Consider the following 57671-nt stretch of genomic DNA (forward strand, 5'->3'; position numbering starts at 1 on the left):
CTTCTTTTATCTTATTTGTATCCATGATGTTTTCTTATAAAGATACTACAATAAAACGCTATTGTAAACTACAGCCATAAGCATTAATATACTATTGATTTACAATACTATATACCTAGTTGACTCCTCTACCCAATCACTATCCGTAGTTGTTTTTTCAATTAATTCTAAATCATCCAAGTACATCACCAAGGAACCTACTGCTGCCTCAATTTGTGTCTGTTTAACAATTGGCTGCACAGAAACACCAGCAGCATCCCCTGCAGTTAAACTTCCATCTGCCGCGTATTCAAACTGGACCTGTCGCCAGGTATTTAAGGGATTGCTTATTGAAGCCCGTCTTACCAATATTTAAAACCTTGTGTATCATCTTCTCCCCAAGTAGCGTTGGCTGCTTTTAAAGTTGATACTTGAATGCAAATAATCCTAACAGTAAAAAGTAAATGTTTTTCATCATCAATAAAGTTTTAAAAGTAAATAACCATCACAATTAACTCGGATAAAAACTGATTCAGGAAATTATTGGGAGCATAAAAGGGGGAATATTTTTGCCTGACAATGGGTATCAATTTGTTGATAATTGCTAAATCCCCCTTTTATAAGATCATTTTATTCGCAGAAATGATAAACGTAACATGTAACTTGTACACATAAAATATAACAATCTACATAGTATGAGAACACCACTACTTTTTTTAAGCTTTTTCCTTTTAACCATATCATGTTTTGCCAATCCCCCCAAACCCCCCATCGGTAAAAGGTGGGCAATAAATCCCTTGTACTCGGATGAGTTTAACGGTACCGAACTTGATTTGAACAAGTGGTACAACTACCATCCCACATGGGTAGGCAGGCCTCCCGGCTTATTTATGGAATCGCAAATTAAGGTTGAAGATGGTTACCTTAAGATTTGGGGCGAAAAAATGGATGAGGAAGTGATTGTAAATGGCAACGCCTTCAACATTAAGTGCGGAGCCGTTATTTCACGTAAACAGACTGCCCACTATGGATATTACGAGTGTAAGTTCAAAGCCAACAAAACCACTTTATCCTCTACCTTCTGGTTTTCGAACCGTAAAAACTTTGATGGTCCTGAAGAATGTAACGACAAATATTCGCAAGAATGGGACATTCAGGAATGTATTGGCCGAGAGGGCGATTTTGACGGTAGCTGGTTTGCCAAAGGTATGCACAGCAATGCACATTTATGGTATACCGACTGTGAAGGAACAAGACACGACTACAGAGCTACCGAGGCCAGGTTTGAAGATACTCAATTAGCCAGCGAAGACTTTAATATTTATGGTGGGTGGTGGAAAGATGCCAACTCTGCCACGTACTACTACAACAATGGCGAACCACTAGACCAAACATTTTATGATCAGGTATTAGACAAGCCATTTTCAAATCCAATGGGAATGAATTTGGTGGTAGAGACCTATCCTTTTCCTTGGATTGAGCTGCCTAACGACGAGGAACTGGCTGATCCTGATAAAAATGGCACTCTCTACGATTGGGTAAGGGCATATGTTCTGGTTGATGCTTTTGAGCCATATATTACAGAAGAAGAGCCTCTTATTAAAAATGGAGATTTCGAAACGGGAGACCTAAGCGGATGGATTGGCTGGGGTAGTCCCGGTGCGGCAATAACGGACAATACAGTACATATTGCCAACGGAACATATGCATGTAGAATAGTTGGAGGAGGTGCTCCAGAACAAATACTTGATCTAAAACCTAATACCGATTATACCATAACTTGCAATGCAAAAGCTGTAACTGGATCAATAACCCTGGGTGTTAAAGACAATGGTTCCGGAGAGAAAATTAACGGTGTTGAAGTAACAGGAACCGATTACCAGCCTTATACGTTAAAATTTAATTCGGGAAACTATGCGGTAAAGCTATATTATTATGCGCAAGCCAACGAAGAGGGTTATATTGACGATATTATGGTTGAAGAAGATAATCCCGCCCCACCTGTTGAAGTAGAACCATTAGCATTATACGACGAAAACGTTACATTGAACCCTAATTTTTCCCAGGATTGGACAAAACAGGAAGTTTCTATACCATTGGTGTTTCAGGCCAACCAAGATAGGGAAATGCATCTAAAACTTAAAAATAGTGATGACATTGTTGTGTCAGATACCGTGCTGACTGCTTATGCCGGATATGCTAATGCCGTTGTCAATATTAAAGTGGATTCTGTACTGACCAAAGGTGCTTATTCCTTATACTCGGATATCAGACCTATCGATGGTTTGGAAAGTGATATTATTTACACCGAATCCATTTCTTTAAACGATGTTTCTGTTAGATCAACTAAAGCTGAGACTTTAAAAGTATATCCTTCCCCAGCATCTAATTTATTGCACATCAATGGCATTCAGGTTGGCACTCAATATAACATTTATGATATGAAAGGTATTTTAGTAGACTCAGAACCATACAATGGTGAGCCAATCCTAATTAGCGACTTAAAACCAGGCATGTATATTATTGGGATTAATGAGCGAAAAGGGCGGTTTGTTAAGCGGTAAAGAGAAGTGAGCATAATGCACTAACATACAATCCTTAAATGTACAAATCCCTTGGGAGGTTTAATTCTTCTAGGGGGTTTTTAGTTGTTATATTGTAATACTGACCTCACATTCCTTTGAATACGAACAATAAGAGGTTAACCCAAATTTGGCTAACCTCTTATGTTGTTTCCTAAATATGATATTATTTCACCATCCTAAAGCTACCCTCAACCTCCTCAATTACTGGTTTTACATAGGCATTGTCCTTAATAATTGAGTTTTCATTTCCTCCACGGTCGCTTACACCTTCTTTGCTGGAACTATGGTACATGGCATTTTGCGATATCACACAACCATTTAGGTTTTTGGCAATGATACCATAAAAAGGATAAGGGTACTCAAACTTGTATTCTTTACGGTTATACCAGCCCCATATGGTATTTCCGGTTACAGAGGCACCATTAATGTTTTCGAGCCATATTTGGGAACAATGATCATCTTTGGCATCCACTCCGTTACTTCGAAGGAGATTACCACTTACAGCATGGGCTGTTCCATTACTTATTTTAATGCCTGGTCCAAAATTATGATCTATGGCACAACCTGTTATTTGCATGGAGTTGGAACCGTTTAAATACACACCTCCGCTTTTATTCCACTCAATACGGTTGGCCGTAACCATTACCGATGCCGTTCCAAAGAACTTTAAATCTTTAATCTCCTCTTTTGTCATTCCTTCGGCAGGAGTACCACGGGCAAACAGTCCAAACCCCTTATTAGCTGTCAACTGGTTATCGATTACCCAGCCATCATAACCTCCTGTCAAATCGATGCCATGCTCCCCGTTAAACATCAGTAAACAACGACGCACACCAAATACCCATGAACGCTCTAACCGAATACCTGAACCACTAAAATGTTGTATACGGCAATCTTCGATACAATTGTTTTGTTCACATTCGGAATGACGTGCATAGACCCCGTGCATCCCATCGCCCAGTTTTTTCCCATCAAGGGTTAGTCCAAAAACTCGGATTCCCCGGTTGCTTCCTAAATCAAGCAAAGCCCTGGCATCGCCCGACAGCGCCGTTAAAATGGTTTTCCCAATATAATCCGGGTCTCTTTTATCCTTATTGGCATAACTCCAGGCTGAATACCCAAGCAAGGTAATATGACCAGGAACCGTTACCGGATGTATGCCGTAATTACCCTGTGGAAAGTAAACTGTTCCTTCCGATTTTGTGGCTGCTTCCATAGCCATAAGCAAAGCAGGCGTATCATCTGTTTTCCCATCTCCTTTGGCACCAAAATCTTTGATGTTGAGGAAGGGTGATTGTTGGGCATAAGTTAGCATTGTGAAACCGCACAGCAATACGGCAACTATAAATGTGGTTTTAATTTTCATGATTTGTATTGATTTATTGTGAATGTAGGATGTTTGTCTTTTTTCCGATGCTAAGCTCCCTTGCATATTTCAACAATTTGTAATGCGTCGTTTTTTTTATGCCACTACACCAAGGGCTGCGCTACATTTTATCCCTTTGGGTAGACAGTGCAAAAACGAACAAAAAGCTTTTGCAATTGAGAACCTTCTTTTGCCTTACCAGACAGGTTTTCTTTTTCTTTAAGATTATTGCTTCGTTTGGATGAATTATTTCATTCATTTTGCACAACCTACCCTTTGAGGCTCTATATCTATCTTTAGATATACTCGTATTTACAGACTATCTCAAACAGACACTATAATATTACTTACTACTATATAAGGTATAATGTTTGACAATAAATTGTATTAGAATAATACATATGCAAACTTTATAGTCTTTGGTTTCTAATGTCTCGAATGAACACTGATTACCGATTACTGTTTACTGAATCACCGGCACTAACTCTTCCGGAATATCTAACCTTTTGTCATCTGCCCCTCCTGCAAAATTACTGATGGCATAACTGTTAGGCTTGGCCCAATCTACCTCAACACGCCCATCACCCAATACAATATTACCAAGTTTTTTACGGAACCAATCTGCCAACACAATATAATCCTTATGGTTAGCCAGGTTTACTTTTTCCAACGGATCCACACGTAAATCGTAGAGGGCCATATCTGCTTTAGGACGGTCGCAAGTTAAAGCCCACTGAATATCTTTATTCACATTATCAGCACTGGCAAAATCCCAACGGTCGCGTGTTCGCATGCTAAAAGCAAAATCAGTGCTTCGCATATATGCTCTGTGTCCGCATACCACATTCACTTCGCCAATGGCATATTCCCTTTTATTCTTTTCAGGGTTTTCAAGCACTTTAGCCAAATCATAACCATCCAGGTAGTTATATTCCTGGTGCTTAATATTGATACCTGCTGCAGCCAGCATGGTAGGGCTAAAATCTACAAATTCAATAATATCGTGGTTCACGTTGCCAGCCGGAAAAAGTTTTTTATCCGAAGAAACGACAATGGCAGCATCATGTATCGATTGTTTCCAGGGACCAAACTTGGCCATGATACCCTGCTCACCCAAATGCCAGCCATGATCACCAACGGTGAAAATTATCAAATACTCTTGTTTGTTCTTTTTACAATAGTCCTTAAAAGCATCCACTGACTGACCAATTAAAGCGTCTCCATAAGCACAAAATGCATAGTAGTCGCGGATGGCTTGTAATTTTTCCTGATCTGTAAGTTGATCAGCCTTACATTCGTTATACAAAGTAACCAGCTGTGGTGGGAAGTTTGATAGTTGTTTGGTACTGAACTCAGGAATATGGTATTTCTTCTTTTTAAATTTATCACGAAATTCTTTGGGTGGCAGAACCGGTGTATGTGGCCATGTGAAACCAATATTTACCATCAATGGTTTGTTTGAGTTGGCTCCCTGTGCTTTTTTACCCGCTAGTGTTTTAAATCCTCTGTCCTGATTGGACAAATAATTTTTAAACTCCTCTACAACTCTACCATCCAGTGTTTTGTTTGTTGTCTGCGGATTCACTCCGCCTAATATCAATCCTTGATTAGGGCGTGTATAGGCACGTAAAATATCAAATTCTTTTTCGACCTTAGCTTTTAGCAATTGGTCTTTCTCAGGAATTTCTCCATCCCGCTGTTGCTTTCTGTAACTTACTGATTCCCCATTGGGATAAATAACGGTTTCATCGGAATAAACCACCTCAAAAATACCATCCGGAAATTCATATTTGCCACCACTGGTATATATACCTCCAAATCCCTGTCGTAATAAATCACGGCCAAACTGTATGGTATGGTCATAAAAAGCCTTATCGCCACCTTCGCCTTTTATACCCCATCCTGTTTTACCAAACACCGCAGTTCCGTATCCATTTTCTCTTAATGTTTGAGAAACTGTGGGGCGCACATGATCTGCCTTTTGATGCGATTTAAATTTATAATGTCCGCTTCGAAATGGGTATCGTCCGCTTTGCATTGAAGCTCTTGAAGGCGTGCACATGGGCGAATTACAAAAAGCATTTGTAAACAGGGTTCCTTCACTGGCCAGCTGGTCTGTATGCGGCGAAGAAACGTACCCCAGATAACTTTCGCTTTTACCTGTGGTTGCCCGGTTGTAACACTCCAGTGCGTCTGCCCTGTGATCATCGGTGATAATCCACAGGATGTTGGGCTTTTGCGCTTTGAGCTGACCGGGTAGACAAGTCAGCAAAAGCACAGCAGAGAGCCATGTTATTTTAGGGATGGTGATAAACTTTATGTATCCAGATGTATTCATGTAAATTTTATTTTGGATCTATTACCGGTAACTTAAGCACATCAGGCGACGGAATATCAATAGGTCGTCTGAATGGATTTCTATAAGCTGGCATTTCATTTCTAAAATCAATAAAGGCCTCAAATATTTCTGTCATCACTTCCGGATTTTCTTTCATGACATTGTTTTTTTCGGCAATATCATTTTCCAAATCAAACAAATAGTGAACACCATCCTCCACTAAAAACTTCCATTTACCCATACGGGCAGCGCCCATGCGGTTGGCATACCAAAACAAAGCTTTATGAGGATCTTCGGTGTAATTGCCTTTCAGGTATGGCATTAAGTTAACACCATCCAATGTTGTATTCTCTGGCAGTTTAACATCAGCTGCAGCACACATGGTTGGGTAAATATCCAGGGTACTCACAGGTTTCTGGTATTCCACCCCCGATTCCAATTGGCTGGGCCAGCTGATGATATAAGGTATGCGGATTCCGGCTTCCCAAAAATTTCCTTTAAATCCGGATAAAGGACCTCTTTGTCCCAACACATGATATGGTGAGTCTTTGGGCCACCATTTAGGAATACTTAGGTGAACGGGATTAGCAGGACCATTATCGCTTAAAAATACCACGATGGTGTTTTCTCTTAATTTTGATTTATCCAGATAATCAAGAATTCGTCCCACATTATCATCAATGGCCAACACCATGGCTGCATATAACTTAGCCGCTTCTGATTGGATATGTGCCACGCGGGGTTTATCTACCTTTTTGGCATGCAGCGGTGTATGCGGAGCATTAAATGCCAGGTAAAAGAAAAACGGGGTCTCCTTATGTTCATCCATGAACTCAATGCACTGGCGTCCGCATCTATCCGTCAGATATTCTTCTCCTTCTCTTTCCGGCCCCCATTGTGTCATGGTCCAGCCTCCTTTGGGTTTTGGGGCTCCGTCAACACCTGCATATTTACCCTTTTCATCGGGGAAATAATGACTGCCGGAGGAAGTGACAGAGAACTGCTGATTAAAGGTTGTCTTTGGAAAATCTTCCATATTAATTTTACCAGCCATGGCAGTTACATAACCTGCATCCGCAAAAGCCTGATCGATATGTTTATGTTTCACAGGCACTACACGTTCACCTTCCCTGTGTTTCATGTTCCAGGTATCGTGGTTCCATTGTATGCCAAAACGCTGCTGATAGGTTCCGGTTAACAAACCATGACGACTGGGAGAACAAACGGGTGCACTTACATAACCATCTGTAAACTTTACCCCTTCCCGGGCCAGCCTGTCGATATTGGGTGTTTGAAACAAGGTTCCTCCATAACAGGAAGGATCACCATATCCCACATCATCAACATTGATAATAATTACATTGGGACGTTTTGCTACTTCGGTTTTCTTTTTAGCAGATAATGAGGATGATAATAGAATACCTCCAATAATAAATAAGCTCCTAAATATGTTTTTTGCTTTGTTCATCATTTAAAATTTTAATTACGCACTAAGTAAATGGTTTGCCACTTATCCATTGGGGGTATTATATATCCAATCATAGGGTAATAACCCTATTTCGGCATAAAATTACAGGCTCATATCTCCTATAAATAAATTCTCAAGGAATATTTGAGCAGGTATAGCAGGTTATGTTTCTAGAATTTGCTTTGTCATTCAATCAACAATCAAATCTGAACTGGATAATTTAAATCGTACGCTGGTTAATTACAAAAACACATCTCATTCGCTACTATGATAACCTTAGTTTGTCAGCTTATTATTTTCCTGTTCAATTCTTTTTTTCTGTTTATGACTCAATCCCTGACGGAAATATTCTTCTGGGGTATGTTTAACACGATGCTCTTTCATCTCCGGGTCATGAACATCCAGGCTTAAATCGCAATCGAATCGGATCAACATGGAGTGAAACTTTTCTTTACCTCCTAAATTGATAAAGTGTGCTGTTCCCCAGGTAATTCCCCGGCCGTCTTTGGTATCGGTAAAAGCATCTGGCACATAGGGAGCCGCTGCGTAAGGCATTAACTCTGTGATGGAAGCAATTTCAAAGTTCACCCAGTCTTTGGCATACTGAATCGTATTGTGCTCAGGGCCATCTTTATAAACCAAGGCCGCCACCCCTTCTTTAAACGGGAAAAGCGAGGTTTCATGCCCTGATGTGATAAGCGGATTTAAAGGATGTTTTGTAAATGGTCCCAAAGGGTTGTCGGCAGTAGCTAATCCTTGCATACGCACCAAGTGTGGCTTACCGTTAAAATCAGACTTATAATAGATATATATTTTACCATTGTGCACCAATGGATATGGATCATGGATGGAGTATTGATCCCATTCCCCTTCTCCTCCATTCGGTATCACTATTTTATTGTATGGCGTCCATGGTCCATCCGGCGAATCAGCATATGATACTGCCACGGGACAGTCATCTCCACGCTTACCACTGGCCTCCATAAATCCTTGATAATACAAATAATATTTGCCCTTCCATTCCAGGATATCCGTAGTTGTTACGGCACGCCAGCCTACCAATGGTTTCTCTGGTCGTTTAATGGCCACGCCTTGTTCTTCCCAGGTAAATCCATCCGTAGATGTAGCATACCAAATCTCAGCTAAATCCCAATCTGCTGACGGAATCGTATCGTTACACTTAGCAGCTCCCTGCGGTGGGGTTGGTGTATGACGGTGGGTATACCAAATATAATATTTGCCATTATGCAAGAGTACCTTAGAAGGATCTCTGCGTGATATCGTTCCATCATGATCGTTATAATCAAAGCCTTTCAGCTCCGTATATTTAAACTGAGAAAACAACTCGTTTTCATGAGGTTGCGGCGAAGAATAATCGGTATAAATACGCTCCATAGCTGCACTCATTTCCCGATCCGGTTTTTCCAGCGGAAGTTTAAAGGGAAAACCACTTTGTTCTTTAGTTGGTTGTTGTTTCGGTGCACACGAAAACAATACTCCTGCTAAAATAATAATGATTAAATTTTTCATTTCTTATTGGTAATATTTATTAATTCCAATGTTTCTTAATGACTTCCTGAATCTCAGGATAGTTTTTATCGTCTTCATTTAATGATTTTCTCAAATCCTGTAACTCATTTTTCAGATCAGCAATAACATCCTTATAGGCCGGATCATCATACCGATTGTCCATTTCATTGGGATCAGTGGTTAAATCGTAAAATTCCCAGGCGGGAATAGTTTTAAAATCCGACATCGATTCAGGATTATGGGCCCATTCCTGGGCTTTTGTATTCCGATCCATATAATCCTTGCCATAAAAAAAGATCAACTTGTGCTTTTTTGTACGAATGCCAAAATGAGCCGGATTGTTATGCTTATGTGCCATATGCATCCAGTAACGGTAATAGGTGGCTTGCTTCCATCCATCAGGTTCCCGGCCCGTTTCTAAAATCGTTTTAAAACTGTTCCCCTGCATATAATCCGGTGCAGTGCCACCGGCTAATTCTATCATCGTTGGCGCAAAGTCGGTGTTATTAACAATGGCATCGGTGCTTGATCCGGCCTTTATTGATTTTGGGTATCTCACCAAAAACGGCATACGCATCGATTCTTCATACATCCATCTTTTGTCAATGTAATCATGCTCTCCCAACATAAAACCCTGATCGCCTGTATAAATAATGATCGTATTATCCATCAGGTCTTCCGCTTCCAAATAATCAAACAGTCGTTTCACATTATCATCAACCCCCTTTACACAGCGCAGATAGCGCTTTAAGTATTCCTGATAGGCCAGGTGCTGGTATTCGGGATCGGGAATGTTTGGATCAATATCCATGTGCATACCCATATTACGAATGACATTACGATGACCAATTGAAGAACCAATAGTATCTGTCCATTGATTGTTTAAACCCCGGGTTGCTACCGAACCGTTGTTTTTATTATCCTTCATACTCGCCGGTTCCGGAATCTCCACATCGCTTAAATAAGACTCATAACGTTTTGCATATTCAAAAAAATCGTGAGGCGCTTTAAATTGATGCATGACAAAAAAGGGCTTCGATGGATCTCTTTTGTTCTTTAACCAATCTAATGTTATATCCGTAATCACATCCGATGAATGGCCCTTGTATTGAGTGGCATATACCTCTCTTACCAAATCCTCTTCAAAACGTATGGAGGTTAAACTATCCCCTGACTTAGCATATAAGGTTGGGTTATGATAATCGCCTTGTCCCGGCAATACATTATAATAATCAAAACCTTCCGGCGCTTCTTTTAAGTGCCATTTACCAACCATGGCCGTTTCATAACCCAGCTTTTTAATCTCTTTGGGTAAATATTGTTTTTCTTTGCCAATTCTACCGCTTAAATCCAGCACTCCATTGGTCTGCCCATATTGCCCGGTTATGATTGAGGCTCTCGACGGGGTACAAATGGAATTGGTGCAAAAGGCATTTTCAAATAACATACCTTCTTTGGCTATCCGATCAATTGCAGGTGTTGGATTCAAAGATGCTAAACGCATTTTGTAAGCCCCAATGGCTTGCGCACAATGGTCATCAGACATGATGTAAAGTATGTTAGGCTTCTGTACATCCGGCTCCCCTTTTTTATCTGAACAAGATACCAGACTCGCTACACCTATAGCGCATAATACATATTGAATCAAATTTTTCATCCTCATTTCGTTTTAACTTTACATGTTACAAATCACTTTCACCAATCCTTATTCAACGATAAGCTCATCAATTTCCCAGGTTCCATTGTAGGTATTAGCAGCGGGTTGAATAGCAATCTGCATCAACTTTTCGTTGACTTCTTTAAATTTCGACAGCTGAATGGTATAGGTTTTAAACTCAGTATCATTTGAAGATATTGGCAACGTGATCCAATCTTGCTTATCCCACTCCACAGGTTCCGTGCATTCCTTCCAAAAATCACCATCCATATCTCTCGAAAAAATGGCTATCCGTAACAGACCTGCATGACTTCCGTTTCTTATTTTTATTTTAATTTTAGAACAACCTTCGGTATCTGTAAATAACCATGGTGCACTTTGAATTAAAGCTTTTGGTTCGTTGATCTTACCCGATAACACACCGTCATTCATATATATATTTGAACCGCGTAAGGCTTTCCACCCCATGGTACTGTTATCAAAACGGAAAGGACGCCCCGGACCAGGATACCAACTGTCGCTTTTAGGAATCCGAACCGTTCCGTCTTCATTAAAAAATACGGGTTTTAAACTGGCTCCCCGATAAAAAGCGCATATATCATGATTTTCCTGCAATACATATTTCTGACCGTGCCAGTCAAAAAAGCTGGTGTGACCTCCATCTAAGAAAGCACCTTCAAAAGTATAAGGTCCATATAAATTATCAGACATGGCATAACGAGAACCAAATACCAGATAATACTTTTCATTTCTCTTGAAAAGCGTTGGTTTGTCTTCCGTTCTGTATGGCTTACCCTCTTTATCCTTGATAAGAATTTGTTGCGGTTCCGTTTCCAGACTTTTCATATCCTCCGATAGCGTAGATATATAATATTTACCAACACCAAAAATAATATGGTATTGTCCATCTTCAGCTTCGTATATTTCCGGATCGTACGGATGTTCCGGAACAATATCCTTCGGAAGTAAAGGTTTACCCAACAAGTCTTTATAATTTCCATTAATTTGATCGGCAACAACTACTCCGGTGTTTATATTTCTGTTGGAGAAAAACCAATAGTATTTACCATTACGTTTGGTTATATCTCCAGCCCAACAGTTGGGTTTATCACCTATGTAGGTATTTTTAGGTAAAATACTATTGTGATATTTATAGGTGCGTAAATCGGTGGAAGACCATATTTCCCATCTATCCATTGGGAATGAACCTTTAGGCTCCCAGCTTTGATCATGACCACAAATAAACCACAATGTATCATTCTCTACCCAGGCATGCGGATCAGCCATACCATGCTCAGGAACAATGATATCCACTTTTATGGCATTGGGATCGTATCCTGCGGCGGCATTGGATCGACGTAATAACTCATCTCTCATATCTCTGGCATGAAGGGCAAAAGCCTCTTCATTACGTTTTTCTACTTCGGGATAGTTTAAACCATTATCCGCTATAGCGTTTAGCGAAACACCATAGTTACCCAGCAAAGCCCAATAGGTAGCGCAGTCTGAATCATCTACTCTATTTTTGTTAAACTTACCATCTCTGAATATTTTGCCCAGATTACTCTCATAAAACTGATCGTAATAAGCTTTTCCCTTTTGTCCTCCTTCCACAATTCCATATTGTCCGATTCCGCCACATTCGTAAAATTTAAACAGTCCATTCAAAGCCATCTTTTTCATATAATCACACGCCATTGGATCCCCAAAACAATTGTGGGTATGTTCAGGATTTTTTTCTGTTCCTACATGAAAATTCGAACTTGTCCAGTGACTGATAAACCGTGCTCTACTCAGTAAATCGGTTCGCTGTTGTTTTAAACAGTAACTAACTAAAATAGCTTGCTCCGTTAACGGCCCATAACATAGAATATTTAAGATTCCTTTTGTTTTTTCCAACTCCTTATAAAGTGCCAGAATACTTGGGTACTTTTTTAAATCATATGATTTGTCCCACTTAAAATTTACGCCCTGTCCTTTCACTGAGGATTCCATAAAACGCAATTGTTTTTGAAATCCACCAATGTATTTATTTAGGTTAATAAGATCAGCTGCATAAGCTTTGCCATAGGTATCCATAGCCCATTGGCCCTGATCGGCTGTGTTTTTATTCCAGGGATGAACTGTACTGCCCATCACAATGGCTTTGGTATCGAACATATTCGACATCAACAGATAACTGGCTACTGCCGATATATCATCGGGATCATTGATTTTATCTCCTCCGTCGCTGATTAACCATACAGCCGGTTTCTGGGCCGTAACCGAAAACGAGACACTCAACAACAATATAAATAGTAAATTTTTCATAGTAGATATTAAATCTTTATTCTTTTCCTACTGGTTTTATGTAGGTATAATAAACACCGTATTTTTCCCGGCCTTCAATAAAATCGTTCACCAACAAAGTTTTGCCTTTGGGCAGGTATAATTTAAAAACAACCGCCTCTTCATCGCCAACTATTTCTTTTTCATGAATTTGATTCGCCAGCTGAATTCGTACTTTTTGCGGTTTAATGGTTTTGTAAGTGTAAAAATCCTTGGGATTTTTTGAAGGAATACCCCAAATCGGTCCCGGACATTCTTTAGGCCAGCGTCTGCATTCAATGATATACAAACCGGCTTTTTCAACTTCAATAGAATGTTTGTTATTACTATTCTTCATACCGGCTGCCACCTGTTCTGCCTTCCATATTCCGCGCCCTTCGCCAATGGCATGTTGTATGGTTAAGGTAATCTCCTTTTGAATATCATTACCCACAATACTAACCGGAAGCTCATGATAGACAGGATTCGTTTTTACCAATCTCAAGAAAGCAGCATTATTTTTAAGCATTTCTTCTTTAATATCCGGATGCTGTGCAGATAGATCAAGGCGCTGTTCCCTGTCTTGTTCGATATTGTACAATCCTTTTCCATCCACCAAACGCCATTCATCCTTAATGATACACGTTTTATCCACATCAGTAGGTGGCCGCCAATCCTGACGATTATGCACAAAAATGGTCCTATCTTTTAACTTCGCCTTTTTATCCGTCAGTAAAGGAGAAAAATCAATACCATCAAGTTTCTTAGCTTGAGGAATTTCCAGTTTACACAGGGCTGCCAGTGTTGGAATTAAATCGACATGAGCCGTTTCTTCATCAATATCCTTACCTCCCTTGATCTTTCCATCCTTCCATCTAATAAAAAACGGAACCCTGTGGCTGCCTTCCTGTTTTCCACCTTTCCGACCTCTAAAACCATGATTCCATCCAAGTTTTCCATCCGCACTTACCCCATAATGAGTACCATTGTCGGTCATAAATATCAGAATGGTATTATCCGCTATTTTTTTCTTTTTTAGATATTTCTCCAACTTCCCAAAATTCTCATCGATATTAGAAATCATACCATAAAACTCGGCACTCATTATTTTTTCACCTACCAAGGACTTATAAGGTTCTGCATATTTCTCAGCCACATAATGCGGACCATGAGGGGCATTGGTTGGTAAATAAATAAAGAACGGTTTATCATGATGGTTATCCATGAATTTTATGGCTTCGTTGAACCATACATCCGTGCAGTAACCTTCAAACTGTTTTGGTGTATTGTTCACAAAATACACATCATCAAAATAGGTATTTCCCCAATAGTCAGAAAGCTCACCTACACCACCCGCTTTATGCTGAATAGCGACATCAAAACCACAATCGGTGGGTCGCACCGGATAATTATCTCCAAGATGCCATTTCCCAAACATGGCTGTGGTGTAGTTATTGGCTTTAAATATATCAGCCATGGTCATGGCATTTCCGGATAAGGCATCGCGTCCTTTATAAGTGGCCCATGCACCATTATTAATAGGATAAAGCCCGGTCATGATAGCACCGCGTGAAGGAGTACAAACCGAGCTTACATGAAAGTCGGTCATACGAACTGCGTTATTGTAAAATGAATCAAGATTGGGTGTTTTAAGCCAGGGGTTTCCATGACAACCCAAATCTCCTATTCCCTGATCATCGGTAAGTATTAAAATAACATTCGGCTTGTTGATTGTTTTCTGAGCACTTAGAGCAGAACATATTAAAACTAAAAGTATGGATAATTTAAATCGCATAAACTAACGTTTTTATGATTTCCCAACAGCATTAAACACGCTGTAGATCAATCTCTAATTAACTATTCAAAAATACTTCAATAGGATGACAAGAACGATCTAAATCAATATACAAATTCTATACAGTACTATTTTTTATTATACTATTTAAATGAACATGCGTAATTTTAAATATCTTTATAAACTGAACAGAACAACTCAATACAATGCTATATTTCAATCACTTAAACTTTAAAATAAAATTATTTTACCCCCTAATTATTTTGATATTAGCCCCTATATCAGGTTTTAAAACTATACAAGACAAACCTGACGTATATACACAAGGCAAAAAAACGGAGACACATAATAACCTGGAAGATACGAGCGAAACAAAACTCTTATTAAAGACTCAAAAAAGACTATTAAGAAATAATGGAGATACGATCAAGATCATTAATACGCTCATTTCCCAATCCGACAAAAACAAAAACATTGGAAAATATAGTCTTTCCTTTGATTTTTTATGGGAAGCATTATATCTTTCAAAGGAAGGAAGCTATCTGACCGAGGAAACAAAAATACACAGACGACTGGGTAAACTATATGAGTTTTACAATTTGGATGATGCGGCATTGCAGCATCTGGAGCAGTCTTTACTAATAGCTCAAAAAACACCCAAGCATAATCCTGAGTATGCATCTAATTTAATAGCCAGCTACATGAATATGGCTATACGTCAACGAAATTTGGGCAATTACACCAGAGCATTACACTACATTGATTCCTGTTTTATCATCGAAAATCAGTATAAAAACCAGGATATATCCTTTCCATTTTTAGATGCTGAACGAGGAAAAGTTCTCTCCCAGCTGGGACAATTTGAAGAAGCCAAGCAGCACCTATATAAGGCCCAAAAAGAAACCGAAGGAAAAAAATATCTTACAGAGCAAATATATACTCTTATCTGGGGGATATTCATCACAGCATGAATCATATTGACAGTGCCATATATTACTACCGACAATGCCATAAATATATTCATAAAAACAACTCTAATTATTACTTGTTACCAGATGCGTTATTAAAGCTTTCTGAAATCTATAAAAAGCAAAACCGGCAAACTATCGCTTATAAATTCCTGCACCAGTCTCAAGCAACCAGAGACAGCTTGATTCAACTTCAGCTTAGCGCCAACAGTGAGCTTTTTGAAATTAAGGATTCTTACCTTAATTCTTTAAAAGAAAAAGATATTTACATCTCTTTGCAGGAAAAGGAAATAAAATATCAGGAACAGGTTAAAAACAGGCTTATCATCATTTTGGCCTTGGCTTTATTACTTGGAGGTACTGCCGTGTTAGTGATCCGTATGCGACTAAAACTTAACAGAACACTTCTTGAAAAGAAAAACAATGAACTAGAATCAAAACTTACGGAAGAAAAGATAAAGGGAGAGATGGAGGTAAAAAGCAAGGAACTTACCTCCTATGCGCTACAGATGATAGACAAAGACACTGCCATTGATGAATTATTAGAGGCCATAAAAAATGATGCGCCCGGAAGTTACAAACCCTTGCAAGCCAAATATCAGAAAGGATCCAAAGACCTGTGGGATGAATTTAATCTGCGCTTTACTGAGGTGAACACAGCCTTTTACAGCCGACTGAATGCAAAATTCCCCAACCTTAGTTCTACAGAACAGAAACACTGTGCCCTTATTAAACTCAATTTCGGCACAAAAGAAATGGCGCGAATATTAAATATCGCGCCACATAGTGTTCATATTTCCCGTTCCCGTATTCGTAAAAAAATGAGCCTCGAGCGTTCTGAAAACCTGGAAAAACATATTGCTAATTTATAACAGGCAATTTTTCATTTACTCCAGCTCCAATTTAAGAACCGTGGCAATTTCGTTGTATTCAACTTTGGGCATGTTGATTAACAATGTTTGTGGTGTAAGTTTCCACTCTACTTTTGCATCCGATCCCATAAGCGTTATATTTTTAATGGGGGAAGGTGGTTGGTTACGGTGAAAACCTCCAATAGCTCTCATCTTAATGGCTTTTCCACCTTTAGGTACGCCTAAAAAGAATACGTACATCGACTTTTTATCTTTGGCAACAGTGTAACGAACATCATTTGCTGTGTATTTAATTTTAGCCGACTGACCATCATGAGAAGCGTCTGAAGCATTGGCAGTACCATAACCAAAAATATGAAACGGACGTGTACCATAAACGGCTTCACCATGCACTTCCATCCAAGCGCCAATATCTTTTAAAATATCACGCTGCTCCCGGTTAATAATACCATCAGCACGCGGAGACACATTCAATAATACGGTTCCGTTTTTACTCCATACATCAATCATATTACGAACCACCAAAGCCGCATCTTTATACTTTTCTCCTTCAACATACATCCAACGGCTTTCTCCCAATGTAATATCCGTCATCCATGGTAAGGGGTAAATGTCTCTGCGTCCACCTTGCTCCATATCATCCACTCCATATTCCCATGGGATATCCTGGTGTTTGCTGCAAACTACCACTTCCTGCTTGTTTTTTAGCCCACTGTTGAAATGATAAGCCACCATTTCATTTATTTTTTGTTCCGGAATCATATTCAACCACGAGTCGTACCAAAGAATATCCGGCTGGTATCGATCAACCACTTCCTCAACCTGATCGAGCCAGTACTGGTTAAAATCATCTATATTTTCCCAATTCCCGAACAGCTTACGAAGTTTAGGATCGGTAGTTGCCGTAGGCAATTCAGGGTGATATGGATAATGACTGTTAAAACCATTTTTACCCCAATACTCCGGGGTATTTTTATTACGCTGACCATTACGGGCATGGTGTAAGGTAGCTATGGTTTTGATATTTCTTTTACGAAGCGCTTTAAACATCTCGCCTGTAATATCACGCTTCGGCCCCATATCAACTGAATTCCAAGGATTAACTTTACTATCCCACATGGCAAAACCATCATGATGTTGTGCTACCGGACCAGCAAATTTTGCTCCTGTCATCTGAAACAAATCTGCCCAGTTCTCTGCATCAAAATGCTCTGCTGTAAACATGGGGATAAAATCTTCATATCCAAACTCTTCTATTGGACCGAAATTCTTTTCATGAAATTCGTTTACCCGATTGCCTTTTAAGTACATATTGGCAGGGTACCAGGCCGAACCATAAGCAGGCACACTATATGGCCCCCAATGGAAGTACATACCCAGTTTGGCATCCTGAAACCACTCGGGCGCAGCTTCGTGCTGGCTTAAGGATTCGAAGTTAGGTTCGTATTTAGTTTGTTTTTTCTCTTCATTTACCTCTGTGCAACTTGATATGGCAAGTATGGAAAATGCTAAGAGTATGTTATTTAATATTTTCATTTTTATTCTATTTATTAATCAGTTATAAAGTTGAAAGGTATTGGGTTTAAAGTTTGGGATAACATTTTCCCTGCCTGTTGGCAAACAGGCGATGCAAATTTTCTTAGTGCTTTTTATACAATTTGTGATGTATCGGTTTCAATTATTAACTGCACCCAGGACTTCACTGCGCTACACCCTAGGCTATTACATATCACGCTTACAGGGCTTGATTTATATACGTAATTTTTTTCCATCTCCATTTTCCTTCTTCCTTTCACCATATTCCTTTTTTAAGCCATGTAAATCAACTGCCAACTGAGTACTTATTTTTTCTCTTTTGTGTCAAATCTTTGAATATAGTTATATCCTGTTCTCCAATGATCACCACCATATTTGTGACACAAGCCCCAGCGTATTCCTCTGGTTGGGCTTTTGTCATGTTCCTCTGTTCGGTAAATTCCAAAAGCTTTTGGTGTTTTACCAATGGTTCCCATTACTTCAAAATTTATCCCATCCGGCGACCATTGAATGGTGTGTCTTTCGGGGCCATCATCGGTGTGAATTAGGGCAATCCCACCCTTGTAAGGCCAAACACAAACTTCGTGTCCGCTATTTGTTACAGGGTTATGTACCGATTTTATGTACGGACCTGTTGGATTATCGGCAATGGCAACACCCCACTTAATTTCTCTTTGTCCATGCATTTTTTCTTCGCCCATTCTTTCACCTTTATAATACAAATAGAACTTATTATTGTAATATAACAGACAAGGGTCGTGCACTTTGTGGCTGTCAAAATCACCTTTTTTCAATACCTCATCTTCATGGCCTTCGCCCCACTCGCCGTTGTTGGTTGGGCGTAAAATGGGTTCAGATAGTTTTTTCCAGGGCCCATCGGGCGAACTTGCCACAGCCATGCCTACGGTATTTTTTACTCTATGCACATAGGGGTTTTGAACACATTGATACACCAAGTAAAACATTCCATCATGAGCCAATATCTCAGGGGTAAAAACCGAGGCATCATCAAACTGTCCATTTTCGCCACGTAATACCGCAGGACCTTGTTCTTTCCACGTGTAGCCATCCTTCGAGGTAGCATACCAAATATCGCACTCATCCCACGGGAAGAATTTTTCCTCGCCATTTGGGCGATACCTTGTACCACGTGTATAATCGTTGTAATACAGCTTTCCAACTTTAATTACTGCACTAGGGTCACGTCGAATCATGGTGGTATCTACCGCAAAATCGCCTTTTAACTGTTCCTGTTCAAATTCAACCTGCCATCCATCATTCTCCTTAAAATCAACTTTGTCGTACGCTTTCTGTGTTTCGATGTACGTGAGCCACCGTGCTGTGGCAGCACTCATCTTACGAGGAGCCAGAAGTATTTCGACCTCTTTGTCTGAAGCTGTTAACTGCTTTTCGCTTACAACAAACAATGGATTATCGAACACCAATCGAATTGAAGTTTCGTTTTTCAGTTCTATCGAAAACCTTCCATCAATATCCGTTCTTAACTGAATCGTTTTATCCAGGTTTGTGATGAGCACGTTAGGAATTGGGTTCATGGTGTCGGCATGCCTTACCGTTCCCGAAATACTACTTTGTGCTGATACCGAATGTAATATGGCGAAAACACATAGTGAAAGAGAAATAAAAAATTGCTTAGTCATATTCAATACTTTAATAATCTGCTTATTTATTGTTTAACTTATAAACCCTGATGTAATCGATATAAGTTGTTCTATCTTCTTTGCTTGCTGTAGCTACCTTGCTTCCTTTTTCCGGAATTGGATTCCAATCGTACGCTTCAATTGAAAACTGTAAAAACAAGTCATTATCGAATAGAATAGGCGGAGTTAAGGTGTACACATATTCCCCATCCAGGTAAAACATAAGTTCCGTTGCACTTTTCCAATAGAAGCCATAGGTGTAAAAACGCTCCGAATTTTTGGTTGGTGGCGTCATTTTAGCCTGGTCACGTTTCGACTCATTACATTCGGTTTTTCGGTGAATGGCATTGGAGTGCATAATCTGATCCCAATCATAAGCCCATTTATGCGTTTTCTCAGTGAGTTGTCCTACCGATTCAGTAATATCTATTTCTGTTTTATCTCCACAAGTACCTGAATGACACAACCAAAACCCACCACCCATTTCGGTTTTGTTCATCTTCATTCGGTATTCGTAATAATGGCCAATAGAAGATGTAACAAATGAACGTAAGATACCTCCATGATAAAGATAAGTAATGGGTTTTGCATACGAATTATCTATCACAGGTTCGGATAATTTGCCAACTTCAATAGTTAAGTATCCATTACCGATACCGAAACTCCCTTTCTGAAAGAGTGCCGGTGAACGCCCCTTCCAATTCAAATCAGGATGACCGTCAGGACCTAAATTCCATTTCTTTTCATCAATTTCGGAACCGTTAAACTCATCGCTTAAAGCATCTACTTTTTCCCATTTTTTGCCTGGCACTTTAGGCTGAGCAGAAAGTGCAGCACATAGAAACCAAAACAGCGATGCCATTACTAAACCTCTCATATTAAATATTATCTATTGATTTTAAATACAAAAGCATGTTCGCACGGTTTTGTATCAGGAAGCTGAATTTCCAAAGCATTCTTTTTTTGTTCCCAATTTAATTTTCCTTCGTGCCCAATTAACTCCACATCTTTTATCGGGGTATTAAATAGTGTTGCACTTAATGTTTTAATTGGAAGAACACCTGATTCGGGCCATCCCATGGCAATGGCATATAATTGACCATCACGCATTGTAAAACGAATATCCTCATCGCTAAAACCATCAAACTTTTGGTCGGCTAAATGCCCTGTAAGTGTTTCTGTTGGTCCTTCACCATATTTTATCCATGGACGACTTTCGTAAATAGCTTCTCCATTTAACTTTAACCATTTACCCATTTCACGAAGCGCCAGCTTTTGGTCTTCAGGAATACTGCCATCAGGATGAGGAGCAATATTTAGCAATAAACATCCATTTTTACTTACGATATCAACCAGGTCGTCAATTAAGCGGTTGGTTGAATACAATTTAATATCCGTAGCCCAGCTCCATGTTTTCTGCGAAATGGAATTATCGGTTAACCATGGTTCAGGATAAATCTCTGGCATACGCGAGCGCTCTAAATCCACGGTTCCTGTTCCTAAGGGAAAGTCAGGGCGTTTGAAGGTTAAAACAAATTCCTGCTCTTTTTTAGCTGCATTGTTGTATGCATAGGCCATCATTTGGCGACGTACATCTTCCGAAAGAATCTGAATACGGTTATCGAACCAAAGTAAATCAGGATTGTAGTTATCCACTACTTCTTTTACTTTTTCTAACCAAACATGCTCAAACTCTTCGCTTGGCATTGGGTCTACGTTGTAATATCCTTTTGCACCTTTTACTTTCCAGGCCGATTCCGGGAGTTTTTCGCCATAAAGCGAACCTTCTTCGGGATCGTTGTAACAATCCGTACCTTCCATCCAGGTTGGGAACCATCCCCATAACCAGGAATGATGCAGGCTAACGACGTATTTCATTCCACGCTTGCGGATTGCTTTCTCCATTTCGGCCACCACATCACGTTTGGGTCCCATGTCTACCGAGTTCCAAGGATTTATTTCTGAATCCCATAAAGAAAAACCATCAGCGTGCTCCCCTGCCGGACCTGCAAACTGAGCCCCCGCTTCTACAAATAAATCTGCCCACTCTTCGGCATTAAACTTTTCGGCAGTAAACATGGGGATGAAATCCTTGTAGCCAAACTCATCTAATGCGCCATATTCTTTCAAATGGAACTTATGACTACCACTCCAACTTTTGTACATATTGGTTCCGTACCAGTCGGTATGACCAGGACTTTGTGGTACCGAATAAACGCCCCAGTGAGTATAAATACCAAACTTAGCATCCTGAAACCAGGTAGGGCATTCGTATTGTTTTAACGATTCCCAGGTAGGTTCGAAATGTTTGGCTTGTTGAGTTGTTTGGCTTTCTATAGAATTACATGAACTCAATATTAAAGCTGCAGTAACTAAAATAATTAAATCTTTCATTGTGTTTGTATTTTTTTAGATTGAGACAGGGCATGCCCTGTCTCAACGCATGCCCTGTCTTTATCTTGCAAACTCCTTTACAACCGGCATTTCCTCATCTGCCTGTTTTACGCCTCTTGTTCCATTTAATCCCTCAAAGTATCTGAAGTAATTGTGCGGACCGTATTTCTCTTTTTTATCAATAGCCTCTTGTCCAATCTCTCTTAATCGTGGTAAGTCCACCTTCTCATCACCTACCAGTAACAAATAGTCATTTACGGATACTACTTCACCAGATTTGTCACGCATCTCTAATTCAACAAAGAATTTATCGCCCAATTTGCCTGGTACTTTACAGTTAACTGTAGCATATTCTTTAGAGCTGTCTCCATTGATATTTCCAATATTAATAGTTTCTCTACTTACCTCTTTTTTGTTGTTATCAAGGAATACGACATCAACTTTACATGCTTTAAATTCTTTGTAGAAATCGTTAACTACCCATATTTTACCTTCGAACTGTTCACCCGGCAACCATCGACGTCTGTCGTGCTGAAGCGAAACTAATAAAGGCTGGAAAGCATTTTTTACGTAGCTGTACGAAATTTTAGGTTGTTGGTAGTAATCTACAATTCCCCATTTCATATCTGGTGCAAAGGTGATGTAGTGACAAATACAAATGGCACTCGACTTTGGTTTTCTTCTTCGATAGTACTCTAGTCCATACTGAAAAATAACACCCTGCGCGATTTGAGTTGCATCAACAAATTCTTGCATACTACCTGTACATTGAGAACCAACAATTTCAAAGTTAAGCGTTCTGAACGTATCAAAGTCAGTCCAGTGATGTCCCCAACTTGGTCCCGGAGGCCAAAGTTCGTCTTCTGGGATAAACTTTTTAATGCTTTCAACATTAGGACACGATGAGATGGCTAACTCAGCCACAGCAGCATAATCCTGCTTATTAAAGAATTGCTCTGTATTTCTTCTTCCTTCGCTATAAAATAAACCATTGGCGTGAATACTCTCTTTGGGTTTAAACCCTAACTCTTTACCAATATGGTCGCTTAATGGCGAAACAGGCACATAATGCAAGTTGGAGTATGGCTTAACCACCTCACCCAACTCTTTCATTAAATTCAGGTTATGCACGGGATCAGAAGCTGTCATCAATATTTCTTCTCCACCTTCTAAAATCACCATACAAGGGTTATTGCGCAAGTCCTTCACCACAGAGATAGCTTCAGAGAAAATCGCATTTTTAAACTCCTCTGTTTTCGGCAACGACAAACTTGCAATAGGAAGAATATCCTGCCAAACAGTGATACCTTGTCTGTTGCAAAGCTCATAGAAATATGGAATTTCAGTTGGGTGCCATCCGAAGATACGCAAGTTGTTCATATTACCTTCTTTGGCCAATCTGATTAACTCTTCGTACTTTTCGTTAGAAGCACGTCCGAAAAAAATATCTGGTGGTCCACCCCAGGTACCCGAACGCATAAAGTGGCGCTTACCGTTAATCATCACTGTCCATGGATTTTCAACCTCATCTTTGGTATAACCAGGGTTCATCTCCATTTTAATTTCGCGAATACCAAAAAGTTTAGAATCGGTATGAAGTTCTTTATCTTGGCTGCCTTTTAAAGAAACATTCGCTAAATATAAATTCTGGTCTCCTAAATCCCAAGGATACCAAAGTTTAGCATCAGGCACATGAATTTTAGTTTTAATCTCGTTTATACCAGGGGCTAATGTCTGTTTGATGGTAGTGGTGTACGATTTAGATTTGAAGTTTTCACCTTGAACATCAATCTCAATATCCACTGTTTTTTCTGTTTTACCTGGGTTTTCAACTTCAAGTTGGATATCTAAATCGGCGGAGTTCTTTTTCCCCAGCGTAGTTTGAACGTAGATATCATTCACCTTAGCATCTTCGTAAGCTTCCAATCTTACAGGCTTCCAAATTCCCGTAGGAACAAGATCCACCCAATAATCGCCATGCCATGCTGGCTTTCTACCTGCTACCTGGCTATATCTCCTGGGAGCAGGGTGCAGTCGTACTGCTAAAATATTTCTACCACGGCGCTTCTGCTCATAGCTTATGAGGTCAGTAATCTCAAAAGAGAAAGAGGTAAACATACCTTCATGAGAACCTAATAGTTCTCCGTTTAGAAATACATCGCAAGCATAGTCTACCCCGTCAAAAGTTATTTCAACATTTTTGCCTTCCATTTCTTTAGGCACGTTGAAGATCCTTAAGTACCACCATTCATATTCATTAACCCATTTTGCTTTGGTACTGTTTCTCCCGAAGTGCGGGTCATCAATACGACCTATTCGCCAAAGGTCGGAAAATACATCACCCGGAACATGAGCTGGAGCCCAGTTAAGCGCATCTCCCATATGGTCGTAACTAATTTCCGGGAATCCCTCTTCCAATCCTCTTCCTGGAAGCGTTCCCTGAATTTTCCATAAGTGCCCGCTAAGGTCATAGGTTAGTGGATTGGCATTCTGTGCGCCGTAGTCTTGCACATCTTGCCTAAAATAGTCGTTCGCATAATCTTTATCCTTTTGTGCGACTGATAAAGTACACACAGAATACAACAAAGATATTAGCACCAGTATGTTAATATTCTTTTGTTTCATTTTATATAGATTTTATTTTACTGATTTCTTGATAAACAATATTTACTATTAAGTTCCATATTTTTATAACCAGGCAAGGGATTTATCCCGTGTTAATTTCTAGATTATATAACACCAATTTATTCTACCTACTCAAAAACTCAATTCGTCTTCCAATCCAATCACTTTTGTATTTATCACCTTCAGCTGTTTTTAGCAATGCCTCGGCATCAAACTTAAATTGTAAATCGGGATTCAGTGTTTCCAGTAAGGTTGCCGAGTTTAGTATTAGCAATATTTCTAATGGATTCTGGTTTCCTTTTAACAAACTCTCGAACGCAGAAACGGGATTATCTCCATTTATCAAAGCCAAACTTTCTGCAGCTCTCATCCTGACAAGATTTTCTGCATCATTATCCAACATCTTTTTGATTTGTGGAACAAAGGCTTCGGCTTCCTTGTCAAACGCACTGCAAACGATAATTCCCCAATAACGTTTCCAGGGATTTGCAGACTTCAATGCTTTTTTAATTCCGCTTTTCGCTTTTTTGTATGGCAGCAACTGTAAATCGGCAATGGCTATTAATTCTTCAATATCAGCTTTATGCGCTAAACCAAACTTAACAGGGTTTGACCCAGCTTCTTTTTCAAGATAAGGTTCAGGATAAAAACTTAGGTCAGGTAATGATTGTACCTTATCCAACAATAAAGTCCTCATTTCTTTAAGCTTTTCTGCATAAACAGGTTCATTTGCCAGGTTATTGATCTCGTGCGGATCTGTTTCAATATTGTATAATGCTTCGGGTGCACGTTTTTCAAAAAACGCTTTTTGTACGTCATTCAATTTTCCCGCATCGTAAAGTGCTCTCCACTCTTTATATCCAATTTGCTTATAGCGATAATCATTAAACAAACCATCCATATTAAAAGGCTGGTAGCTTCTCATATACTTATACTTTCCTTTGCGATAGCTACGTACTAAATCATATTTCTCGTCAAAGCGATCGGCATGCCCAAAAGTTTCTTCTCTTTTGTTGAGTTCATCTAATGATACTCCTTTTCCCAGGAAAGGCTTTCCGTCCATTTGCTCAGGTACTTTGATGCCTGCAAGGTTTAATACTGTCGGAGCAAAATCAACAAAACTCACAAATCCATCCACTCTTGAACCAATTTGAGCCGGAAAAAGATGTTTCCATTTTTCTGGAATGTAAACGACAAACGGAACCTGTAAACCGCTTTCGTAGATATATCCTTTTGAGCGAGGGAGAGTACCGCCATGGTCGCCATAATAAAAGATGATGGTTTTATCCATCAAACCATCGTCTTCCAATTGCTTTAATAATTTCCCAATTCGCTGATCATCATCCCTGTGCTTGTCGTAATAATGTGCATACGATTTTTTGAATGCAGGTGTATTAGGATGATATGGATATAGCTGAACCGAATTTGGCTTTGTAATTAAAGTTGCTTCATCACGATCGTCCAGCAGTTTGTGCATTCTGCTCTCGTGCGTATCGTGCAAACTCCAAACCTGAAAAAATGGCTGACCTGGTTTTCTGTTTTTGTAAGTGGCTTTCCTGGAACTTTCGTCCCAAATATTGCTTACTTTAAAATTGTAATCCTCTTTATGGCAGTTGGCAGTATAATAGCCTGCTTCTTTAAAGTATTCAGGATAAGTTTTTGAACCTTCAGGTATAGGCACAGCAAATGCATGACGATGAAACTGGCTTCCAACACGTGGAGCATAACAGCCGCTTAACAGCGTGCTTCGTGCTACAGAACAAACGGCTCCATTGGAGAAAGCATTGTTAAACACAATACCATGATCGGCAAGTTTCTCCACATTGGGCATGGGTACACCGTTTTCGGCATCGTATAATCTTAACCAACGTGCCGAATTATCTTCGGTAGTTATCCAAACAATGTTGGGACGTTCCTGAGCGAATGAGACTCTTATTCCCAAAAATAAAATTACAGTATATAAAAAAATGGTTCGTAACATATTAGGTTGTTTTACTATCACATTATGAAAAATCATTAAAACTCTTTTGTCCGATAGAACTTCCCTGCCTGTTGGCAGACAGGCGACGCAAATTCACTGCGCATATCTAATTAGTTTGGTGATGCGTTGGTTTGATTTATAATCCCTCCAGGCATATTTACATCCTTATTATTTTGTCAGGTCTGGAACGGTACTGTACACAAGGCATTCATCCAGACCCGTTGCGTAACTCCTCAAAATAGAACACAGTTTTTAGAGCTCACTACTCGTTATCTTTAAGTTTCTGTGTCTGTTCTTTAATGCGTTGTTTCTGCTTTCCATTTAAACCATGTTTAAATAGATACTCCAAACCGTAGTTATAATAATGGTTTTTCATGTCCTGGTCATCAACATCCTGGCTTAAGTCACAATCGAAGCGAACCAAACAAGTGTGATTCCAGTTTCCGTCGGCATTAATAACATGTGAAATACCCCAGGTAATTCCTCTCCCATCTTTGGTGTCTGTAAAAGCATCCGGCACATAAGGCCCTGCTGCTACAGGCAACATTTCTGTGATAGAAGCAATTTCAAAATTCACCCAATCTTTGGCATATTGAATGGTATTATGCTCCTGTCCATCACGTTGTATAATGGCAGCCACACCTTCGCGGAATGGGAACAAAGTAGTTTCGTGACCTGAGTTAATTACTGGGTTTAAAGGATGTTTCTCGAAAGGTCCCAGTGGGTCTTCGGCAATGGCCAAACCTTGCATACGTATCTTAGAAGGTTTAAATTCTTTACGTTTATCGAAGTCGCCTTTGTAATACAAGTATATTTTACCATCATGAACCAATGGATATGGATCATGAATAGAATATTGATCCCACGAACCTTCAGGTCCGTTTGGAATGACGATTTTACCAGTATGATGCCATGGTCCGTCCGGAGAATCAGCCCAGGCTACAGAAACCGGACAGAAATCTCCACGCAAACCGCTGGCTTCCATAAAAGCCTGGAAATATAGATAGTACTTACCCTTGAATTTTAAAATATCCGTTGTGGTTACCGAACGCCAACCCGGTTCTGGCTTTGGAGGACGAGGAACGGCAATACCCTGCTCCTCCCAGGTAAAACCATCTTCGGAGGTGGCATACCAAATATCCGATAAATCCCAATCTGCTGATGGAATCACGTCAGTAGCTTCTTTTGCCCTTGACATTCCTACTGGTCTTACCGGCGATTTTCGTCCGGTGTACCAAACGTAGTATTTACCGTTTTCGAAGATTACTTTTGATGGATCGCGGCGAGTAATGGTTCCATCACCGCCATTATAATCAAAACCCTTTAGCTTGGTGTATTTAAATTGCGTGTAAAGTTCTGAAGCCTCAGGACGAATATGTTCATATGCCTCATAGTTTCTTTTCACAGCTGCACTTAACGGACGGTCTGGTTTCTCATCTGGAATAAAGAAAGGGAATTCTTCATTACCTTTTGCTTCCTCAGTTTTTGGAGCTGTTTCGCTTGTTTGCTTTTGTTGGCAAGAAAATAGCACCAGACTAATTATCAAACCATATAAGACTTTCTTCATATCTATTAAATATTTAATTTTACTCCTTTTAAAGATTGGATATTACTTTAATTCAAAGGCTAAAGCCTTTATTTTTTTATATAATTAGGCTCGGGATTTATCCCGTGTAATTTAACCATGAAATTAATCGGCCTTAGCCAATATATATATTTGGGTTAAAACACATTAATCTTCAATATTTTCTCTCCGGGTTAAAACCCGGAGCTATTTATATTCTCACGTTCATACAGTAATTTTTTTTCAACCTAATCATCCTTCAATTTCATTAGATACACTTGTCGGCTTCCTGTGTGTGTTGAGTTAAATCCAACCATATCTCCTTTGGGACTGCACCTGCAATGGATATCGCATCTCCATCCCGACTTAAATTCTTTGGGTTGGATAAACCTTGCAATTGGCATTACTATTTCAGTATCCATATCCATCAAATATATTTTCTGCTCCCTGTTTTTTAAAGGATAGGTATCGGTAATCATCCATTTGCCATCGGGCGAAAAAGTGCCGTGACCATCGTAATCTAAAAGTCCCTTTCCTAATCTCTTATAATCGTTCTGTCCCACAGTGTACAAGATATGAGCATGTTGTTTTCCTTCATATTTTGCAGTTATCATCAGCTCATCATCATTTAACCAATCAAAATGAGAACCACCCCAACCATCCGGGAAAGATCGTTTCATGTCACTACCATCTATATTACAAGTTAATGCTGTTGTTTTCCAACTTGGAGACGTCCTGGCTAACCAGAAGATCTTATCCCCGTTTCTGCTTACCAATGTATGGTTAAAGTACACTAAATCATCTTCATTAAATTTATGAATAATATCTTTTACATCGTCTATGGTAACTATCAGTTTTGAATTCCCTGTTTCTAAATCAACCAAAAATAAACCATCGTTATCAGGTAATTGCACATCTTTCCGAGGATCTTGCCCTTCCCCTCCGTAGCCATAATCTTTGCGAGTAATGCTTAGGTTAGAAAAGTTAATACTGATTGCCTCTTTTCCATGGGGAGATACAGCACTGATAGGTCTGTCTATTACTTTAACCTCTTCTTTTGTATGTACATTTAAAATGATAGATACATACTTACTTTCTCTTAAATCGTTGTATATAATTAATGAATCAGGCGAAGTTGCCAACCAATGTGCCATGCACCCTTGTTGAAAGTTCCAGGCTCTGGTTTTAGCAATAGGTTTAAATTCTTTGGTTTCAATATTGACCAATCCCAAAACAGCTTCATCATTTTCATCTGGAATACGGTCATTGATATCAGTTTCTAGAACGGTAACATATTTTTGATTATGGCTGAATGAATTGATACCATAATAACTGGCAAAAAGATGCTCCTTGCCATTTTTAGTAATTTGAATGGGTTTGCTAATTTTTGGGAAAGAGACAGAAGTATACTTCTCTGCTTTATTAGAAAATCCTCCCACATACAAATAATCAGTTCCAGGTGTCCAGGCAAAACCAGTTGGAGTCCAATTAACACCAGGAAGCCAATATTCACCGCCAAACTCATAAGCTCCTAAATCAGGCGCATTACCTTTATATCCGTCCGTTATCCCTTTAATGATCTGTCCCTTGTCGATGGCTGGAGACTCAATATTAGGCATGAAATTCGCATTTTCCTTTGATATAAATGGTGGCGTAGAGAATTGCTCATTGTTTTGAAAATCATTATCAGCCTCATCACCTATATATTCCTTTTCGTCAACACGGTATTTTTTACCATCACCAGAATGCCACCATGGACGAACATCAGATAAATTATTATATAGAATATTGTCTTTTACATTGGTCTGCTTCCCATTTCTTTTAGGTACCCAACAATCAATCATCGCCTGACCATGTGGTCCAACATTCCAGAATGTATTGTTGTAAATTTCATTCTCTAAAGCATTCCAATTAAAATGCAAACCTCCCCATTCAACATCCCAAACCACATTATGATGTACTTTATACCCTGCCGAATTATTATCCAGATAGATTCCCGTAGCTTTTTTGCCTGCATGTTTATCGGCATAGGCATCGTTAAACCAGTTGTGGTGCAATTCAATATTTCTAGGTACACTATTTCCTGTAACATAAAACAATCCGCCATCAGCTCCTGAAATCAAGCACTTTTGAACATGGTTGTACCCAAACTCACTATCATCACCCGAAACTTTAGCGCCATCGCGGGCAGAACCATAAAATGAGTTGCGGATTATTTTATTACGTGCCCCCATGCTGTTAACAAGATGGGCATGTATTCCAATGGTATTAAAGTACTGCACAATACAATTCTCAACACGATTATCTTCTGCACCTCGACTTAAATATAATCCATTTACCGAACCATTTTCCAGCACACACTTTTCTACCACATTATGATGCCCTGATAGTATCTGGATAGCCGCATCGCTTACTGCAGCTCCATTCAAGTTTGTTACGAGTCTTTCGGCCCCATGCTTAACCATACAATTGGTCACTTGATTATAGCTACCTGCTAGCGTAACCATTCCTCCAAAAAAGTTCAATCCATTAAGGTGGATATAATTTGATTTGATATCTGCTGTGTATGTACGTACAGCTATTTCTACCAAGGCATTATCAGGCTTTTTATCATCGGGAGCATAAAAGTAAAGCGCTCTGTTTTTTTCGTCGTAATACCATTCGTTAGGAGCATCCAATGCTTCCAACTTATTCATCAAATAAAAGATTCCTCTATGTCCGTTCTCAAACCTTTGGGGACTATGCGTTGTTCCGAAAGGCCATTTGTCGGGTAAAGTTTCAAAGTGAATTCTATTTAGATTACTCTCGTAGTTAGTAATGGTACGTTCCCAGCTACAACCACTATGCGCTCCCAAATAATGAATGATGCCTCCGGTCCAATCAATATTAGGTATTTCATTGTTGCTGATATACGACATGGACCAGGTTCCTTTAGTCATATCAATATATTTGGCATCTAAGGAATATTCATTGTTGTCAGAATCATTCGGCCAACGGGCAATTTGCATTTTTTGATGATTATAGTACACATTTTTGCCATCTCCTAAAGACATTGTTACATTGGATGCTTTATATATATTCCCGTCGTGTTTTTTCCATCCACTTACTGGTTCTGTTGCAGATATAATTACAATATCGTCCTCAAAATTGGTATATACGATAGGTTTGTTAGCGGCACCTGAGTTTTTAGGGCTGATATTTTCGTGGTAGGTTCCTGCATGAATGTAGCACACATCACCCTTTTTCATCACTTCGGATGCTTGAGCTATTGTTTTAAAAGGATTTGCTGCACTACCATCTTCTTTTGATGTTGAATTACAATCCACGTGGTACTCTTTAGCATTGACGCTGCAGAGTACTGAAATAAAAAATATAAATAATAAAGCCTTCATTATTTGGTTAGTTTATCGTTTTCTTTTTTGATTCGTTCTCTTTGTGCTTTGCTCAGTTTTAACTTGTAATAGATTTCCGGATCCCAAAGATTATTGAATCCTTTCATTTCAGGATCATGCACATCTAAACTTAAATCACAATCGAATCTAGCCAGTTCTGAATACCATTTGCCATCTACACCTTTTACATTACGAAAGTGACATATTCCCCAGGTGATGCCTCTTCCATCTCCATTGTCAGCGAAAGCATCAGGAATATAAGCGTTACAACCAATGGGCATCATTTCAGTAATAGAGGCAATTTCAAAGTTTACCCAATCCTCGGCATATTGAACCGTAAAATGTTCGTTACCATCTCTAATAACTAAGGATGCTAAACCTTTTTTGAATGGGAAGAAACAAATTTCGTGACCTGAGTTTTGAACCGGATTGAGTGGATGTTTTACAAATGGACCAAGTGGATCTTTAGATGTGGCTAATCCAATGGCACTCCATTTTCCTTTATAACCTTTACGCGAATCTATTGGTCGGTTAAAATCTACCTTATAATATATATAAACCTCTCCATTGTGAACGAGTGGTGTAGGTGCCTGCACCGTAAATTCATCCCATGCACCCATGGGGCCGTTAGGTATAATAATTTCATTATAGTGCCTCCACGGTCCATCTGGATAATCAGCATAAGAAACGGCTATATTACAGTCGTCCCCTTTGGTTCCACTAGGCTCCGTAAAAGCCTGGTAGTATAAATAAAATTTACCTTTAAACTTTAGGATATCGGGAGTAGCAACCGATCTGTAACCAGCTTGTAGCTTGGGCGGACGTGTTGCTGCAACACCTTGCTCTTCCCAGGTAAAACCATCCTCTGAAGTTGCGTACCAAATTTCTGCTAAATCCCAGTCCGTAGAAGGAATCTCATCAGTTGCTTTCTTTGCACCTTGAGGACGGGTTATGGTGTGACGCTTGGTGTACCACACGTAGTATTTACCATTCTCACGTATAACTTTAGAAGGATCACGACGAGTTATGGTTCCATCGCCACCATTGTAATCAAAACCTTTAAGTTTAGTGTACTTAAACTGACTATATAATTCATTTTCCGCAGGTAATTTTCCAGGCCATTTATTCACGCTGCGTTCCATGGCTGCGCTTAACTCACGACCTTCTTCAAGATCCGAGATGAAGTATGGAAACGGCTCGTGTTGAACAGTTTCCTTTTCCGTTTTTTGTTGGCAAGAAAGTAGTAGGGTACTTGCTACGAATATGTATATATTATTTTTCATCATATAGATTTCTCTGCTGAAAACGAAGGTTATGCTTATACCCTTCTAACCATTTCCGATGCAAAGTCTCTTTGTGTTTTTAAAAAACTTTGTGATGCATCGGTTTTATTTGGACTATCACCCGGAGTTATAACCCCGGACTATTAATGTTAAACCCCACTGGGGTTTTATCCACTTCTTTTATCTATCTACTCTTATTAATCCCCATCCCTCCGCCTACTGCGGAGTACTTCCCCTTAGTCTCAAGACTAAAGGGAAGAACCTGATTTACATTATTTACTAATGCCTACTGACCATTGACTATTCCGAAACTGCAAATCACGGCCTACTGTTGACTGCCTACTGAGTACTAATTTCAGAATTCAAACGTTAAGTCAATAATAATAGGCTTATCATCGTTTCCAAAAATCATTTCTTCATTACTTGTAGGTCCCTGTTCACCAATTTCCTTAAATTTTGAACCAATTGGAGGTACGTTTGTAACAAATGAAATATCACCAACAGGCCACTGGTGAACTGCAGAACCTTTCAGTGCATCCTCAGGTTGCTCTGGCGTAAGCATTCTTAAGAAAGTAAACTTGCTACGACAATACACGTTAAATCCATTGTTGTTATTACCACGTACTTGCGCCCAATATAAGCTGGAAAAATAACCTTTAAACTCTGGATAAACCCAACCTGATTTTCCAGTTACTGTATTGTTATAATCATTCTCCCATACTTTCAATTGCGTTCCTTTCATACGGTTACGCCAAACCCTGTAAGGTCCGTCTCCTAACCATTTCATACCAGCAACTTCTTTTTCAGGGAATGAGAAAGTGATTCCGTAAAAATCCTTGGTTTTACGTGTTCCTTTTATGCTTACCTTCAAATCAACTAAACCATTGGCATGAACTGTCCATTTAATGAAGTCTTGGCTATATTCCGGTGTTTCCTCCCAATCCCAATGCAGCCTCTTTTTCTCATTCAGCGCAAAAATTTCCACTTTGTCTTTCGATACCGAATAATACACTGTATCCAGTTTTGACTTGTTGCCTAACATGATTGGCCCATTTGCTAAAGGAATGGTTACGCCATTTTTTATAACTTTTTCTAAAAGACCTGTTTTTGAAGAAAAGGAAAAGTTTAATTCTTTTGTTGATACCTCAATTTTAGAATTGACTGTTTTGGCTGTTACTTCACCACTACCTTTATAATTTACTTTGTCTTTATTATAACTAGCCGGTAGCTTAACAGGATACGACCATGTGAAAATTTCCATTCCATGAGCATCTGTAGCCGTTAGATAAAGCGCATCGGCATTTTGCCAGTTATCTGGTAAGTCCACCTTAAAAGAACCTCTCTGACCAGGCTCTATAGCAGGTAAGTTAACCATACTTTCATTCATTACTTTTTCTGTAGCAGAACCAGAAGGACCATCGAATTTCACCCATTGGGCTTTCATCGAACATGCATTCAATTTGGTATAATGGTAACGGTTCTCAACATTGAATACCCCATTGAAACTTTCTCTGATATATCTGTCGTAAATGAAAATAGGCGACCAAACTTCTTTAATCGTAAAATAACTACCTTCCTTTTCGCCATAAGGTCCAACTATACCATCAGGAGCGTGGTTTCCATCCACATCAATTTCTCCGTTTTTGTCTGTTCTTACGACTCCTTCATCGGCAAAATCCCATAAAAAGCCTCCGGCTGATAAAGGCATATTCCACATTACTTTCCAGTACTCATCCAACCCGGCACCATGTCCGCCATCATAAAGGCCATGCATAAACTCAGTAGGAAACGATACTTTATCTTTTGCATATCCATCATAAGCTAAACCATGGTGAGGCAAATAATGAAATGTATTGGTTTTATCGTATATACCCCAAGGATGAATCACCTCGCGTTTTTGAATGTCCCATTTGGCATATTCGCCGTCTAACTCTGGATTCCATCCTGTTTCGTTACCATTATCCCAAATTACAATACTGGGGTGGTTCACATCACGAATGACGGTCTCTTTAACAATCTTTTTACCCACCTCGGTATCCAGGTATGGAACGTGCCAGGTACATATTTCATCCAGCACAAACAAACCTAATGAGTCACAAACATCTAAAAAGTGAACATCAGGAGGATAGTGCGACATACGAACTGCGTTCATATTCATGTCTTTCATCATTTTAACATGCTCAATGCTTAATGCTTTTGATGTAGTACGACCTGATTCCGGGTGAAAGCTGTGGCGGTTTACGCCTTTGAATTTTATCTTCACTCCATTTACGTAAATTCCATCACTTTCTCTTATCTCAACAGTGCGGAAACCGATACGTTGTGAGATGGTATGAAGCTCATTCCCATTTTTGTCGTTCAATCTAATTTGAAGTTGATAAAGATTTGGACTTTCTGGATTCCAGGTAAGAATATCTTTAGCTTTAGCTGAAACTGAAATTTTATCATCAACTTTTACCGTTTCGAGATTATTGAGTCCCTGTACAACTTTACCGTTCAAATCAAGAAGTGTTGCTGAGGCACTTTCAGCTTTTTTAGATTTGATAAAAACATCTGCCGTAATATCTCCGCTAGCCTTTGCATCAATAGCTACTCGGTTTATATGTTCTTTAGGTAATACTTCAAGATAAACCGGGCGATAGATACCTCCAAAAATCCAGAAATCAGTATTACGCTCTGCTGAGTTGATGGACTCATTTGCAGACCATTTATCTACCTTCACTTCCAATACATTTTCCTTACCAAATTTCAGTAAATTACTGATGTTATATTTAAACTCATAGAAAGCACCCTGATGGATCGCTCCTGCCAATTTACCGTTGACTTTTACCTCACAATCGGTCATTACACCTTCAAAAACAATCTTCACCGCCTTATTTTTCCAATCGGCAGGGACATTGAATTTATGCATATACAGACCGTGTTCTTTATGATATGCCTTTTTGGCTTTATAATCACGTCCGTAATTGTAGTTTCCAAAACCTTGCAATTCCCAGCATGAAGGAACCCCTATTTTTGCCCATTCACCACTGTTCATTCCTTCAGAACAATAGAAATTCCAATCTACGGTATTGTCCTTGTCTGTGCCAGAGAGGTATTGGATTTGGGTTTTAGTTTGTGCTTGTAATACCACAGGATTACTGAATAGTATAGTCGCAAATAGGATAATTGTAGATAAAATTTTTTTCATCATATTTTGTTTGAGACATAAGTATTGCTTATGCCAGTTGTTTTTTTTATACTATACAAACATCAGCTCTCCTACTTAATAAGGAGGAGTACGGTGAGCTACGAATCGGGAGGTGGTTTAGACTTCAGAAGTTCTTTACTCAAAAGGCTTAAAAACCACCTCCCCTCTCCTACGTCGAGGTACTCCTCCTTTGAAAGGAGGAGAGCTGATTCACGTGACGCTAAATCTTATTTAAAACTCAAATGTTAGGTCAAGAACTATAGGCTCATCATCGTTTCCAAAATAGTGTTCTTTGTTACCATGCGGTCCTGTGCTTTCTGGATACTGAAATTTTGTTCCTATACCTGGTATATTCATCACAAAAGAAATATCTCCCTGAGGGAATTTTGGTATTACCTTATCTCTCTTGTTATCTGATGGTGAATCAGGCGTAAGCATTCGTAAATAAGTATGAGGTGTGTGACAATACACTGTAAACCCATTGTCGTTATTACCTTTTACCTTGGACCAATAAAGACTTGAGAAAAATCCTTTAAATTCAGGATAAACAAAACCCGATTCTCCGGTAATAGTATTGTTATAGTCATTTTCCCAAACCTGGAATCTTGTTCCTTTTGTCCTGTTACGCCACACACGATAAGGACCATCTCCCAACCATTTCATGCCTGATACCTCAGATTCCGGGAATGAGAAGGTAATACCTCTGAACCCTTTTAAATTTCTAAACCCTTTAAATTCAACTTTCAAATCCAATAATCCATTGGCATGCACTGTCCATTTAATGATGTCAGAACGCTTTTCCTTGATGGTTGACCAAGCCGGCATCCATTTCTTTTCTTCAAAAACCACAAGAATTTCGGTTTTACCATCCAGCTCTTTAACCGTTAAGTCAATTATTTTATCATTCTGATTCAGGATGATTGGGCCATTATTTAATGGGATTACTTTGTCGCCCCTTTTTACCTCTTTTAATAAACCAGTTTCTTCTGAGAACAAATAAGTCATTTTGTTTGCCTCAACTTTGATGGTTTTATCTTTAGTTTCTGTTTTTACTTCTCCATTGCCAGCATAATCAATCTTCGGAATATTTACTTCTTTTGATGTAGAGACAGGATATGACCAGGTAAATATTTCTTTACCCTCTGCATCCAATGCCGTTAAATGCAAAGCATCCGCCGACTTCCAGTTATTCGGTTTATCTACCGTAAATTTTCCTTTTGCCAGAGGATTTAAATTAGGCAGTTGAACTTTACCTTCTGAGATCACCTTATAATTATTCTTGTCTTCAGGCCCGTTAAATGTAACCCATTTGGCAGTCATCGAACATTTTTCAAGATTAGTATAGTGGTAGCGGTTTTCTAATCTAAAAATACCATTAAAATCGTCTCTGATAAATCGGTCTTCAATATAAATTGGCGACCAAATTTCTTTAATGGTAAAGTAACTGGCTTCTTTTTCGCCGTATGGCCCTACGATACCGTCAGCCGCTTTATTTCCCTGTAAGTCAATCTCATTGTTTCTATCGGTACGCTCTACACCCTCATCCGCAAAATCCCAAAGAAATCCACCGGCGCTTAAAGGTAAGTTCCACATCACATTCCAATAATCATCTAGTCCGGCGCCATGGCCACCATCGTATAAGCCGTGTAAAAATTCTGTTGGGAAAAGGATTTTATCCTTAGTATAGGCATCATTAATCAATGAATGATAATGGCTATAATGAATGGTATTTGTTTTTTTGTAGATACTCCATGGGTGAATCACCTCCCGATGTTGAACATCCCATAAGGCATAATCGTCATCCACTTCGGGATTCCATCCTTGTTCGTTTCCATTGGCCCAAAGCAAAACTGAAGGGTGATTTACATCGCGAACTACCGTTTCTTTTACAATTTTACGGGCTACTTCTGTATCCAACATAGGGTTGTGCCAGGTACATATTTCATTAATCACAAATAGACCTAAAGAGTCACAAACATCTAAAAAGTGAACATCAGGTGGGTAATGTGCCATACGAACCGCATTCATGTTCATGTCTTTTATCTGCTCTGCCTGCTCAATACTCCATGCCTTTGAAGTGGTACGTCCTGATGCAGGATGAAAGGAATGACGATTAACCCCTTTAAATTTGATACGCTCACCATTTACATAAATCCCGTCGCCCTCTAATACTTCCACTGTACGGAAACCGATTCGTTGATTTACCTGATGCAAAACACTTCCTTTTTCATCCAATAAATCGAATTGTAAAGTATATAAATTAGGTTGCTCCGGATTCCAGGTAAGAATATTACTTGCCTGTGCTGAAACTGTCCATTTGCCCTCGGTTTTTGTTAGCTTGTCTACTATTAAATCTTCAACTTTATTTCCTTTAATATCCAAAAGTGCCAATGCTATATGACTTGCTTTTTTAACATCAACAAAAACATCTGCTGTTATTTTACCGTCAGCTTTCGCATCCACGGCAAGTCGGTCAATATTTTCTTTAGGAGAAACCGTTAAATATACCGGACGGTATATACCTCCAAAAATCCAAAAGTCAGCAACACGTTCTGCATGATTAATGGATTCATTGGCTGATACTTTATTCACCTTAACCTCGAGTAAATTATCTGCACCATATTTTAACAACTTGGTAATTGTATATTTGAATTCGTAAAACGCTCCCTGATGAATCTCGCCAGCCAACTTGCCATTAATTTTCACTTGGGCATCGGTCATCACCCCTTCAAAAACAATTTTGATGTCTTTATTTTTCCATCCCTTAGGAACTGAAAATTTGTGTCTGTACAAACCGTATTCTTCAGCACGACCTTCTTCATCATCGCTACCGTAGTTATAAGCCCCAAAACCTTCTTGCTCCCAACACGAAGGAACTCCGATTTTTGTCCAAGCTCCACTTTTGCGTCCTTGTGAACAAAAGAAATCCCACTCTACCAAGTTGTCTTTATCTGTTCCTGATAAATATTGAACCTCGGTTTTACTTTGGGCAGATAATTCTATTGGAATAATCAGTTGAATGATCATCAACAAAAATCCTACTGCAGCACAAATTTTATTCATCTTTTATAATAATTTAGATTTTCATATTAAGGAATGCATTTGTCATGCTTAATTCTTTATGAAAATACACTTAAATAAATAAAATGATTACCTTTAACGTCGCTTTAACGGTAGCTATAACGGTTGTTAACGGGATCGTATCACACACTATATCAACAACCTAAATCAATTAACATTTTTTATCGTTTTGGCTATACAAAAGTTACCATTTATATGCTTTCGAAAGAAAAAAAAGAGGAAATAACCGGGAAAATTCTTAAAAGCGAAACATTTAAGAACGCTCCAACCAGCATTGCCATTTTAAGATATTTGGTACAGGCCAATATTGAAGAACGCGATTTAAAGGAAGGCATAATTGACATTGAATTTTTTGGTGGAAAATCCGATATCGACAAAAGTAACCCAAGGGTAAGAGTCAACATTTATAACCTTAGAAACAAGCTGAGTAAATATTATAATTCGGAAGGTGTTAATGATTTATGGCAAATAAAAATTGACAAAGGACAATACGATCTTAGATTTGAAAAGAATAATAAAAACATTAAAAAAACAACAAAAAGGAAATATAAACAGGCACTTCCATACACGTTACTGGCTTTTACAATTTGCACTTTTTTAGTTTTGCAACTACCTCATTCTCCGCCATCTATTTGGAAAGGTTTCTTTAAAAACAAACATGCAACCAATTTATTTATTGGCGATGCCTTTGGGTATGGAGGAATTACTATTTCAGGCTTAAGGGGATGGACAAGAGACTTTAGTATAAATAGCCTGGATGAATATTATGATATGCTGGAAGAAAAACCCGAATTAAAACTAACAACCAGCCCAACTGACTACTTTTACTCAACTCGTATGGCTGAAAACGCCACACATGATTTAGCACGTTTTTTCACAAAATGGAATAAAGATTTTGAGATTAAATACGCTACCCAAACCTCCTTCGCTGACATAAAAAAAGGAAATACCATATACGCTGGACGATTGAAAGATGAAAAAAACTTCATTTATCTTTTTAATGAAGCAAATCCACATTTTAAGATCGAGGGCAGAACGTTAAATTTCTCTAATCATCCAACTATTAAAGACACTTCGCTGACGATAGGCTCGTTTGAAACAGAATTGGATTACACGGTCGTTTCAAGGATGCCTGGCCCCAATGATACCGAACAGTTCTTGTTCTTCTCGGACCACGACATAGGTGTTATGGCAACAGTAGAGTTTTTTACGAATAAAGATTCCTTAAAGTCTTTCACTAAAAAACATTTAGAAGACAAACCTTATTTTACAGCAATATTTAAGGCCAAAGGAAAGGAAAGGATTAATTTGAATTTGGAAACGATAATGGTAGTACCGTTTTAGTTAGTTATTATTAGTCAATAGTTTAATTAAGATACAATCTGCATAAAAAAAATTTTTACACCATTATTAATCTTGAACGCATAACCTCTAATACAAATAGAAACTTTAATTAATATTCTACTATTTGAAATGCGAAATAATACCATTAAAACCAAAAAGACACCAGGCATAAATTGGTGTCTTTTTCATTTATTGATTAATTGTGTGCGTGCTTACTCCAATTCTGGATTTACCTGATACTGCTCCCTTAACTTCGTCAACTCTTGCTTCATGTCAGCAATTAAAGGTTTCATTTCCGGGTTATTGTAAAGGTTTTTCATTTCTGAAGGATCTTTTTCAAGATCGTACAATTCAAACTCTTCTCCATTTGGAACATCCTGACCATAGAAACGAATTAACTTATGCTTTTTAGTTACTACACCTTCGTGCCTGCGAACTTTATGGGCACCTGGGTATTCGTAATAATGGTAGTATAGAGACTTCCTCCACTTCTTAGGACTTTTTCCCTTTAGCAGAGGAACTAGACTTTCCCCCTGCATATCCTCGGGAATGTCCGCTTTTGCAATATCGAGGAATGTTTCAGCAAAATCTATATTCTGTACCAAATCTGTATTTACACTTCCTGCTTTAATTACCCCCGGCCATTTAGCGATGAGTGGGGTCCGGAATACCTCTTCATACATCAAACGTTTATCGAACCAACCGTGCTCTCCCATAAAGAATCCTTGGTCAGATGAATACATCACGATTGTATTATCTTCCAATCCGTTATCCTTTAACCATTGCATGATGCTACCAATACTTTTATCGACACTCCAGATACAACGGAGATAATCCTTCATATACGTTTGATATTTCCACTTTTCAAGGGCCTTACCTTTGGGAGGATTGTTTTTGAATAAATCAAAACGTTTTTTAAAACGTTCATCATTCGCATACATCTTTCCATTAGCTTTAAGATCACGATCCAGATTCATATCATCCATAATCTCCAACTCCTGATCTACGACGGCATTTACTTTGGTAACGTATTGATCAAACAAGTTTTCCGGCTCAGGAATTTCGATATCCTCGTACTTACTCATATATTTTTTATCAGGATCCCAGTTACGGTGTGGTGCTTTATGATGAACCATCAACATAAAAGGCTCATCTTTCTTACGACCATTATCTAACCAATTAACTGCTCTTTCGGTTATAACTTCGGTCACATACCTTCCTTTATAATTGGTTTTACCATCCTCTGTAATAAATTCCGGATTATAATATTTTCCTTGTCCCGGCAGCACTTCCCAATAGTCAAAACCTTGCATGGCGCCATCCAAATGGATTTTTCCGATCATCGCTGTTTGATATCCATTATCCTGAAGAATTTTTTGAAACTGTTGCTGATCATGATTAAAAGGATGGCGTTTGGTATTGGATAACTTCCCGTTCATATGGCTCATTTTACCTGTTAAAAGGGCAGCTCGGCTTGGCGCACAAATTGAATTCTCCACATAACATTTATCAAAGCGCATTCCTTGCGCCGCCAACTTATCCAAATTTGGTGTTGGATTCAAACCCTGTAATCGCCCGCCATAGGCGCCAATAGTTTGATACGAATGGTCATCGGAGAAAATCCAGATGATGTTTGGTTTTTGTTTGGCCAATACCGTCATGGGTACTAGTAGCATAACCAGCCAAAGTAGATTTTTTGTTTTCATGTATTATTTAGTTTAGACTTACAATATTTTAAAACCAACCTGGTATAACAATACTATATTTTATTTATATAAACATAAAAGGCGGAAAAGGAATTATCGTCCTCTGTTTTAAAATTAGCTTCTAATTTAGAACGCCCCTTATTTAAGTGCACCTTAAACTTAACTTCTTCCTTTTTCATATCAACTTGTGATACCTCACTTACATTTCCTATGTGAAGACTTGCCTGATTAATATTTAACTTTAATCCTTTAGGACGGGAAAAATACCAGGGTTTATCCATACCCAATTGTGGCACCTCCTCATTGAAAGAATAAGCACTTTCCTTTGGCCAGCGTCTTAAAGCAATCTCGTATTCTCCCTCCTCCTGAACATCAACCATCCAATATCCTTCTGATAAAGCCGGCTTTTTGCCGTTTAATGGGTTTCGTATTAACTCTTGCGACCAGGCTACCGGAGATGCTGTATGTAAATCATGAACCGTAATTACAACTTCATTGCTCTGTCCACCACCAATTTTATAAGCCTCGAAATATGAAAAATCTTCAGACACATAGTCCCACCACTTTTCATAGGCATCTCTCATAGCTTTTACTTTTTCGGGATATTGCGCTGCTATATCCTTTATCTGACCAACATCCTTGTTAATGTTATACAATTCTTTTCCATTAATCAATCGCCATTCCTCATCCATAACAGAACACATTTTCCATTTTACCGGTTGCTGTGTTTTATTTTTATCCACAACAGCATATCGCTGTGGCAAGCTGATCGTTTCATCTTTTAAAACAGCCTCTATATTTCGTCCATCAAAATCCTGCACTCCTTTTTTTCTCAAGTTACATAATCCAACAAACGTAGGCAGAACATCATAGTTCATCACCAGGCTCTCCACGTCTTTACCTCCTTTAATACCTCCTTGGTTCCATCGAATAAAGAAAGGAACACGATGCCCTCCATCATAAGCTGAACCTTTTAAACCTTTCATGCCTGCATTATATCCAAACTCTTGTCCCTTTATATTCCGATAGCCATATTGCGTTCCGTTATCCGTAGTAAAAACCAAAATAGTATTATCCGTCAGCCCCAATTCAACTAACTTTTTTTCCAGCATCCCTACATTGTCATCTATGTTGGTTATCATACCATAATAAGCCTTTTGTTGCGCATTGATTTTGTTTTCATTCTCATACATTCTGTAATACTTTTCCGGCACATTTAATGGCCCATGCGGTGCATTGGTCGAGATATACACAAAGAATGGCTTATCCTTCTTTTCTTCTATATACTTTAAGGCTTCAGCAAAATATACATCCGTACAATAACCTTTGTATTTCTGAGGATTTCCATTGTGCATATAGGTATCATCAAAGTAATCATTATCCCAGAAATCCGGTGTTTGCCCTATTCCCCCGGCTCCATGACAAACAGTTTCTTCAAACCCTCTATTCTCGGGCAGGTAAGGATAAGCATCTCCCAAATGCCATTTACCAAACATTGCAGTGGCATAACCATTGTTTTTAAAAACCTGTGGCATCGCGGTATATTTCTCCCGTAAAATGTTACACCCGGCAATGGTATGCCACACTCCGGCACGATGCCCATGAACACCCGTCATTAATCCTGAACGACTGGGTGCACAAGTAGTTCCGGAATGAAAATTAGTTAGTCGAATACTTTCTGAGTGTAACTTATCCAGATGTGGTGTTTTGATTATCTGATTGCCATGGGCAGCGATATCTCCATAACCTTGATCATCAGTGATGACAATGATTACATTCGGTTTTTGTTTGGCTTTAGCAGGTGTGAATAATAAAAATCCTAAAAACAATAAAATCCAATATGAATGACGCATAGTTGTTAATTAAGGTACAAATTTTAAATGTACATCTATAAATACAATTACCAAGTGGGAACTTATATACAAAACTTATACTCCCCTTTTTTTAAGGATTTTCACCCCCTAATAACATCGTAAACACATCACATTTCATGGATAAAGATAGGCAACAATTAATTTAGCTATCAGTAACAAAAGTAAGCTCAAGTTATTGCAAAAGGTAAAATTGTGTAATAACTAGGTAAAATACATGGATTTTTACTGCGTGACCTACCTTAATTTTATCTTTAATTAAATGGCTTGACGAATTAATACAAAACTACCATGACATCCGGCTTTTAGAAATAAATTTTAAGGATCAATCTAACAGATCGCAACATTAAAATTGAACAACCAGGCGAAGCATTTTTTAGATTTTTTTTGTGGAAAGACTATAGCGGCCTACTTTTTATTGAAAGAAGTAGGCAAAGACTGTGACCCATTTGGTTCAGACAACAAGGTAATTGTTGCCTGAAGTGTAATTACAGGTTGGCCTATTGCCGGCAACTCACTTTTTACTGTTAGTGCTAAATCTCCTCTTACCGATGGTTTTGGTAGTTCTGAAGGATAAGGATTTTTGGGACCCCAATTAAAATTTATCGGATATGATGCGATCATTTTAGAAGGAAAAGCAGATACCCCTTGCTATATCAGTATTGTTGATGATCAGGTAGAAATAAAAGATGCCTCCCATTTATAGGGAAAGGAAACCGGACCGGCACAAGATACTATCCGTGAGGACTGGGCATTAAAAAAGCCAAGGTATTACAAACCGGACCTGGAGGTGAAAATATGGTTTAGATTCCATTGGAACAGGGATGACCATTGGTTTTGCCATGGAAAGTTACGAAAAAGGAATTATTACAAAGGAAGATACTGGAGGTTTGACATTAGAATTTGCTTATGCAGACGCGCTTTTAAAATTATAGAGATGATTGCCAAACGAGAAGGCATTGCTGACATACTAGTAGCAGGAAGTTATCTGGCAGCTGAAAAATTCGGCATGGAAGCCAACAAATATTGTATGACATCCAAAAAAATGGACTTTGCAGCACACGAACCTCGCGGTAAATGGAATGTTGGACTAGCCTATGTGGTCTCACCGAATGGAGCCGACCACATTGTTGTTGAACACGACCATTGCTTTCTGTGTGAGCCCAACACGGATCCTGATGCTTTTGGAGGTGCAGATAACTTTCCTATATTCCCTTATGGCATACGAGAGCCTTTAGAACCAATCCCTTTTGATAGCAATAAACTAAGAGCATTTGTTGTATTGCAGAAGTCGTGGAGTTTAACGGACACTTTGGATATTTGTATTTTTGTAGCAGAACCTGGCCAAAGCATGCTGACTTTAAAAAAACTTCGTGAATACGTTGGCCACATAACCGGGTGGAGTGATATGACATTAGAAGAATTAGTATCTGTTTCTGAAAGAGAAATTGTGATATCCAGGTTATTTAATGCATTTTTTGCTTCAAGTGAAAAAGGAATTTACAGGATAATGGAACTATACAGGTCGTTACATTTGAACAGATTGAGCCCTGGTGGTCAGGACATGCTACGGTCCACCCTTCGCAAAGGGGATTTGTTGTTGGCCTTGTTAGTGTTTCCGTTACACTCACTGCCCAATGTATATAGGTTTACCAAACATCCATTGTCACAAAGTATCGAAGCTGGTAAGAACTCCTCAAGTGCAGAAAAAAGGTCGAAAAAGAAAAAACATTGAACCTGTTTTTCTGCATAACAAGCAAACGGGGAAAGATTCACTTGTTGGCGACATCCAATACTAAACTCGGGATACTAAAAGCGTATGAAGTATACAGCATCAGGTGAAGTATCGAAGTATTCAAAGAATCAAAACAATACCTCGCTTTGGAAAAATCGAAGTCCCAAAACTTGGATGCACAAATAGCAGACATATCGTTAGCTATGATTGAATACCATGTGTTTACTTTGGCCAATAGATTCGGTGCATACGAATCTATGGTTGGTTTATTTAAACATGTATGCGATAATGCCGCTGAACTTACCATATCTCTGAGAACATGGGGATTTATCCTTGAACTAATGCATGTAATCGATGAGATTACCGATGATGATTTTAATGAGCTAATTACCCACGTGATAAAAAACAAGCCCAAGGACAATAAAATCTTCAGGCTAATTGAAATGCAGCTTTCAAGCACTGCCTAATAGACATGGGAAATGTCAGTACATCTATACTTAAACAGCCAAGGACTAAAATACCTTTGCGTATGTCGTTAGATAACCAACACCTACTCATCGACTGTATGAATCATACATGATAAAATAAAATTTGATTTATAGGCGATAACGATTATTGACAATAGTCCTTAACTAAAAGTCAACAAGCACAACATAACTTATGTTTGTGTAAGTCATGCTTTTAGACTAACACATTTTCAAAATCAGAATCGACACAGAAAATGGCTGAAATGCGTGAATGATTTACCAGTTTAACCATATCTTCAACTAACATACCCTCCTCCACGTTAAAGATATTCACATCAGTATTTCTTTCCCTAATTACATTATCCAGTAACTCACCCTGATTTATAGATATTGTAGTATTCTTGGGAAATCTCACCATTGTATGTAGATCTTCTATATCCGTCTTTGAAAACTCCATTTTACGGTTGTTATTCATGATATGAACTTCAATATTTCCTTTCCAGTTCCTACAAATCAACAAAGAAATTAAGGTAGATAGGTCATTATTATTGATATTAAATGATTCCTTCCAGTCTTCAGGAACATTAGTAATCCATAAATTAATACTTTTTTCTATGGCCAAACTGGCGGTTGAAAAGGGGATATAAATAATCAGACCAAAATTATTTTTCTTGGCATCCAATAAAAGATTGTTATAATAATTCAAATTAGAGGTAGAGGTATCAATACTTGCAAAGATTATATTCGGCTTAAAAAAGGCCGCATTTAAGGACTGCATACTCACATTTACAGTGGTATTAAAATCAGTATTATCAATTGTAGTATAAGAGACAGACAGTTCACTTTCCTTAAATTTTTTAACTGCATTTTTAAGGAAATTCTCCAGGTTTTTTTGTTCAATTTCATTTACATTTCGTAAGGCCAAAATTTTTATAGAACCTTTAGGATAAATGATGGAATGAATCAGCTTAAAAGAGCTTCGAAGCTCTTTGGGCATACTAACAGGCATCAATAAATCAGGTCGCCATGATCTAACCTCCCTTTCCTGTCTTAAATTGTTTGTTTTTTTGGTTGCCCACTCTGCCAGTGCCGTAAATAGTCCGCTTCTGGAATCTCCTGCTGCTGATTTTATATTCATTTTCACCAGATAGAGGTAAAAAAACACGATAAAAACTAATGAGAATAAAGCAACAATTACATTCATCACAAACATTATAGCAATGGATCCCAAAGCACCAATTGCCGGAACAAAGAGTGGGATCTTAAGGGTGGGTCTGTAACTTGGCAAACCCAACGATTGCTCAACCAACGCTACAATATTAACCATTGCATAGGTAATCATAAAGAACATGGTAAGAATAGGTGCAATGGTGTTCAAATTTCGCAAGAAGATACCTATTATTACAATTACAGCTGTGATTAACATTGCATTTACAGGCTCTCCCTTACTGGATAATTTAGCTAATCTTTGACTTTGAGGTAAAATTCTTTTTTCACCCAATGCTAATAGAATTCTTGGTGCTCCCACAAAAGAACCTAATGCTGAAGAAAGTGTGGCTCCTAATAATCCGGCTAACACGATTGGGGAATATAATGCCTTATCTATAAATACATTATAATTGCCGGCCAATTCTTCAGGAGTAGCAATCAGGGCTGCCACAAAAATCAAACTAATATAAATTATAGTGGTAATAATAACTGAAGATATGGTTCCAATGGGAATACTTTTTCGCGGATTTGTTAAATCACCAGACATATTTGCTCCTGCCATTACACCCGTTACTGCAGGAAAGAAAACAGCGAAAACAATCCAAAAAGAGGAGCCATTAAAATTATTTTCTATCGAACCTGAATACTTTCCAAACCATTCAATGCTATAATTCAATTCATTGGTTAATAGTGCACCATAAATGGATACCAAAGACAGCAAAATAACACCAAGGATAACATATTGAATTTTAAAGGCAAAACTGGTACTGATAAAAGCAATAAGTAAAACAAGGGAAAATATACCAATATCAAGAATAAACGGATTTACATCCGGAGTAAGCGTTTGCAACCCCTCACGAAATCCAAAAATATACATAGCCACTGCAATAGCCTGAGCAAAATAAAAAGGAATCCCAATTGCTCCACCTATTTCCAAACCCAACGATTGTGAAATAAGACTAAAAGCTCCACCACTGCCTATCCTTACATTGGTAGTAATTGAAGATAAACTAAGAGCTGTTGTAAATGTAATTGCCACAGACAATAAAACGATAGCCAAAGCCCCTATAACTCCTGCATTGCCAACAACCCAAGGTTGTCTGATGTACATGATTACCCCTAAAATTGTAAGTGTTGTGGGTGTAAATACTCCAGCAAAGGTTCCAAAAGTCTTCTTTTTTATATTCTGTAGTTCCATACGCTATTAGTTACATTGATAAAACAAACTTAAATTTATAGTGCAGTTAACTTTTACATCATGGGTAGCTATATAATGAGTAATACATTTATATTTAGACGACTAACGTTGAATACAATTATAATGTAAGTTACATACTTTTTTGTATCCATAAGTAACCGGATGTAAATTTAATATCCCTATAAAAAATAAGGTTTAGGCATCATGGAACCGATTGAAAGGCCATTCCTTCAGGGCATAGATAGAAATATGAAGGTTAAGAAAAGGCTGTAAATATTTATTTTACAGCCTCTAAGACACTTTATATTACAATAATTTCAGTGCGTTAAAAACTAACGTTCAGCAGGCTATGATTAAACCCGGATTATGTATTGGGGGTTCGTCATGAGCATTGCAAGTACAATAAAACAAGGCATTACTGAAACGAGGCATAACTTGTCCCGATTACTTTCGGGAGCATCGTTCTGGTGAGTTGAAGTGATGCAACGAAGTGTCTTGTTTTAAAGTAATTTCAATGGGTAATAGAATTTCTAATGCATATTGCGGGTTAAAGATCAATAGCTTTGAATAGCTCCTGCTTCACCTACGGCAAAAAGCCAAGTTAAAATAACTGTTTACACATTTTAAGATATGACTAACAACATATAGTCTTTGGTTAATGATTATTTGTCCCTTTACCATTACAACAATAAATCAGTTGCCATTCTTAAATATAAGGATATAAAACAGATGTATTGTCTCTGCTATACCCAGTATTTCTCAGTGTTAAATTTAACCTTCTCTCAGTTCAATCGGATCTCCCATGTTGAATAATGAGCGTTTAATTTTTGATGCGCTAATTGTCTGGCTTCTGGCAGATATTTACAGTTAAACTAAAAGAGAGTTACGAAGTAATTTCTATCTATTCAATCGTAATTCTTAATTTGTATTGTCACTATACATCAACAAACACCCTTTTATATGGAGGGGCTATATGAATAAGCAAAGGTAGCATAGGAATTTATAGTCTTTGTTAAAATCAGATTCGCTTTTTTGCCCTTGGCGATACTGCCAACTATATCCTCCACACCCATGGCATAGACTTCATTAATTGTAGCTGCATCGATGGCTTCTTCATAGGTTCATTTTCATTTTAATACAAGCTGTAGCCACCACCAAATTCATATTTCCTGAAGGGGTGGGGCCTGGATTGTAACCCCTGGCCAAGTCATCGGCCAGCACCACAATTACGTTCGGCTGCTTTTGCGCAAATACATTGGCTATGGCCAAAAATAAAGTTAGCAGTAAGTTAGTTTTCTTCATCTTTCTATATATTATTTCTTTAGGAGCTGAGTAATTGTGTGTTGATATTCACAAAAAAACAAACACTGGTCATACATACTTCTTTTTACTTTGCTTTTTTCCGGGCCTCCTTCATTTCATCGTAAGTACCCGTCAGGTATGGCTTTTTATCTGCAGCATTTGCACTTCTATCAAAGAGTATGCAATACTTTTTATAATCATGCTCGTCGATCACTTCCTTTTTTAAAAGTTTAAGATCAGCATCATATCTTTTTCGCATTTTCTTGAGCTGAGCGGCATATTCTGGGTTATTGATGACATTTTTCATCTCTAACCGATCTTTACCAACATTAAAAAGTTCTTCGGTAGGTTTCATTCTTTCATCAGCATACTGCCAGTAAATGTATTTCCATTCTTTAGAAACAATAGCCATCTCCTGAATTTCATCATTGCCCCACATATTTAAAAGGGTGATTGTTTTTCTTTTAATTCCGTTTTTCTTTTTCATTAAAGGAATCAAATTTTCACCATCCATATTATCCGGAATGGCTTCTCCTGCATAACTTAAAATGGTTGGCGCCATATCAATATTACCCGCTACTCGTTCCCTGACAACACCTTTTTGTTCTTTTGGTGCCCGAGGATCATAAATAATTAAAGGTGATTTTGAAGCTTCTTCGTATGGTAATACTTTACCTGCCAGGCTATGAGCCCCACAACTATAACCATTATCCGAGGTAAAAATAATAATGGTATTATCAGCTACTCCTAATTCATCCAATGACTTCCGAATCATACCCAAAGCGTAATCCACTCCATGAATCAGTTGATTGTATCCGCGGATTGCCTTTTGATAACTTTCTTCTGATTCTCTCCAAAAATCATACTCCTTATACTGACGTCCACTTTTAGCCTGAGGTGAAAGGTGCTCGCCATCTTCTACTCCATAATTATCAGGTTTCTGATATGTCTTGCCTTTATAAACTGCATCAAAATATACATCAGGTGTAAATGGAAGGTGAGGTGCTTTAAAACTGATAGACATACAAAATGGTTTACCACTAACTTTAGCATCTTTGATAAAATCATGTGCCCAGGCACCATACGCTCTGCTGCTATGTGGATACTTATCCGCATATTGAGCGATATACTTGTTTTTTTCAGTTTTATAGTTGGTCTGACCTAATCCGCCACCCCATTTGTCAAAAGCGTCTATCGGAAGTACATCCCAGTTTTTATCATCCCAACTTTGACCATCGGAAACTGCGAATCCAAATTTACCAGCAAATCCAGTGAAGTAACCAGCTTCTTTTAAAAGGACAGGATAGGACTTTTGAAACTTTTCAGTTTTTAAAGGACCGTGCATAAAATTACAACCCGTTTTATACTCGTACATCCCTGTCATAATAATGGCGCGGCTGGCCATACATATGGAAGTGGTATTGTAATAATTGGCAAAACGAACACCTTCTTTTGCCAATTGGTCCATATTGGGAGTTACGACCTGGTCGTTTCCATAACATCCGGTAGCGATTGCTGTTTGGTCATCGGTTAACAGAAAGATAATATTTGGTCTGTCTTGACCTGTGAGTTTAACACAGAACAATATTAAAAGACCAATTAAACCTTTTTTAAGTGAGTAATTCATCATTCTATTTTTTTAATTTGAAAATTAACATTAACTAACTGATTTATAAATAAATAATATTACACAAATACTTTTACACCCGTTAATTAAAGCTATTTAAGCTGTTTTTTTTACGCCCGACTCGCCCAAAGCAAATTCCCTTAAGCGTTTTAATTCCATTTCAAACTAGTTATTCCCTTTTTCTTGAGAAAAGGGGAAAACCTGCATCTATATCCGTAGGGAAAGGGTTTCAGTATGTTTCTGTATCTTTAAAAGTCCCCATCCCTCCGCTTACCGAGGAGTACTTCCCCCGGCCCAAAGCCAGGGGAAGAGCCATTATATATTGTAAATTATTAATGATGATAACCTAACCTTTATATTTAGTTGTTAACCAGAGATATAAGCTAATGTCATTTATCACATAACTTATAAAAAAAGAATAACCTATAACCTCTGCTACGGCAAAAAATTATTCAATAAATTTACCAAGAATCCGGGTCTCCTTTCTTGTCTAAATTAATACCCGGAACCTAAATTAGCATTTGTACATGGCAACCTTTCTGACCATCCGGTTTCTTTTTACCATTTACTGAACCAGCCAGCGGAAGATAAACGGCAATTAGTAAGAAATGATTTTTTCATTTCATTTTAGTCGAATTTGAGTTTTACCTGCCTGTTACCCGTCTGTAGGAACGGACAGGGCAGAATATAGCCGTCAGGCTAAGGAATACTGTCATAATTAAAGCCAACAATATTACAGCTAATTTCTCAAACAACACACAGTCAAATATTTACTAAAAAATAACGAGATGTTGTTAATTGCAACCAAGCTTATTTTACATTATCTCATAAACTTACTATAAAATGAAGTGAAGAAGAATTTATAATTGGGGTATAACGGTAACAAGTTATACTAAAAAACGGTTCTGATTGATAATAAACCAGAACCGTATCAACTGGGAAATCTACTTTTTAATGAATTTATGATATGTTGTTAAGTCTTCTGTTTCGATTCGCAATAAGTAACAGCCATCTACTAATGAAGAGAGATCAATTCTAGTATCATTGGTTGTCAACATAGGATCTCCAGCCGAAGTAACAAGGGAATAATTGGCTTCTTCATTAATGCCTTTAACAAATAAAACTGATTCTGCCGGATTAGGATATATTACCAAACCATCCCGCCTTGGATATTTTACAGCCGTATCGATCTTTTTGACGGTTACTTGTACTGCAATCTCATCGCTACCCAAGCCGTTACCTACGTTTAATGTAAAAGTCATTACGGAATCGTTCTGAACATTAGGTGCTGTAAAGGTGACTTTGTATTTATTGATTTCAGCATCGGTCACCTCGGAAGGAACTGTCCAATCATACTCCAGTTGTGAACCGATTGAACCATGGGCATATAATGTAATTTCTTCACCCATGTTTACGGTAGCATCAGCACAAACAGCTTTCACCTCATCTGTTTTAATAATTCCCTTGTACCAGCCCGATCCCCATGCGGCGCTGTAAATAATATTTTCATTATAAGGGTCAAATTCAATGTCCACCATTTTATCGGGTTGGCCAAGGCCTTTGTTAATTCTTACCCATGTTTCACCATCATCTTGCGAGAGGTAAAAACCCGGATTTTTAAAAGTGCCTCCTACCTGACCGGCTGCATTTACCAATATAATATCCGAATTTACAGGAGAGGTTTCCACATGCCAAACATAAGGTGCCTCAAAGAAAAGTTCCCAGGTTTCTCCCTCGTCTTTACTTCTATAAACTCCTCCTGCACCAAAATCTCCAGTCCTGGCTCCGCATGAGATATACATATATTTTGTGTTTGGATCGATGTAGATGTTGTTTACGGATCTGATTGGAGAAGGAATAGTCATTTTACTCCAGTTTACAGCTTTGTCGGTTGATTTATACAAACCATAAGGGTCGTTGTTGCTCCATTGGTTTAAGGCAGCAAAAAGAGTCTCAGGGTTATCCGGGTGTAAAATAATCCTATTTACACTGCCTCCCGCAGGTATCCAATCGTTACTTGCTGTCCATGTGTTACCGCCATCTGTTGATCTATAAACGCCATATTCACCCATAGTAAGATCTTCGCCGGGACCTGAGTTTGTACCACAGGATATTGGTTTATATATGGCCGTGAAGTACATATTTTCAGGATTTACCGGATCAATTTTCAGACAATACTGACTGGCTGTGGCTTCCCACGAACCATTATCAGTATCAAATATCTGAACTACATTGTGCCATGTTTTGCCCCCATCCGTACTTTTTCTTAACCATCCTCTGTGTTCCTGGCGCCAGGCCAATATAAAAATAGTATTCGGGTCGTTAGGGTGTACTGCAACTGTGGAAACTGAGTGTGCTCCGTGGTTTCCGTTGATATCATGAACTTGTCCTTCTATTTGAGTAACAGCCACCGCATCTTTATCTGCATAATCTTCAATGTCGGCAGTTTGCCAAAGGCCGTGCTCGCCACTGCAAAGCAACATACGATCAGGAATACCGGTTTTTGACAGAATAAATCGTCCCGGTAGGTTACTGTCGCCCCGACCAATCCACGCACCACTTCCGGGTGAAGTTTCAATATCGTCTATTTGCTGCCAGCTATCTCCGCCATCAATTGAACGCTGTGTTTGCTGATTGATGCCAATAAACACATCACCATTAACATTAATGGCAAGGTGTCTGCAAGCCGATGATGATTCGAGCGATTCATCCAGTGAAGCTTGTAAGTGTGCAAAATCCACATTAGGTGTAGTTGTCATTCCTTTACCGGACCAATATCCCGCATCAGAACCGGCATGCCAATAGGTGCCATGTTTAGTTACTATTTTCCAGCTTTGTCCTCCGTCAGCGCTTTTCCAAATATCACCGGGGCCAAATGATTTATCATGCCTTTGGTTGGCAAAAAGGTAAATTTCGTTTTTGTTTTTAGGGTTTACCACCAAACGGCGAAAAACCTGTAAGGTGTTTGTTGGGAAATCTTTGGCAGCTATAATACTTTTATCTACACCTAACCAGTAAGCAATAAGCTTGTTGTAATTGTCTCTAAACGTACCGTTTGTAATTTGGTTGAAGTCCAGGCCTAAGTCTCCGGTAATGTTTGTCCAGTTTTCACCGCCATCGGTACTTTTAAATACACCTCCTTTTGTGGCTATGGTATTGCCACTTTGGGTATACACAGATTGTTCAACTGTGTAAAGAATATATTCTCCGGTTGAAGGGTCGTAATATTCATCTAAATCTTTTGGGAGATTATTGGGTAAACCTGTGTTGCTGGGATTCCAGGTGGTTCCGCCATCGGTACTTAAAAACATTCCCTGTCCGGTTGCAATCAATATCCTGTTCGAATTTTCAGGGTGAACCCTGATTCTTCCCACATCTAACATATCATCAACCCCGGTAGCTATTTTTTTGAATGTGGACCCTCCATCTGTGGTTTTAAGAATATAACCATAAGCAGAGATAGGCCGGTGTGTTCCCTGTGGATTAGCTGCTGACCTCCAATTTCCTTTCACATCCCAAAACCCTCCAGCACCAATATACCAGGTATTGTCATCGTTCGGGTCAATAACAACCCTGGAGTGTGCATTGTACCATGGGCTTTCAGCGGCGTGCGGAATGTAATAAATCTGTTTCCAGTTTCTTCCCATATCATTGGTAATAAACACCTTCCCTCGTCTTTCGATGGCTACCCCAAAATCAGGATTTGATTTTGAAAAGGTAAGGTCGTTAACCCGTTCCAGGTCCAAACCGTCACCATCAGAGTCTTTTAAGGTTTGCCATGTTTCCCCATTGTCCCAGCTACCATAGGCAACGTGCATATCAGGTCCCATAAACATCACCTCAGCTTCTGTTGGGTGGCACCAAAATTCTTCATTATAACCAGACATACCCGGGCCAAACTGTTTCCACTCCACTAAATCGCTTGATTCAACTCTTTCTTTTTGCAGTTTCTCCCAAAAGGTTAGTTCAGGTTCAGGGAAAGTATTTTTGAGCACCGCATAACCATTTGCAGTGTTCATTTCCCACACCAGGTCGAAATCAAAAGTGGGGTAATTGCTTTGCACCAACAAGGCAGCTGCATCCAGAGATGTCGCATCTGTTTCTGTGCCTCCTGAAGTAGAAGAATATACCGAATTAGTAGGTGATATGCCACCTTTCTCTGGATGAACAGATACGGTAGCATAATCGGTATTGGTTGAGCCATAAAAAGCAATGCGATTTATTTTATGCTCCCCCCTTGTGCAACCGACTACACCAGCGCTTCTCCAACTCGCAGAAACAGTAGAGGTACTGTAACAGTCTTCTACTGTGTTAGTGCCGCCTTCCCATAAAACACCGATTAATCCGCCGGTCCAACCACCGTTACAATTTATATTACCTCCTAAACTGTAACATTTTGAAACGATACCCCCATCTAATTGTCCTACAAGCGCACCTACTTTAGAACTATTCGTCCATGCTGTTACTGTAATGGAGGGATTGATAAGCCCTAGTTTCTCCAGTGTACCATTGAATGCGCCAAAAAGTCCTGTTCCATTTCTAACCACATCATATCCATCAGGTTCGCTGAAAACGGGAACGGGCGTTACGGTTAGGTTTGAGATGGTTTTAGCATTACCATTAAAATTACCTGTAAAGATAGAAGCCATTGAACCAATTGGGGTAAAACTTTTACCATTCATATCGATATTTTCGGTAAGGATAAAGCTTTTACCACTCCAATGCGCAGGTGTATTGGCTAATGTTACCAGCTGATCCGCCGTTGCAATTTGATATGGGTCATCCGATGTCCCGCTTCCTCCATCATAATTTTGGGCTTTTAGTCCCAACGATAGTGCTAATAACACTCCAATAAATAGTAAAGATATTTTCATTACAATCTCCTTTTAAGTCAACTTTCTATTTTAATTCTTTACAAAGTTGTAAGTTTCTTAACTAATGTTAAAGGAATAATTTGTTCTAAAAGGAGGTATATATGAGTTTTAAACCAAATTTTACCCCATATTTGGTTGGTGTTTAGTTGCAGTCGAGTTGGATTGTTTAGTATAAAGCAAACTATTTATCAACAAAAAGATAACTCTTCGATAATTTTAAGATTATATTTTATCTGTTCAAATAAATATTAAAAGAGAAAGATGATTGGAATAAAGAAGGGGACCATTTACTTCCCCAACATCATCTTAATAATCTCCTTATCTGTTTCTTTCATGCCTACACTACCTAGTCGGCCAATATTTTTAATGGTGTTTTCTACGCCCTTTTGAATAATACCGTCGCCACCATAAAATTGCTGACCGTTTTTATACATATGGTAACCCAATATCCCTGCTTCCACGGCTGAGGCAATTTTTCCTGCACAAGAAGGCTTGGCGCCATCACATACAATCCCCGAAACAATGGCCAGAGCGTTAACTATGGTATGCGCCACCTCTTTAAATCCGCCACCGCAAATCCATGTTATTCCTGCCCCCGCTCCTACTCCTGCCGAAACAGCACCGCAATAAGCCGACAAACGACCAATGCCTGTTTTCTGGTGGATAGTTACCAGATTGGATACTACCAAAGCACGGTATAAAGTTTCCTGTTCAACTTTAAGTTCCTTAGCATACTCAATAACGGGCACCGAAGTAGCCAATCCCT

At 38.7% G+C, this 57671-nt stretch carries 33 protein-coding genes and 1 pseudogene (1 of these 34 running past the window's edge); 7 read left to right on the top strand and 27 right to left on the bottom strand.

The window, feature by feature from the left end; all coding sequences use genetic code 11:
- Positions 1–99: 99 nt before the first annotated feature.
- The gene (locus tag ACT29I_RS20855) at positions 100–348 is read right to left on the bottom strand and encodes a hypothetical protein (protein WP_444794320.1); all 249 of its coding nucleotides are present in this window, start codon (positions 346–348) and stop codon (positions 100–102) included.
- Between the two features lie 326 nt (positions 349–674).
- On the opposite strand from ACT29I_RS20855, the gene ACT29I_RS20860 reads away from it, so the two are divergent.
- Complete coding sequence (locus ACT29I_RS20860) at positions 675–2543, top strand: carbohydrate binding domain-containing protein (RefSeq protein ID WP_444794321.1); 1869 nt, start codon at positions 675–677, stop codon at positions 2541–2543.
- 184 nt (positions 2544–2727) lie between these two features.
- Here ACT29I_RS20860 and ACT29I_RS20865 read toward each other — a convergent pair whose 3' ends face one another.
- From ACT29I_RS20865 to ACT29I_RS20895, 7 genes are all read right to left on the bottom strand, one after another.
- Complete coding sequence (locus tag ACT29I_RS20865) at positions 2728–3930, bottom strand: right-handed parallel beta-helix repeat-containing protein (protein WP_430933685.1); 1203 nt, start codon at positions 3928–3930, stop codon at positions 2728–2730.
- A gap of 463 nt (positions 3931–4393) precedes the next feature.
- Positions 4394–6268 carry a sulfatase-like hydrolase/transferase gene (locus tag ACT29I_RS20870; protein ID WP_444794322.1) on the bottom strand — a complete coding sequence of 625 codons (1875 nt, stop codon included), beginning with the start codon at positions 6266–6268 and terminating at the stop codon, positions 4394–4396.
- A 7-nt stretch (positions 6269–6275) separates the two neighbouring features.
- Positions 6276–7739 (bottom strand): sulfatase-like hydrolase/transferase, encoded by a 1464-nt coding sequence (locus ACT29I_RS20875; RefSeq protein ID WP_444794323.1) that lies wholly within the window; start codon positions 7737–7739, stop codon positions 6276–6278.
- Between the two features lie 273 nt (positions 7740–8012).
- The gene (locus ACT29I_RS20880; protein ID WP_430933688.1) at positions 8013–9266 is read right to left on the bottom strand and encodes a glycoside hydrolase family 117 protein; all 1254 of its coding nucleotides are present in this window, start codon (positions 9264–9266) and stop codon (positions 8013–8015) included.
- A gap of 19 nt (positions 9267–9285) precedes the next feature.
- The gene (locus tag ACT29I_RS20885; protein WP_430933689.1) at positions 9286–10923 is read right to left on the bottom strand and encodes a sulfatase family protein; all 1638 of its coding nucleotides are present in this window, start codon (positions 10921–10923) and stop codon (positions 9286–9288) included.
- A gap of 48 nt (positions 10924–10971) precedes the next feature.
- Entirely contained in the window at positions 10972–13233 is a 2262-nt protein-coding gene (locus ACT29I_RS20890; protein WP_430933690.1) for a family 43 glycosylhydrolase, read from the bottom strand.
- Between the two features lie 16 nt (positions 13234–13249).
- Complete coding sequence (locus ACT29I_RS20895) at positions 13250–15025, bottom strand: arylsulfatase (RefSeq protein WP_430933691.1); 1776 nt, start codon at positions 15023–15025, stop codon at positions 13250–13252.
- A 263-nt stretch (positions 15026–15288) separates the two neighbouring features.
- On the opposite strand from ACT29I_RS20895, the gene ACT29I_RS20900 reads away from it, so the two are divergent.
- Positions 15289–15996 (top strand): hypothetical protein, encoded by a 708-nt coding sequence (locus ACT29I_RS20900; RefSeq protein ID WP_444794324.1) that lies wholly within the window; start codon positions 15289–15291, stop codon positions 15994–15996.
- On the top strand, positions 15993–16865 hold the full coding sequence (locus tag ACT29I_RS20905; RefSeq protein WP_444794325.1) for a helix-turn-helix transcriptional regulator: 873 nt from the start codon (positions 15993–15995) through the stop codon (positions 16863–16865). The genes ACT29I_RS20900 and ACT29I_RS20905 overlap by 4 nt, the downstream gene beginning before the upstream one ends.
- A gap of 15 nt (positions 16866–16880) precedes the next feature.
- Here the strand turns inward: ACT29I_RS20905 and ACT29I_RS20910 are convergent, their stop codons facing one another.
- The 11 genes from ACT29I_RS20910 to ACT29I_RS20960 form a co-directional block, all read right to left on the bottom strand.
- Positions 16881–18401 (bottom strand): alpha-L-fucosidase, encoded by a 1521-nt coding sequence (locus tag ACT29I_RS20910; RefSeq protein ID WP_444794326.1) that lies wholly within the window; start codon positions 18399–18401, stop codon positions 16881–16883.
- A gap of 305 nt (positions 18402–18706) precedes the next feature.
- Positions 18707–20062, bottom strand: a complete 1356-nt coding sequence (locus ACT29I_RS20915; RefSeq protein WP_444794327.1) for a family 43 glycosylhydrolase — start codon at positions 20060–20062, stop codon at positions 18707–18709.
- A 22-nt stretch (positions 20063–20084) separates the two neighbouring features.
- A complete protein-coding gene (locus ACT29I_RS20920) occupies positions 20085–20939 on the bottom strand; it encodes a hypothetical protein (protein ID WP_430933695.1) in 855 nt (284 codons plus the stop codon).
- 8 nt (positions 20940–20947) lie between these two features.
- The gene (locus tag ACT29I_RS20925; RefSeq protein ID WP_430933696.1) at positions 20948–22456 is read right to left on the bottom strand and encodes an alpha-L-fucosidase; all 1509 of its coding nucleotides are present in this window, start codon (positions 22454–22456) and stop codon (positions 20948–20950) included.
- A 60-nt stretch (positions 22457–22516) separates the two neighbouring features.
- The gene (locus tag ACT29I_RS20930; RefSeq protein ID WP_430933697.1) at positions 22517–25081 is read right to left on the bottom strand and encodes a glycoside hydrolase family 2 protein; all 2565 of its coding nucleotides are present in this window, start codon (positions 25079–25081) and stop codon (positions 22517–22519) included.
- 124 nt (positions 25082–25205) lie between these two features.
- Entirely contained in the window at positions 25206–27062 is a 1857-nt protein-coding gene (locus ACT29I_RS20935; RefSeq protein ID WP_430933698.1) for a sulfatase-like hydrolase/transferase, read from the bottom strand.
- A 262-nt stretch (positions 27063–27324) separates the two neighbouring features.
- Positions 27325–28629 (bottom strand): glycoside hydrolase family 117 protein, encoded by a 1305-nt coding sequence (locus tag ACT29I_RS20940; protein ID WP_430933699.1) that lies wholly within the window; start codon positions 28627–28629, stop codon positions 27325–27327.
- A 245-nt stretch (positions 28630–28874) separates the two neighbouring features.
- Positions 28875–32018, bottom strand: coding sequence for a right-handed parallel beta-helix repeat-containing protein (locus ACT29I_RS20945; protein ID WP_444794328.1), 3144 nt, complete (start codon positions 32016–32018; stop codon positions 28875–28877).
- On the bottom strand, positions 32018–33304 hold the full coding sequence (locus ACT29I_RS20950; protein ID WP_444794329.1) for a glycoside hydrolase family 117 protein: 1287 nt from the start codon (positions 33302–33304) through the stop codon (positions 32018–32020). The genes ACT29I_RS20945 and ACT29I_RS20950 overlap by 1 nt, the downstream gene beginning before the upstream one ends.
- A gap of 352 nt (positions 33305–33656) precedes the next feature.
- On the bottom strand, positions 33657–36494 hold the full coding sequence (locus tag ACT29I_RS20955) for a glycoside hydrolase family 2 protein (protein ID WP_430933702.1): 2838 nt from the start codon (positions 36492–36494) through the stop codon (positions 33657–33659).
- Positions 36495–36722: 228 nt separating this feature from the next.
- Positions 36723–39554 (bottom strand): glycoside hydrolase family 2 protein, encoded by a 2832-nt coding sequence (locus tag ACT29I_RS20960; RefSeq protein WP_444794330.1) that lies wholly within the window; start codon positions 39552–39554, stop codon positions 36723–36725.
- A 213-nt stretch (positions 39555–39767) separates the two neighbouring features.
- Between ACT29I_RS20960 and ACT29I_RS20965 the strand changes: the two genes are divergently transcribed.
- Entirely contained in the window at positions 39768–40916 is a 1149-nt protein-coding gene (locus ACT29I_RS20965; protein WP_444794331.1) for a hypothetical protein, read from the top strand.
- 212 nt (positions 40917–41128) lie between these two features.
- Here the strand turns inward: ACT29I_RS20965 and ACT29I_RS20970 are convergent, their stop codons facing one another.
- Both ACT29I_RS20970 and ACT29I_RS20975 read right to left on the bottom strand, forming a co-directional pair.
- Positions 41129–42622: a sulfatase family protein gene (locus ACT29I_RS20970; RefSeq protein WP_430933705.1), complete on the bottom strand. Its 1494-nt coding sequence runs from the start codon at positions 42620–42622 to the stop codon at positions 41129–41131.
- Between the two features lie 53 nt (positions 42623–42675).
- Positions 42676–44475 (bottom strand): arylsulfatase, encoded by a 1800-nt coding sequence (locus ACT29I_RS20975; RefSeq protein ID WP_444794332.1) that lies wholly within the window; start codon positions 44473–44475, stop codon positions 42676–42678.
- A 601-nt stretch (positions 44476–45076) separates the two neighbouring features.
- Between ACT29I_RS20975 and ACT29I_RS20980 the strand changes: the two genes are divergently transcribed.
- From ACT29I_RS20980 to ACT29I_RS20990, 3 genes and pseudogenes are all read left to right on the top strand, one after another.
- A complete protein-coding gene (locus tag ACT29I_RS20980; protein WP_444794333.1) occupies positions 45077–45199 on the top strand; it encodes an aldehyde ferredoxin oxidoreductase N-terminal domain-containing protein in 123 nt (40 codons plus the stop codon).
- A 136-nt stretch (positions 45200–45335) separates the two neighbouring features.
- Positions 45336–46228 (top strand): annotated as a pseudogene (locus ACT29I_RS20985) (aldehyde ferredoxin oxidoreductase C-terminal domain-containing protein).
- Positions 46229–46374: 146 nt separating this feature from the next.
- On the top strand, positions 46375–46695 hold the full coding sequence (locus ACT29I_RS20990; RefSeq protein WP_444794334.1) for a hypothetical protein: 321 nt from the start codon (positions 46375–46377) through the stop codon (positions 46693–46695).
- Between the two features lie 214 nt (positions 46696–46909).
- On the opposite strand, the gene ACT29I_RS20995 is transcribed toward ACT29I_RS20990, so the two are convergent.
- The 6 genes from ACT29I_RS20995 to ACT29I_RS21020 all read right to left on the bottom strand — a co-directional run.
- Complete coding sequence (locus tag ACT29I_RS20995) at positions 46910–49102, bottom strand: amino acid permease (protein ID WP_444794335.1); 2193 nt, start codon at positions 49100–49102, stop codon at positions 46910–46912.
- A 956-nt stretch (positions 49103–50058) separates the two neighbouring features.
- Entirely contained in the window at positions 50059–50175 is a 117-nt protein-coding gene (locus ACT29I_RS21000; protein ID WP_430934635.1) for a hypothetical protein, read from the bottom strand.
- Between the two features lie 40 nt (positions 50176–50215).
- Positions 50216–50404, bottom strand: a complete 189-nt coding sequence (locus ACT29I_RS21005) for a hypothetical protein (protein ID WP_430934634.1) — start codon at positions 50402–50404, stop codon at positions 50216–50218.
- A gap of 85 nt (positions 50405–50489) precedes the next feature.
- A complete protein-coding gene (locus ACT29I_RS21010) occupies positions 50490–52034 on the bottom strand; it encodes a sulfatase family protein (protein WP_444794336.1) in 1545 nt (514 codons plus the stop codon).
- 941 nt (positions 52035–52975) lie between these two features.
- Complete coding sequence (locus tag ACT29I_RS21015; RefSeq protein WP_444794337.1) at positions 52976–56905, bottom strand: T9SS type A sorting domain-containing protein; 3930 nt, start codon at positions 56903–56905, stop codon at positions 52976–52978.
- Positions 56906–57192: 287 nt separating this feature from the next.
- Positions 57193–57671: the 3' portion of an L-cysteine desulfidase family protein gene (locus ACT29I_RS21020; RefSeq protein WP_444794338.1), read on the bottom strand. 805 nt of this gene lie beyond the right edge of the window; only the last 479 of its 1284 coding nucleotides appear in the window; the start codon falls outside the window, past its right edge; the stop codon is at positions 57193–57195.

The organism is Saccharicrinis sp. GN24d3 (assembly GCF_052400645.1).
In the GTDB taxonomy this organism is placed as follows: domain Bacteria; phylum Bacteroidota; class Bacteroidia; order Bacteroidales; family Marinilabiliaceae; genus Saccharicrinis.

What these genes read in the sequence shown, in the direction of transcription:
- ACT29I_RS20860 (WP_444794321.1), top strand. Translation starts at nt 675, where the DNA reads ATGAGAACACCACTACTTTTTTTAAGCTTTTTCCTTTTAACCATATCA.
- ACT29I_RS20865 (WP_430933685.1), bottom strand. Translation starts at nt 3,930, where the DNA reads ATGAAAATTAAAACCACATTTATAGTTGCCGTATTGCTGTGCGGTTTC.
- ACT29I_RS20870 (WP_444794322.1), bottom strand. Translation starts at nt 6,268, where the DNA reads ATGAATACATCTGGATACATAAAGTTTATCACCATCCCTAAAATAACA.
- ACT29I_RS20875 (WP_444794323.1), bottom strand. Translation starts at nt 7,739, where the DNA reads ATGATGAACAAAGCAAAAAACATATTTAGGAGCTTATTTATTATTGGA.
- ACT29I_RS20880 (WP_430933688.1), bottom strand. Translation starts at nt 9,266, where the DNA reads ATGAAAAATTTAATCATTATTATTTTAGCAGGAGTATTGTTTTCGTGT.
- ACT29I_RS20885 (WP_430933689.1), bottom strand. Translation starts at nt 10,923, where the DNA reads ATGAAAAATTTGATTCAATATGTATTATGCGCTATAGGTGTAGCGAGT.
- ACT29I_RS20890 (WP_430933690.1), bottom strand. Translation starts at nt 13,233, where the DNA reads ATGAAAAATTTACTATTTATATTGTTGTTGAGTGTCTCGTTTTCGGTT.
- ACT29I_RS20895 (WP_430933691.1), bottom strand. Translation starts at nt 15,025, where the DNA reads ATGCGATTTAAATTATCCATACTTTTAGTTTTAATATGTTCTGCTCTA.
- ACT29I_RS20905 (WP_444794325.1), top strand. Translation starts at nt 15,993, where the DNA reads ATGAATCATATTGACAGTGCCATATATTACTACCGACAATGCCATAAA.
- ACT29I_RS20910 (WP_444794326.1), bottom strand. Translation starts at nt 18,401, where the DNA reads ATGAAAATATTAAATAACATACTCTTAGCATTTTCCATACTTGCCATA.
- ACT29I_RS20915 (WP_444794327.1), bottom strand. Translation starts at nt 20,062, where the DNA reads ATGACTAAGCAATTTTTTATTTCTCTTTCACTATGTGTTTTCGCCATA.
- ACT29I_RS20920 (WP_430933695.1), bottom strand. Translation starts at nt 20,939, where the DNA reads ATGAGAGGTTTAGTAATGGCATCGCTGTTTTGGTTTCTATGTGCTGCA.
- ACT29I_RS20925 (WP_430933696.1), bottom strand. Translation starts at nt 22,456, where the DNA reads ATGAAAGATTTAATTATTTTAGTTACTGCAGCTTTAATATTGAGTTCA.
- ACT29I_RS20930 (WP_430933697.1), bottom strand. Translation starts at nt 25,081, where the DNA reads ATGAAACAAAAGAATATTAACATACTGGTGCTAATATCTTTGTTGTAT.
- ACT29I_RS20935 (WP_430933698.1), bottom strand. Translation starts at nt 27,062, where the DNA reads ATGTTACGAACCATTTTTTTATATACTGTAATTTTATTTTTGGGAATA.
- ACT29I_RS20940 (WP_430933699.1), bottom strand. Translation starts at nt 28,629, where the DNA reads ATGAAGAAAGTCTTATATGGTTTGATAATTAGTCTGGTGCTATTTTCT.
- ACT29I_RS20945 (WP_444794328.1), bottom strand. Translation starts at nt 32,018, where the DNA reads ATGAAGGCTTTATTATTTATATTTTTTATTTCAGTACTCTGCAGCGTC.
- ACT29I_RS20950 (WP_444794329.1), bottom strand. Translation starts at nt 33,304, where the DNA reads ATGATGAAAAATAATATATACATATTCGTAGCAAGTACCCTACTACTT.
- ACT29I_RS20955 (WP_430933702.1), bottom strand. Translation starts at nt 36,494, where the DNA reads ATGATGAAAAAAATTTTATCTACAATTATCCTATTTGCGACTATACTA.
- ACT29I_RS20960 (WP_444794330.1), bottom strand. Translation starts at nt 39,554, where the DNA reads ATGAATAAAATTTGTGCTGCAGTAGGATTTTTGTTGATGATCATTCAA.
- ACT29I_RS20965 (WP_444794331.1), top strand. Translation starts at nt 39,768, where the DNA reads ATGCTTTCGAAAGAAAAAAAAGAGGAAATAACCGGGAAAATTCTTAAA.
- ACT29I_RS20970 (WP_430933705.1), bottom strand. Translation starts at nt 42,622, where the DNA reads ATGAAAACAAAAAATCTACTTTGGCTGGTTATGCTACTAGTACCCATG.
- ACT29I_RS20975 (WP_444794332.1), bottom strand. Translation starts at nt 44,475, where the DNA reads ATGCGTCATTCATATTGGATTTTATTGTTTTTAGGATTTTTATTATTC.
- ACT29I_RS20995 (WP_444794335.1), bottom strand. Translation starts at nt 49,102, where the DNA reads ATGGAACTACAGAATATAAAAAAGAAGACTTTTGGAACCTTTGCTGGA.
- ACT29I_RS21000 (WP_430934635.1), bottom strand. Translation starts at nt 50,175, where the DNA reads ATGGGTGTGGAGGATATAGTTGGCAGTATCGCCAAGGGCAAAAAAGCG.
- ACT29I_RS21005 (WP_430934634.1), bottom strand. Translation starts at nt 50,404, where the DNA reads ATGAAGAAAACTAACTTACTGCTAACTTTATTTTTGGCCATAGCCAAT.
- ACT29I_RS21010 (WP_444794336.1), bottom strand. Translation starts at nt 52,034, where the DNA reads ATGATGAATTACTCACTTAAAAAAGGTTTAATTGGTCTTTTAATATTG.
- ACT29I_RS21015 (WP_444794337.1), bottom strand. Translation starts at nt 56,905, where the DNA reads ATGAAAATATCTTTACTATTTATTGGAGTGTTATTAGCACTATCGTTG.